The organism is Pseudomonas sp. GW456-12-1-14-TSB6 (assembly GCF_059424205.1).
The window spans coordinates 115343-173013 of the sequence record NZ_JBWKZE010000009.1 but is presented as its reverse complement, the minus strand read 5'-3'; the positions used below and the strand labels follow the sequence as shown (position 1 = coordinate 173013).

Annotated in this window: 49 protein-coding genes and 1 tRNA gene (1 of these 50 cut by a window edge); 29 read left to right on the top strand and 21 right to left on the bottom strand. The window is 60.3% G+C overall.

The window, feature by feature from the left end; genetic code table 11:
- The first annotated feature begins 87 nt into the window (after window positions 1-87).
- The 3 genes from AC07Y2_RS11070 to AC07Y2_RS11060 are packed head-to-tail and all read left to right on the top strand — an operon-like array spanning window position 88 to window position 3266.
- Complete coding sequence (locus AC07Y2_RS11070; protein WP_039769936.1) at window positions 88-1497, top strand: circularly permuted type 2 ATP-grasp protein; 1410 nt, start codon at window positions 88-90, stop codon at window positions 1495-1497.
- Between the two features lie 12 nt (window positions 1498-1509).
- Complete coding sequence (locus AC07Y2_RS11065; RefSeq protein ID WP_007959974.1) at window positions 1510-2460, top strand: alpha-E domain-containing protein; 951 nt, start codon at window positions 1510-1512, stop codon at window positions 2458-2460.
- On the top strand, window positions 2457-3266 hold the full coding sequence (locus tag AC07Y2_RS11060; RefSeq protein ID WP_039769938.1) for a transglutaminase family protein: 810 nt from the start codon (window positions 2457-2459) through the stop codon (window positions 3264-3266). Before AC07Y2_RS11065 ends, AC07Y2_RS11060 begins: the two co-directional genes overlap by 4 nt.
- A gap of 14 nt (window positions 3267-3280) precedes the next feature.
- Here the strand turns inward: AC07Y2_RS11060 and AC07Y2_RS11055 are convergent, their stop codons facing one another.
- Window positions 3281-4066, bottom strand: coding sequence for a c-type cytochrome (locus tag AC07Y2_RS11055; RefSeq protein WP_103387063.1), 786 nt, complete (start codon window positions 4064-4066; stop codon window positions 3281-3283).
- A 625-nt stretch (window positions 4067-4691) separates the two neighbouring features.
- Here AC07Y2_RS11055 and AC07Y2_RS11050 point away from each other — a divergent pair.
- The 3 genes from AC07Y2_RS11050 to AC07Y2_RS11040 all read left to right on the top strand — a co-directional run bounded on the left by AC07Y2_RS11050 (window position 4692) and on the right by AC07Y2_RS11040 (window position 8877).
- Entirely contained in the window at window positions 4692-5897 is a 1206-nt protein-coding gene (locus AC07Y2_RS11050) for an acetyl-CoA C-acetyltransferase (RefSeq protein ID WP_039769940.1), read from the top strand.
- Window positions 5898-5914: 17 nt separating this feature from the next.
- Complete coding sequence (locus tag AC07Y2_RS11045) at window positions 5915-8059, top strand: 3-hydroxyacyl-CoA dehydrogenase NAD-binding domain-containing protein (protein ID WP_103387046.1); 2145 nt, start codon at window positions 5915-5917, stop codon at window positions 8057-8059.
- A 95-nt stretch (window positions 8060-8154) separates the two neighbouring features.
- Window positions 8155-8877, top strand: coding sequence for an amidotransferase (locus AC07Y2_RS11040; RefSeq protein ID WP_103387045.1), 723 nt, complete (start codon window positions 8155-8157; stop codon window positions 8875-8877).
- A gap of 42 nt (window positions 8878-8919) precedes the next feature.
- Here the strand turns inward: AC07Y2_RS11040 and AC07Y2_RS11035 are convergent, their stop codons facing one another.
- The 3 genes from AC07Y2_RS11035 to AC07Y2_RS11025 form a co-directional block, all read right to left on the bottom strand.
- The gene (locus AC07Y2_RS11035; protein WP_039769945.1) at window positions 8920-9891 is read right to left on the bottom strand and encodes a magnesium and cobalt transport protein CorA; all 972 of its coding nucleotides are present in this window, start codon (window positions 9889-9891) and stop codon (window positions 8920-8922) included.
- 135 nt (window positions 9892-10026) lie between these two features.
- Window positions 10027-10749 carry a 1-acylglycerol-3-phosphate O-acyltransferase gene (locus AC07Y2_RS11030; RefSeq protein WP_103387044.1) on the bottom strand — a complete coding sequence of 241 codons (723 nt, stop codon included), beginning with the start codon at window positions 10747-10749 and terminating at the stop codon, window positions 10027-10029.
- 216 nt (window positions 10750-10965) lie between these two features.
- On the bottom strand, window positions 10966-11655 hold the full coding sequence (locus tag AC07Y2_RS11025) for a crotonase/enoyl-CoA hydratase family protein (RefSeq protein ID WP_103387043.1): 690 nt from the start codon (window positions 11653-11655) through the stop codon (window positions 10966-10968).
- A 307-nt stretch (window positions 11656-11962) separates the two neighbouring features.
- Here AC07Y2_RS11025 and AC07Y2_RS11020 point away from each other — a divergent pair.
- Window positions 11963-12052, top strand: a tRNA-Ser gene (locus tag AC07Y2_RS11020).
- Between the two features lie 154 nt (window positions 12053-12206).
- On the top strand, window positions 12207-12527 hold the full coding sequence (locus AC07Y2_RS11015) for a YbjQ family protein (RefSeq protein WP_039769949.1): 321 nt from the start codon (window positions 12207-12209) through the stop codon (window positions 12525-12527).
- A 42-nt stretch (window positions 12528-12569) separates the two neighbouring features.
- Here the strand turns inward: AC07Y2_RS11015 and AC07Y2_RS11010 are convergent, their stop codons facing one another.
- On the bottom strand, window positions 12570-12848 hold the full coding sequence (locus AC07Y2_RS11010) for a hypothetical protein (RefSeq protein ID WP_103387042.1): 279 nt from the start codon (window positions 12846-12848) through the stop codon (window positions 12570-12572).
- A gap of 242 nt (window positions 12849-13090) precedes the next feature.
- Here AC07Y2_RS11010 and AC07Y2_RS11005 point away from each other — a divergent pair, with 242 nt between their 5' ends.
- From AC07Y2_RS11005 to AC07Y2_RS10990, 4 genes are all read left to right on the top strand, one after another.
- On the top strand, window positions 13091-13279 hold the full coding sequence (locus tag AC07Y2_RS11005) for a hypothetical protein (RefSeq protein ID WP_039769953.1): 189 nt from the start codon (window positions 13091-13093) through the stop codon (window positions 13277-13279).
- A 310-nt stretch (window positions 13280-13589) separates the two neighbouring features.
- Entirely contained in the window at window positions 13590-13958 is a 369-nt protein-coding gene (locus AC07Y2_RS11000; RefSeq protein ID WP_039769955.1) for a glycine zipper domain-containing protein, read from the top strand.
- A gap of 137 nt (window positions 13959-14095) precedes the next feature.
- The gene (locus AC07Y2_RS10995) at window positions 14096-14518 is read left to right on the top strand and encodes a glycine zipper domain-containing protein (RefSeq protein ID WP_039769957.1); all 423 of its coding nucleotides are present in this window, start codon (window positions 14096-14098) and stop codon (window positions 14516-14518) included.
- A gap of 122 nt (window positions 14519-14640) precedes the next feature.
- Window positions 14641-14805 carry a hypothetical protein gene (locus AC07Y2_RS10990; protein ID WP_169429543.1) on the top strand — a complete coding sequence of 55 codons (165 nt, stop codon included), beginning with the start codon at window positions 14641-14643 and terminating at the stop codon, window positions 14803-14805.
- 180 nt (window positions 14806-14985) lie between these two features.
- On the opposite strand, the gene AC07Y2_RS10985 is transcribed toward AC07Y2_RS10990, so the two are convergent.
- Both AC07Y2_RS10985 and AC07Y2_RS10980 read right to left on the bottom strand, forming a co-directional pair.
- On the bottom strand, window positions 14986-15390 hold the full coding sequence (locus tag AC07Y2_RS10985; RefSeq protein WP_074687611.1) for an Imm50 family immunity protein: 405 nt from the start codon (window positions 15388-15390) through the stop codon (window positions 14986-14988).
- A gap of 2 nt (window positions 15391-15392) precedes the next feature.
- Complete coding sequence (locus tag AC07Y2_RS10980) at window positions 15393-20177, bottom strand: RHS repeat-associated core domain-containing protein (RefSeq protein WP_494990411.1); 4785 nt, start codon at window positions 20175-20177, stop codon at window positions 15393-15395.
- A gap of 249 nt (window positions 20178-20426) precedes the next feature.
- On the opposite strand from AC07Y2_RS10980, the gene AC07Y2_RS10975 reads away from it, so the two are divergent.
- Entirely contained in the window at window positions 20427-21122 is a 696-nt protein-coding gene (locus tag AC07Y2_RS10975) for an HAD-IA family hydrolase (RefSeq protein ID WP_103386419.1), read from the top strand.
- 76 nt (window positions 21123-21198) lie between these two features.
- Here the strand turns inward: AC07Y2_RS10975 and AC07Y2_RS10970 are convergent, their stop codons facing one another.
- The gene (locus AC07Y2_RS10970) at window positions 21199-21945 is read right to left on the bottom strand and encodes a 3-oxoacyl-ACP reductase family protein (protein ID WP_039769965.1); all 747 of its coding nucleotides are present in this window, start codon (window positions 21943-21945) and stop codon (window positions 21199-21201) included.
- 125 nt (window positions 21946-22070) lie between these two features.
- On the opposite strand from AC07Y2_RS10970, the gene AC07Y2_RS10965 reads away from it, so the two are divergent.
- Window positions 22071-23012 carry a LysR family transcriptional regulator gene (locus AC07Y2_RS10965; protein ID WP_103386418.1) on the top strand — a complete coding sequence of 314 codons (942 nt, stop codon included), beginning with the start codon at window positions 22071-22073 and terminating at the stop codon, window positions 23010-23012.
- Here the strand turns inward: AC07Y2_RS10965 and AC07Y2_RS10960 are convergent.
- From AC07Y2_RS10960 to AC07Y2_RS10950, 3 genes are all read right to left on the bottom strand, one after another.
- Complete coding sequence (locus tag AC07Y2_RS10960) at window positions 22981-23709, bottom strand: aspartate/glutamate racemase family protein (protein WP_039769968.1); 729 nt, start codon at window positions 23707-23709, stop codon at window positions 22981-22983. The genes AC07Y2_RS10965 and AC07Y2_RS10960 overlap by 32 nt on opposite strands.
- 54 nt (window positions 23710-23763) lie before the next feature.
- Window positions 23764-25308, bottom strand: coding sequence for an NCS1 family nucleobase:cation symporter-1 (locus AC07Y2_RS10955; RefSeq protein ID WP_085666666.1), 1545 nt, complete (start codon window positions 25306-25308; stop codon window positions 23764-23766).
- A gap of 503 nt (window positions 25309-25811) precedes the next feature.
- Entirely contained in the window at window positions 25812-26546 is a 735-nt protein-coding gene (locus tag AC07Y2_RS10950) for a phosphoadenylyl-sulfate reductase (protein WP_039769972.1), read from the bottom strand.
- A gap of 162 nt (window positions 26547-26708) precedes the next feature.
- Between AC07Y2_RS10950 and thrH the strand changes: the two genes are divergently transcribed.
- Complete coding sequence (thrH, locus tag AC07Y2_RS10945) at window positions 26709-27326, top strand: bifunctional phosphoserine phosphatase/homoserine phosphotransferase ThrH (protein ID WP_011333236.1); 618 nt, start codon at window positions 26709-26711, stop codon at window positions 27324-27326.
- Window positions 27327-27453: 127 nt separating this feature from the next.
- On the opposite strand, the gene pabB is transcribed toward thrH, so the two are convergent.
- From pabB to rloA, 4 genes are all read right to left on the bottom strand, one after another.
- Window positions 27454-28797, bottom strand: coding sequence for an aminodeoxychorismate synthase component I (pabB, locus tag AC07Y2_RS10940; protein WP_103386417.1), 1344 nt, complete (start codon window positions 28795-28797; stop codon window positions 27454-27456).
- 232 nt (window positions 28798-29029) lie between these two features.
- Window positions 29030-30016 (bottom strand): alpha-L-glutamate ligase-like protein, encoded by a 987-nt coding sequence (locus tag AC07Y2_RS10935; RefSeq protein WP_103386416.1) that lies wholly within the window; start codon window positions 30014-30016, stop codon window positions 29030-29032.
- Window positions 30016-31551: an osmotic stress tolerance membrane protein RloB gene (gene rloB, locus AC07Y2_RS10930; RefSeq protein WP_039769978.1), complete on the bottom strand. Its 1536-nt coding sequence runs from the start codon at window positions 31549-31551 to the stop codon at window positions 30016-30018. Before rloB ends, AC07Y2_RS10935 begins: the two co-directional genes overlap by 1 nt.
- Before the next feature lie 5 nt (window positions 31552-31556).
- Window positions 31557-32093, bottom strand: coding sequence for a retropepsin-like aspartic peptidase RloA (gene rloA / locus AC07Y2_RS10925; RefSeq protein WP_011333239.1), 537 nt, complete (start codon window positions 32091-32093; stop codon window positions 31557-31559).
- Window positions 32094-32393: 300 nt separating this feature from the next.
- Here rloA and AC07Y2_RS10920 point away from each other — a divergent pair, with 300 nt between their 5' ends.
- The 6 genes from AC07Y2_RS10920 (at window position 32394) to prpD (ending at window position 40747) form a co-directional block, all read left to right on the top strand.
- Window positions 32394-33116, top strand: coding sequence for a GntR family transcriptional regulator (locus AC07Y2_RS10920; protein ID WP_173892848.1), 723 nt, complete (start codon window positions 32394-32396; stop codon window positions 33114-33116).
- Complete coding sequence (gene prpB, locus AC07Y2_RS10915; RefSeq protein ID WP_007951973.1) at window positions 33113-34003, top strand: methylisocitrate lyase; 891 nt, start codon at window positions 33113-33115, stop codon at window positions 34001-34003. Before AC07Y2_RS10920 ends, prpB begins: the two co-directional genes overlap by 4 nt.
- A gap of 43 nt (window positions 34004-34046) precedes the next feature.
- Window positions 34047-35174 (top strand): bifunctional 2-methylcitrate synthase/citrate synthase, encoded by a 1128-nt coding sequence (prpC, locus tag AC07Y2_RS10910; RefSeq protein WP_074687616.1) that lies wholly within the window; start codon window positions 34047-34049, stop codon window positions 35172-35174.
- A 61-nt stretch (window positions 35175-35235) separates the two neighbouring features.
- Window positions 35236-37830 carry a Fe/S-dependent 2-methylisocitrate dehydratase AcnD gene (acnD, locus tag AC07Y2_RS10905; protein WP_103386415.1) on the top strand — a complete coding sequence of 865 codons (2595 nt, stop codon included), beginning with the start codon at window positions 35236-35238 and terminating at the stop codon, window positions 37828-37830.
- A gap of 54 nt (window positions 37831-37884) precedes the next feature.
- A complete protein-coding gene (prpF, locus tag AC07Y2_RS10900; protein ID WP_103386414.1) occupies window positions 37885-39075 on the top strand; it encodes a 2-methylaconitate cis-trans isomerase PrpF in 1191 nt (396 codons plus the stop codon).
- Between the two features lie 187 nt (window positions 39076-39262).
- Complete coding sequence (prpD, locus tag AC07Y2_RS10895; protein ID WP_103386413.1) at window positions 39263-40747, top strand: 2-methylcitrate dehydratase; 1485 nt, start codon at window positions 39263-39265, stop codon at window positions 40745-40747.
- Between the two features lie 109 nt (window positions 40748-40856).
- On the opposite strand, the gene ppsR is transcribed toward prpD, so the two are convergent.
- On the bottom strand, window positions 40857-41675 hold the full coding sequence (gene ppsR, locus AC07Y2_RS10890; protein ID WP_007951980.1) for a posphoenolpyruvate synthetase regulatory kinase/phosphorylase PpsR: 819 nt from the start codon (window positions 41673-41675) through the stop codon (window positions 40857-40859).
- Between the two features lie 174 nt (window positions 41676-41849).
- Here ppsR and ppsA point away from each other — a divergent pair, with 174 nt between their 5' ends.
- From ppsA to AC07Y2_RS10850, 8 genes are all read left to right on the top strand, one after another.
- A complete protein-coding gene (gene ppsA, locus AC07Y2_RS10885; protein ID WP_103386412.1) occupies window positions 41850-44225 on the top strand; it encodes a phosphoenolpyruvate synthase in 2376 nt (791 codons plus the stop codon).
- A gap of 98 nt (window positions 44226-44323) precedes the next feature.
- Window positions 44324-45313, top strand: a complete 990-nt coding sequence (locus AC07Y2_RS10880; RefSeq protein ID WP_011333247.1) for an alpha/beta fold hydrolase — start codon at window positions 44324-44326, stop codon at window positions 45311-45313.
- A 226-nt stretch (window positions 45314-45539) separates the two neighbouring features.
- Complete coding sequence (rraA, locus tag AC07Y2_RS10875) at window positions 45540-46031, top strand: ribonuclease E activity regulator RraA (protein ID WP_011333248.1); 492 nt, start codon at window positions 45540-45542, stop codon at window positions 46029-46031.
- Window positions 46032-46055: 24 nt separating this feature from the next.
- Window positions 46056-47051 (top strand): zinc transporter ZntB, encoded by a 996-nt coding sequence (locus tag AC07Y2_RS10870; RefSeq protein WP_074687620.1) that lies wholly within the window; start codon window positions 46056-46058, stop codon window positions 47049-47051.
- Between the two features lie 63 nt (window positions 47052-47114).
- Window positions 47115-47363, top strand: a complete 249-nt coding sequence (locus tag AC07Y2_RS10865; protein ID WP_007951986.1) for a hypothetical protein — start codon at window positions 47115-47117, stop codon at window positions 47361-47363.
- 2 nt (window positions 47364-47365) lie between these two features.
- A complete protein-coding gene (locus AC07Y2_RS10860) occupies window positions 47366-48190 on the top strand; it encodes a mechanosensitive ion channel family protein (RefSeq protein WP_007951987.1) in 825 nt (274 codons plus the stop codon).
- A gap of 90 nt (window positions 48191-48280) precedes the next feature.
- Entirely contained in the window at window positions 48281-48871 is a 591-nt protein-coding gene (gene sigX, locus AC07Y2_RS10855) for an RNA polymerase sigma factor SigX (RefSeq protein ID WP_011333251.1), read from the top strand.
- Window positions 48872-48978: 107 nt separating this feature from the next.
- Complete coding sequence (locus tag AC07Y2_RS10850) at window positions 48979-50013, top strand: OmpA family protein (RefSeq protein WP_011333252.1); 1035 nt, start codon at window positions 48979-48981, stop codon at window positions 50011-50013.
- Between the two features lie 75 nt (window positions 50014-50088).
- Here the strand turns inward: AC07Y2_RS10850 and cobA are convergent, their stop codons facing one another.
- The 5 genes from cobA to AC07Y2_RS10825 all read right to left on the bottom strand — a co-directional run.
- Complete coding sequence (cobA, locus tag AC07Y2_RS10845) at window positions 50089-50841, bottom strand: uroporphyrinogen-III C-methyltransferase (RefSeq protein WP_085666662.1); 753 nt, start codon at window positions 50839-50841, stop codon at window positions 50089-50091.
- A gap of 13 nt (window positions 50842-50854) precedes the next feature.
- Window positions 50855-53569, bottom strand: a complete 2715-nt coding sequence (locus AC07Y2_RS10840; RefSeq protein WP_103386411.1) for a nitrate reductase — start codon at window positions 53567-53569, stop codon at window positions 50855-50857.
- Window positions 53569-53886: a nitrite reductase small subunit NirD gene (gene nirD / locus AC07Y2_RS10835; protein ID WP_039769998.1), complete on the bottom strand. Its 318-nt coding sequence runs from the start codon at window positions 53884-53886 to the stop codon at window positions 53569-53571. The genes AC07Y2_RS10840 and nirD overlap by 1 nt, the downstream gene beginning before the upstream one ends.
- Entirely contained in the window at window positions 53883-56336 is a 2454-nt protein-coding gene (gene nirB, locus AC07Y2_RS10830) for a nitrite reductase large subunit NirB (protein ID WP_045121673.1), read from the bottom strand. Before nirB ends, nirD begins: the two co-directional genes overlap by 4 nt.
- Before the next feature lie 309 nt (window positions 56337-56645).
- Window positions 56646-57671, bottom strand: partial view of a bifunctional protein-serine/threonine kinase/phosphatase gene (locus tag AC07Y2_RS10825; RefSeq protein ID WP_103386410.1) — the 3' portion only. The gene runs 636 nt beyond the window's last position; 1026 of the gene's 1662 nt are visible here — the last part of the coding sequence; its start codon lies beyond the right edge, outside the window; the stop codon is at window positions 56646-56648.

The window sequence follows — 57671 nt, the reverse complement described above, 5'->3', positions numbered from 1 at the left end:
ATATCCAACCGATTGAAATCAAAGCGTTTATGCCGATGGCACGGGCCTTGCGAAGGCCTGTATGTCCGGAGTGACAAGGAGTACGGCATGATCCGCACCTATTTTGATGAGATGTACGATGCCGGCGGCCAGATCCGCCCGCATTACCGGGAGTTTGCCCGCTGGCTGGCCGAGACACCTGACGAGCTGCTGGCCCAGCGGCGACGCGAGGCCGATCTGCTGTTCCATCGCGCCGGGATCACCTTCACGCTCTACGGGGACGAGCAAGGGACAGAACGCCTGATTCCCTTCGACACCATTCCGCGCAGCATTCCGGCCAGCGAGTGGCGGATCGTCGAGCGCGGCTGCATCCAGCGGGTCAAGGCGTTGAACATGTTCCTCGCCGATCTTTACCACGAGCAACGCATCATCAAGGCCGGGATCATTCCCGCCGAACAAGTGCTGGCCAACGAGCAATACCAGTTGGCGATGCAGGGGCTGGATTTGCATCGCGATATCTATTCGCACATCTCCGGCGTCGATCTGGTGCGTGACGGCGACGGCACGTATTACGTGCTCGAGGACAACCTGCGCACGCCGAGCGGCGTGAGCTACATGCTCGAAGACCGCAAGATGATGATGCGTCTGTTCCCCGAGCTGTTCGCGGCCCAGCGCATCGCGCCCATCGATCATTACCCGAACCTGCTGCTCGACACCCTGAAAAGCTCAAGCCCCATCGACGACCCCAGCGTCGTGGTGCTGACACCGGGACGCTTCAACAGCGCGTTTTTCGAGCATGCGTTTCTCGCCCGGGAAATGGGCGTGGAACTGGTGGAGGGCGCGGACCTGTTCGTGCGCGACGACAAGGTCTTCATGCGCACCACCGACGGACCGAAAGCGGTGGACGTGATCTACCGCCGGCTCGACGACGCGTTCCTCGACCCGCTGGCGTTCCGCCCGGATTCGATGCTCGGCGTGCCGGGACTGCTGTCGTCGTATCGCTCCGGCAACGTGGTGCTTGCCAATGCCATCGGCACCGGCGTGGCGGACGACAAATCGGTGTACCCGTTCGTTACCGAAATGATCCGTTTCTACCTCGACGAAGAACCGATCCTGAAGAACGTGCCGACTTGGCAATGCCGTAACCCGTCCGAGCTTTCCCATGTGCTGGCCAATCTTCCGGATCTGGTGGTCAAGGAAACCCAGGGCTCCGGCGGTTACGGAATGCTGGTGGGGCCGGCGGCGACCACGGCGGAAATCGATGCGTTCCGCGAGCGGATCAAGGCCAAGCCCCACGCGTACATCGCGCAACCGACGCTGTCGCTGTCGACCTGTCCGACCTTTGTCGAAAACGGCATTGCGCCGCGCCACATCGACCTGCGCCCGTTCGTATTGTCCGGCCGCGAAACCCGGGTCGTGCCCGGCGGTTTGACCCGTGTCGCCCTGCGCGAAGGCTCTCTGGTGGTGAATTCATCCCAGGGTGGCGGAACCAAAGACACCTGGGTGGTCGAGGATTGAAGGAAGCCTGCCATGTTAAGTAGAACTGCCTCGGATCTGTACTGGATGTCGCGTTACCTGGAGCGGGCGGAAAACCTCGCGCGGATGCTCGATGTCAGCTATTCGCTGTCGCTGATGCCGCAGGACGGCCGTGGCGACGGTCTGCACGAACTGGCGATGCCGCTGCTGATCACCGGCACGCTGGACGACTACCTGGAACGTCACGGCGAGCTGCATGCCGAGCGACTGCTGCACTTCTTCGCCCTCGACGCGGCCAACCCGGCAAGCATCTACAGCTGCCTAGGTGCGGCACGGGCCAGCGCCCATGCGGTGCGAGGACGAATCACCGCTGACATGTGGGAGAACATCAACGCCACCTGGCTGGAGATCCGCGGGATCGCCAATCAGGGCCTCAGTCGCTACGGCATGAGCCGTTTCTGCGAGTGGATCAAGGAGCGTTCGCACCTGTTTCGGGGCGCGTCCTACGGCACCATCATGCGCAACGACGCGTTTCGTTTCATTCGCCTGGGTACGTTTATCGAACGCGCTGACAACACGTTGCGTCTGCTCGATGCGCGTTACGAAATGGCAGGCGATCAGGCGGAAGCCGTCAGCGACGGCACCGCTCACGCCTATTACCAGTGGAGTGCGCTGTTGCGGGCCTTGTCATCGTTCGAGGCCTATACCGAGATCTATCGCGATGCGCCCGGCGCCCGGCATGTGGCCGAGCTTCTTTTGTTGCGTGCGGATGTGCCGCGTTCGCTGCGGGCCTGCACCGAAGAAATCGACCAGATTCTGGCGCAGTTGCCTGGGGCCAACGGTCGTCCCGCGCAACGACTGGCGGCGGAAATGGACGCGCGTCTGCGCTACACCGGTATTCAAGAAATCCTTGAGGAAGGGTTGCACGCCTGGCTCACCGAATTCATCCCGCTGGTGCGCCAGTTGGGCAACGCCATTCACAGTTCCTACCTGGAGGCCGCATGAGACTTTCCATCAGCCACGAGACCACCTATCACTACGAAGATCAGGTGCGCGCGAGCATCCAGTACCTGCGCCTGACACCCCACGACAGCGAGCGTCAGCACGTGCTGAGCTGGCAGCTTGACCTGCCGCGCCCGGTGCGCGCCCAGCTCGATCCGTTCGGCAACATCCTGCACGTGCTGACCATGGACGAGCCCCACGAAGCGATCATCATCGGCGCCCGGGGGCAGGTTGATATCGACGAATTGCGCGAGGCGGAGCACGAGAGTCAGTCGGCGCTGCCGTTCCTGCGGTTCACCCGGCTGACCGAGGCTGACGAGGCATTGCGGGCGTTTGCCGAGAATTCATGCAAACAACGCCGCGACCGCAACGCATTGATCGATCTGATGCACGGTTTGAACCAGCACATGACTTACAAGCCGGGTTCCACCGAAGTCGACACCAGCGCCGCCGAAGCGTTTGCCGGGCGGGCGGGTGTTTGCCAGGACCACGCCCACGCTTTCCTGGCCTGCGCACGCAGCCTCGGGGTGCCATCACGTTATGTGTCGGGTTATCTGTACAGCGAGGATTGCGAGCATCTCGCCAGTCACGCCTGGGCCGAAGCCTGGATCGATGACGCCTGGTACAGCTTTGACGTGACCAATGAGCTGGCGCGGCCGGAGCGGCACCTGAAACTGGCAGTGGGTCTGGATTATCTGGATGCCTGTCCGGTGCGCGGCATGCGTCGGGGCGGCGGGTCAGAGCAGATGCACGCGAAAGTGCTGGTGTCGCCGACACCAGCGCCAATCATCTCGGTGCAGCAGCAGTAAACGATGTGGTCGGTTTACTTGGCGGGCGCAACCTTGCGCCCGGCCATGTGCTGCAAATACCCGATCAGTTTCTGCAGATCCGCATCCGGCAACACCTCGGCGGTAAACCCCGGCATCTTCGCCTGCGGCCACTGACGCAGACTCTGCGGATCGCGGATGTAGCGCTTGAGGAAATCCGCGCCGAAGTACTCCGTCGGGTTGTACGGGATATTCAGATCCGGCCCAAACTGCGCATCGCCCGCGCCATTCAGGCGATGGCACGCCAGGCAGTTCTTCTGGAACAGCGCGAAACCCTGATTCACCGGGTCATCGGCCTTCAGCGCAGGATCCGGCAACAGGGCAGGGAAGCGCTCGGCCACCGGCGCCATGCGCTTGATGCTCGCGACTTCGAATGGCCATTGTTCCGGGCTGATATTGCCGGCCTGCGGATCGGTCCACACCAGATAAAACGGCCCGGCGCTGTGCTTGCCTTCCGACAGCGGCGGCCAGGGCTGCGCCGGATCTTCGATGGCCAGCCAGGCGCGTGAGCCTTGGGTTTTTAGTAATGGAGCCGCAGACAGCTCAGCGGCAAAACCGTCCAGCGCTACGGCTTGCAGGTGATCGTCCGGTTTGATGCCGGTCAGCAGCGCGGCAATCGGCACGGCCCGATAAGTCATGTCCTTCTTGTAGGACACATCATTCTTGATCGTGAGGGTTTGTACCTGAGGATGCTTGAGCAACTCCTCGGTCTGCCAGGTGCGGCTGTTCGCGCCCAGCTCCAGGTTCAGCTGCGCGGCAGTCAGGGGCATGCTCAGCAGCATGGCCCCGAACAGAATGAGCGTTTTCAAGTGATCGCCGTCCGTGTCGTGGAAGTGCGCAAAGGTTGGCACAGCCACGCTGGCCCGGATAGCGGGCCAGTCACATTTTCAGTGGCGATAAACAATACCTGCCGCTTGAGTCAGCCGAGGACCTTGGTCAGGTTCGGCAGAATCAACAACAGCGTCGTGGCGAAAAGAATGAGTCCTGCTTGCCGTACTTTCGGTTGTTTGAACATGGCTTGACCGCCTTTTTTGTTATTTCCTGATGCCTGCCTGCATATCCATGATGGCAAGCGCTGCACTTCCTGTTGAAGAACGTCTGCCTCGGCAAAACCCGACGACAACAACGTACATCTTCACCTTAGGGCCCGCGTCACGCTTCGCTTAGATCCATTTCGTATGTACTTGCTACCGGTTGCGATTAAAAAGGCATGAGGCCCATTGCCAGCTTCTTTGCCGCCCGTTTGCTAGACAGCTCGCACACCTGAACCGGTTAACCAAGCCATGGATGACCGTCCGTCTGAGCGTGCGCGTCAACGTCATTGAGCGCTGTGGTCATTGAATCCGTCGCCTGCGAAGACAACAGTGACAGCACGAATTTCACTCACCGCACAGGTTCGAGGACGTCATGACCCAAGCTTTGATTTTCGACGCGTTACGCACGCCCCGTGGCAAGGGCAAGGCCGATGGTTCGCTGCACAGCGTCAAACCGGTGAACCTGGTGGCCGGGCTGCTGACCGCTTTGCAGGCGCGCACCGCGCTGGACACCAGCCAGGTCGATGACGTGGTGCTCGGTTGCGTCACGCCGATTGGCGATCAGGGCTCCGACATCGCCAAGACCGCCGTGCAGGTGGCCGATTGGGACGTCAGCGTCGCGGGTGTGCAGATCAACCGCTTCTGCGCTTCCGGGCTGGAAGCGGTGAACCTGGGGGCGATGAAAGTGCGCTCCGGGTTCGAGGATCTGGTAGTGGTCGGTGGTGTGGAGTCCATGTCCCGCGTGCCGATGGGCAGCGACGGTGGCGCCTGGGCGCTGGACCCGCAGACCAACCTGCACAGCCACTTCACGCCACAAGGCGTTGGCGCCGACCTGATCGCCACCCTTGAAGGCTTCAGCCGCCAGGACGTCGATGCCTACGCGCTGCATTCGCAACAGAAAGCCGCCCGTGCCCGGGCCGACGGTTCGTTCAACAAGTCGTTGGTGCCGGTGCAGGACCAGAACGGCATCATCCTGCTCGATCACGATGAGTTCATTCGCGCCGAGTCGACTCTTGAAGGTCTGGGCAAGCTCAAGCCGAGTTTCGAAATGATTGGCCAGATGGGCTTCGACGCCACGGCGTTGCGGGTCTACAGCCATGTCGAGCGGATTAACCATGTGCACACGCCGGGCAACAGCTCGGGGATCGTCGACGGCGCGGCGCTGATGTTGATCGGCTCCGAGGCCAAGGGCCGCGCGTTGGGCCTGCAACCCCGGGCGCGGATCGTCGCCACGGCGGTCACCAGCACCGATCCGACCATCATGCTCACCGGCCCGGCGCCGGCCACTCGCAAGGCGTTGGCCAAGGCCGGGCTGCGGGTGGAAGACATCGACTTGTTTGAAGTCAACGAGGCGTTCGCCTCGGTGGTGCTGAAGTTCATCAAGGACATGGCTGTCGACCCGGACAAGGTCAACGTCAATGGCGGCTCGATCGCCATGGGCCACCCGCTGGGCGCCACCGGTTGCGCGATCCTCGGCACCTTGCTCGATGAACTGGAAGCCCGGCGCCTGCGCTACGGCCTCGCGACACTGTGCGTCGGCGGCGGCATGGGCATCGCGACCATCATCGAACGCCTCTGACCCCAAGGAATCCTGTCATGACCCAAGCCATTCGTTACGAAAAAGGCCAGGACGGCATCGTCCTCCTGACCATCGACATGCCGGGCCAGAGCGCCAACACCATGAACTCGGTGTACCGCGAGGCCATGGCCGAAAGCGTCGCCCGTTTGCAGGCGGAAAAAGAGGACGTCGCCGGGGTGATCATCACCTCGGCCAAGAAAACCTTCTTCGCCGGTGGCGACCTGAATGAACTGATCAAGGTCGGCAAGCCCGAAGCCAAGGCCTTCTATGACATGGTGCTGACCCTCAAGGGCCAGTTGCGCACCCTGGAAACCCTCGGCAAACCGGTGGTCGCGGCGATCAACGGCGCGGCGCTCGGCGGCGGCTGGGAAATCTGCCTGGCCTGCCACCACCGCGTGGCACTGGACGATGCGTCGGTGCAGCTCGGTTTGCCGGAAGTGACCCTCGGCCTGTTGCCGGGCGGCGGTGGCGTGGTGCGGATGGTGCGCATGCTGGGCATCGAAAAGGCTTTGCCGTATCTGCTCGAAGGCAAGAAAGTCCGTCCGCAGCAGGCGTTGCAGGCGGGGCTGATTGATGAACTGGCAGCGGATCGCGATGAGCTGCTGGCCAAGGCCCGGGCCTGGATTCTGGCCAATCCCGCGGCCGTGCAGCGTTGGGATGTGAAGGGCTATCAGATTCCCGGCGGCACGCCCTCCAATCCGAAAGTCGCGCAGATGCTGGCGATTGCGCCGTCGATCCTGCGCACCAAAACCCAGGGCACGTTGCCGGCGCCGGAGAAGATTCTGTGTGCGGCGGTGGAAGGCGCGCAGGTGGATTTCGACACCGCGCACCTGATCGAAACCCGTTATTTCACCGAACTGACCACCGGCCAGATCTCGAAAAACCTGATTGGCACCTTCTGGTTCCAGCTCAATGAAATCAACGCCGGCGGATCGCGGCCGCAGGGTTTTGCGCCTTATGTGACGAAGCGCGTGGGCGTGCTCGGCGCGGGCATGATGGGCGCCGGGATCGCCTATGTCAGCGCATCGGCCGGGATCGACGTGGTGCTCAAAGACATCAACCTCGCGGCTGCGGAAAAGGGCAAAGCCCATTCGGCGGCATTGCTGGACAAGAAAGTCGCTCGCGGGCAGATGACTGCGCAGCAGCGTGAAGCGGTGCTGGCGCGCATCCATCCGACCGAAAGCGACGCCGATCTGGCAGGTTGCGATCTGATCATCGAGGCGGTGTTCGAGGATCGTCAACTCAAGGCCAAGGTCTCGGCAGCAGCGCAGCAGGTGGTCGGCGCCGACGCGGTGATTGCTTCCAACACGTCGACCTTGCCCATCACGGGGTTGGCGACCGCAGTACCGGATCAAAGCAAGTTCATCGGCCTGCACTTCTTCAGCCCGGTGGAAAAGATGCCGCTGGTGGAAATCATCAAAGGCGCGCAAACCAGCGACGAAACCCTCGCACGCGGGTTCGATTTCGTACTGCAAATCAAGAAAACCCCGATTGTGGTCAACGACAGTCGCGGTTTCTTTACTTCTCGAGTATTCGGCACCTTTACCAATGAAGGCATTGCCATGCTGGGTGAGGGCGTCAGTGCGCCGATGATCGAGACCGAAGCGCGCAAGGCCGGGATGCCTGTCGGACCGCTGGCGATCTCCGACGAAGTTTCCCTCAGCCTGATGAGCCATATCCGTCAGCAAACGGCCAAAGACCTGCAGGCAGAAGGGAAACCGCTGATTGAGCACCCGGCGTTCGCCGTGATTGACTTGCTGCTCAACGAATACAAGCGGCCGGGCAAGGCAGCGGGAGGCGGTTTTTATGAGTACCCCGCGGGTGGGCAGAAACATTTGTGGCCCGAGCTGAAAACCCGTTTCGAGAAAGCCGACGGGCAGATTTCGCCCAAGGATGTGCGTGATCGACTGCTGTTCGTGCAGGCCATCGAGACCGTGCGCTGTGTGGAGGAGGGCGTGCTGACGTCGACGGCGGACGCCAATGTCGGCTCGATCTTCGGCATCGGTTTTGCGGCATGGACGGGCGGCGCGTTGCAGTTCATCAATCAATATGGCGTGAAGGACTTCGTCGCGCGGGCGCAGTACCTGGCGGAACAGTACGGCGAGCGTTTCGCACCGCCTGCGTTGCTGCTGGAAAAAGCCGCGAAAGGCGAGTTGTTCTAACGGGGAGGGGAGGCATTTCGGGGCTTGCCTTGCCGGGTGGTTTCAAGGCAGGCTCTGGGGTGTGCATTATTCCCATCACGTGTCAGGTATTTTTTATGTCGCTACGCATCTGCATTCTGGAAACCGACATCCTGCGTCCGGAACTGGTCGATCAATATCAGGGTTACGGGCAGATGTTCCAGCGCCTGTTCTCGCAACAGCCGATCGCCGCCGAGTTCACGGTGTACAACGTGATGCAGGGCGACTATCCGAGTGATGACCTGACTTTCGATGCGTATCTGGTCACCGGCAGCAAGGCCGACTCGTTCGGCACCGACCCGTGGATCCAGACCCTCAAGCAATACCTGCTGACTCGCTACGAGCGCGGCGACAAACTGCTCGGCGTGTGCTTCGGCCATCAACTGCTGGCGCTGCTGCTGGGCGGCAAAAGCGAGCGCGCTACGCAGGGTTGGGGAGTTGGCATTCACAACTACAAACTGGCGGCCAAGGCACCGTGGATGAGCCCGGTGCGTGAAGAGCTGACGCTGTTGATCAGCCACCAGGATCAAGTCACGGCGTTGCCGGAGAACGCCACGGTGATTGCTTCCAGCGATTTCTGCCCGTTCGCCGCGTACCACATCAACGATCAGGTGCTGTGCTTCCAGGGGCATCCGGAATTTATCCACGACTACTCGCGAGCGCTGCTGGATCTGCGTCAGGATGCGCTGGGCGAGCAGGTGTACAGCAAGGGTGTGGCCAGCCTGGAACATCAGCACCACGGTACCACCGTTGCGGAATGGATGATGCGTTTCGTGGCGCACAAGCCGACCGCCGCTTGAATTCGAACGCCCTCGTGCTTTGCACGGGGGCGTTTTTTTAACTTACAACCAGCCCGATTTCTTGAAGCTTGCCCACAGGCTCACGCAGCCGACCGTAATAAAGCCCAGCACGCCGAAATAGCCGTAGTGCCAGCTCAGCTCCGGCATGTTCTGGAAGTTCATCCCGTAGATCCCCGCCACTGCCGTGGGGAACGCCAGAATCGCCGCCCACGCGGCGAATTTGCGCTGCACCACGCTCTGGCGTGACGCCTCCAGCAGCACGCCGATTTCGATGGTCTGGCTGGCAATGTCGGCCAGGGTGGTCAGGTCTTCCATCTGCCGCGTCACATGGATCTGCACATCACGGAAGTACGGGCGCATGTTCTTGTCGATGAAGGGGAAGCTCAGCTTCTGCAGCTCCTCGCCGATTTCCACCATCGGCGCCGCGTAACGGCGCAAACGCAAGACGTCTCGGCGCAGGCCATGGAGTTTCTGGATGTCGTGTTCATTGAGCGCACTGCACAGCACGTTGCGTTCCAGCTCATCAATCTCTGCATGGATCGCTTCTCCCACCGGCTGATAGTTTTCGATCACGAAATCCAGCAGCGCATACAGTACGAAATCTTCCCCGTGTTCCAGCAACAGCGGCCGCGCCTCACAGCGCTGGCGGACATGGGCGTAGGACGCCGAATGACCGTTACGCGCGGTGATGATGTAGCCGTTACCAGCGAAGATATGGGTTTCGATGAACTGCAGAATCCCGTGCTCGCGCACCGGCGAGTAGGTGACGATGAACAGCGCGTCGCCAAAGGTTTCCAGCTTTGGCCGGCTGTGTTTTTCCAGAGCGTCTTCGATGGCCAGTTCGTGCAGGTTGAACTGGCGTTGCAGGTTGGACAGTTCCTGGGCACTCGGCTCTTCGAGGCCGATCCAGACGAAGTGGCCGGTCTTGGCGGCCCAGGCCGCGCCTTCGTCGAGGGAAATATTGGTGACTTTCTTACCAGCGCTGTAAACCGCAGCAGCAACAACTCGACCCATGGTGTTGATTCACTTCTTCTTGGCAGATGGCAGGGGAGACATGGCTTCAGCTTAGCCGTGTCGCTGCTTGAGAGTCAGTGAAATCTGCACAGTTCACCGGGCAAAAGAAAACCCGCACTGGGCGGGCTTCTTTATTCACGCGGCTTGCAGCTGCCGATCCATCGCATCGATACATTCGCGCATCTGCTCGCGGCATTGGGTAATGAGCATGGGCATGTCATCCATGGTCAGGCCAGCGGTAGGAATTGCCGGCAGCGAGCGTATGAGAACTTTCCCGCTGTGCCAGCGGTTCAGACGCATGTGCTTGATGTAGCTGCTGACACACACCGGAACGATCGGCACCCCGGCGGCGATGGCCATCTGGAACGCGCCTTTTTTGAATGGCAGCAGTTCTTCACCCAGGTTGCGGGTGCCTTCCGGGAAGACCCAAATCGAGGTGTCTTTGTGCTGCAAAGTGTCGGTGGTGGTCAGCATCGACTGGCGCGCCTTGTGCGCGTTCCCGCGATCGATCAACACGTTGCCCGCCAGCCAGAACAGCTGCCCGAACAGTGGCACCCACTTCAGGCTCTTTTTGCCGATGCACACGGTACGACGCGGTACCACATTGCCGAACACGAACAGGTCGTAGTTGGACTGATGGTTGGCGATGATCACGCAGCTGTCGGGCTTGTTCATCAACGGCCCGACATCGGCTTTCACTCGCAAACGCAAAATGCACATGGCCGGCAGTGCATAGAGACGGGCGCACAGGCGACTGTTGTCCGGATTGAATGGGCGGCACAGCCCGAGGATCACACCGAGGATTCCCGCCAGAATAAAGTGCAGGCCCATCAACAACATACGAAACACGAACAGCATTTTAAGGCCCATCGGGACAAAAGGTGGCGCAGTGTACGGATGTGCACTGTTTTCGGCAATTGCCGCTATAGAGTCCGGAGATGGGCGATGTTTAAGCGCATGTTTCCGACTTGTTGGTCAGAGGCGTCCTAGAGCTGCTGCAGAGTTTTTAACTGGGCGTGTAAGAAAAAGCCCGACACGACGGTCGGGCTTTTCAGAATCGGTATGAGCCGGGTGTCAGCCCAGATGCTCCTGATCCTGAATGATCGCGTTGTCCAGGGTTTCCAGCAGCGCCTTGCGCACTTTCAGCTTGGTGTTCTTGTGTGCGGTCATGTTGATTTTCTTCAACTGACGTGCGGCGGCGAGGGCGGCGCCTTGCAGTTCATCGGCCGCGACAACCTTGTCGAGGAAGCCGGCATCCACTGCGCTTTGCGGATCAAACATCTCGCCGTTGATCACCGAGCGATGGAAGGCCGAGCGACGCAGACGATCACGGGCCAGCTCGATACCGGCATGGTGCATGGTCATGCCGATCTGCACTTCATTCAGACCGATGCTGAACGGGCCGTCGACACCTATGCGGTAGTCGGCGGACAACAGAATGAATGCACCTTTGGCCACGGCGTGACCCGGGCAAGCGACGATCACCGGGAACGGATGCGACAGCAGACGACGGGCCAGAGTCGAACCGGCAGTCACCAGCGACACCGCCTCTTTAGGGCCGGCGGTCATTACTTTCAGGTCGTAGCCGCCAGAGAGAATGCCCGGCTGGCCGGTGATGATCACAACGGCACGATCCGCCACCGCCTGATCCAGCGCCGCGTTGAAGGCCGCGATCACGTCCGGGGAAATGGCGTTGACCTTGCCGTTGCTCAGGGTCAGGGTCGCGATACCGTCTTCGAGGTGGTAGGCAATCAGGTCGCTCATGGCGCAATTCCTTATAAGAAAGATGGGCAGACGTTACCCACCGTCGTCGGTCAGGTAAAGCACTGTGACTGACCCGCCAGTCACTGTTTACTGGCCGATGCGCTGCAACGCGCCCGGTGCCTGACGCCTGCGCGCCTATATAGAAGGGCCGCGTTTACCCGAGATTGGCCGGATCGCCATGGACTCTCGATGGCGGTCGCGGCTTTTTCGCTTAACCGCATGAAAATTCTGAAAAAAAGTTTGCCATCAGAAAAGCTTTCGACTACATTAGCGCGCCTCGACAGACAGAACATGTTTGAAGAGATACGGTGAAGTGTCCGAGTGGCTTAAGGAGCACGCCTGGAAAGTGTGTATACAGGAAACTGTATCGAGAGTTCGAATCTCTCCTTCACCGCCAAATTCGATGTAAACAAAACCCCTGGTTTCGAAAGAAACCAGGGGTTTTGTGCATTCTGGCGTCCGGATTTTTTTGGTCACAGAGATCGGTTCGGCATCCCTTTGCCAGGGCATTACAATCGCGGTTTTATCCGGCATGTAAAAGGACGACCTCCATGATCATTTCCACCACCCACTCCATCGAAGGCCGGCAGATTACGGCGTATCTGGACATCGTCAGTGCCGAGTCGGTGCAGGGCGTGAATGTGATTCGCGATATGTTCGCGGGCATGCGCGACTTTTTCGGCGGGCGTTCGCAGACGCTGGAGCGGGCATTGAAGGAGGCACGTATCCAGGCGACTGACGAGATCAAGGAACGTGCGCGGGCTTTGCAGGCGGATGCGGTGGTCGGGGTGGATTTCGAGATCAGCATGCCCGCAGGGAAGGGTGGCATGGTTGTGGTGTTTGCGACCGGTACGGCGGTCAAGTTGCGCTGAGGCTAGTGAGCCCATCCAACGGAATGGGCTCTGTGCTGATAATCAGCCCTGCGGTTTGAGCAGGATGGTGCCTTTCGAATCGTAGGTCAGCGGCGTGTCGTTCGCGACGAGAGGCGGCGTATCGCCGGGTTGAACTGGCTGAACCGGGTCTGGATGGTAGATGACGCCAGGCTGCAACGGACTTGGTCCGGTCGGCTGCTTGATGACAATCTCACCTGAAGCGATCTTTTCCTTGAGTTTCTCCGCCCCGGCCTTGCCGGCGGCGATCTGTTCATCCGTGAGCTTTACAACAGGCAGTGTCGGGAATCCTTTGATTTCCATGTTCTCTCCTTGAGATTCATTGTGTAGGAAAAAGGGCAGCGGCCGGTCGCCGCAAATCTTTAGCCGCTTGGGACCAACGGTTCCCCAATGTGTTTAATTTCCGTAGGCCATTCGTCGGGCTTCGGGCGATCTGAATCACAAGTCCAGGAATGACCGGCTAGTCTCAAAAGCCTTGGAGGTCGATATTTTTTCAGGCGAAAGGGTTTGCCGGTGTCGGCCCGCATTTGAGAAGGGGAGCAAAGATGACTGATCCGTACATCGAAGACGACGGGGCTGAATTTTCATTCAATAATTGCGTGCGCTGCGGCCAGACGGAGTATCAGGCCGGATTTGGCGAGGATCCGGTGCAGACCGGCAAGATCAAGTCCACGGCACCCAAGGGCCCGAAGGCGAAGTTTCTGCCCAAGGTCACCACCCGCTCCAGAAAGTGAGTCCTGTCCCGCAGAGCCCCGTCATTGAACGGGGTTTTTTATGCCTGCCTGGTAAAGAAGCGTCCTACATTGATTGAAGCTTTTGTCCGGTTTTTTCACAAACTTTTCACACCCGCCTGAGTAGGGTGAAGCCATCCGTTAGAAAGCAAGTCTCCAGCCCGTCTCCCCAGCGGGCTTTTTTTTGTCCGTCATAAAACCTTTTCCGTATTCACTGTCCAATCGGCGCCAAGTGCGCTGCAACGCTGGACATTGCCGCGGCAACAGCATTCAATCTGCGCCCTTTTTTATTCCTTTTGTTGAGGTTTTCGTCATGCGTTTAACTCTGCCTGCTCTGGTTCTGGGGCTTCTGGTTGCTCAAGGTGCAATGGCTGGTGACGGTACCGCCGCACTGGGTGGCGGTCTCGGCGGCGCGCTGGGTAACGTGGTTGGCCAGAAAATGGGCGGCAGCACCGGCGCAGCGATTGGCGCTGGTGTAGCGGGTGCGGCCGGCAGTGCACTGGCTGCCAAGAAAGGTGCTCGTACCAAAGCAGCCATCGGCGGCGGCGTCGGCGCGGCGGGCGGTTCGGTGATCGGTAACAGCCTGGGCGGCAAGACTGGCGCCACCATCGGTGCTGGCCTGGGCGGCGCAGCCGGTGGCGCGGTGGGCAGCAACCTGTCCAAGGGTCACAAACGTCACTGATTGCCAACGCATGTCTGAAAAGGCCCGGTTTGATGCCGGGCCTTTTCGTTGCTGAACGTTTTTCCCGAATTCGCCTCCAATGCTACGTAGCCCCCTCCGCGGGCGAACCGTCCCGACTCGGGACCTGTGAGGTCTGTATGCGCTTGACATTATCCGCATTGGTTTTGGGATTACTGGTAGCCCAAGGCGCCATGGCCGCTGGTGATGGCACAGCCGCCGTGGGTGGCGGATTGGGTGGCGCGCTGGGCAACGTGGTCGGCGGCCAGCTCGGCGGCAGCACCGGTGCTGCGGTGGGCGCTGGTGTTGGTGGTGCAGCCGGCAGTGCTGTCGGCGCGAACAAACGCAATCGCACGGAAGCCGCCATTGGCGGTGGCCTCGGCGCCGCAGGCGGTTCAGTGATCGGCAACAGCCTCGGCGGCTCCACCGGTTCGACCATCGGCGCAGGGTTGGGCGGCGCAGCGGGTGGTGCGGTCGGCAACAACCTGGGTGACGATGGCGGCAAGTCGCACTCCGGCGGTGGTCATAAGCACAAGTACAAACACAAGAATCGTCATCGTTGAGTGATCGGTTCTACGGAAACCCGGCTTTATGCCGGGTTTTTTGCGCCTGCGCGTCATGCGCAGGAACGAATAGCGACCATACTTTTCGAACGTTTACACATTTGAGATTAATGAGGTGCGCCATGACTCCCGAAACCGAAGGCAAGGAAGAAAAAGGCCCGAGCGGATTGCCGTTTATCAATGATCCGGGGAATGAAGATCCGGGGTCGTTGATGGATGATGCGACGGTTCCGCTTATGGAGGGTGAGGAGGAGCTTGAGTATGAGGATTTTGATGATGATGAGTGATGGGGTGCTCGCATCAATTTTCCTGCAGCAATTTTCGTGTGTTGTTCGTTTAAATTTGGGTAATCGACTTGGCTACTCTGATCTGTAAAAAATAAAGTAATTGCGCATATCTCTTGATAAAAATTGCAATTATTACAAATAAAAAACTATCGCGATGGAAGTTAAAATATCAAGTTTTAATCATGTTTCATGGAATGGAGTGCTGGTCAGATAAACCGTAGGCTCGCGAAGGCATATAAAAGCTGTCGTGAAATGTATTGATGAGTCGTCAGAAGTGGCCGAAACTCTAAATCGTAAACCAGTATTTTTTATGGTTAATCTCAGGTTTTTGTTTGTAGGTAGATTGTGTAATGCCAAATCCTCTATCTCGCTGCATGTTATTCCTATGCGGCAAGCGTTAAATCCCATTTTTTCCCATTTTTTCGGAGGAGTGTCCGGGATTTCAGGTATATCGAAACCTAATGTGACGGTCGAGTAATTGTTGTCGATATTTAAGATGAAAAGTTTTATTTCTCCAATGGCTATTGGGGAGCTAAAAATCATGTTGAAAAAAGTGCTTTCTGCTATATCGTTCCAGTGTTTCATGGCTATTTCCTAAAAGGATAGTGCTCGTCAGTATTTTTGACTTTTCCAGTTCTTGGGTTGGCTGCGGGACGGATGTTAAAGTGTGGTCCTTGATCTCCAATTTTCCTAGCATCGCCGAATTTATGTCCAGCAGAGTGATCTTGCAATATTAGCTTGAAACCATCCTGTCGAGTGTACATGTACTGTCTAGTTCTAATGGGTATGCCGGAGTCGTTCAAGATGCTTTTGCCGTTTATATCGGTCATGTTGATGTAAATAAACTGACCTGGTTTGCCACTGACTTCGTCAAACTGTACGTCTGGCTGTTGACCTTTCGGAATCCCTGCATCAGCTTTTGCCTGTCTAAAAGCGCCGCGTCTGGAAACATCCGGAAGCTCAACCTCACCAAAATCTGAACAAGCAACTGATTTTCCATTTTTGGGCGGACAGTTGGACGTCAACCCCAACGGATCCACCCACCCCGTCGGATTCGGCACGTACTGGTACTGATTCAGCCCACCCGCCAGCTTCACCGGATCCGGCGTCAGGTACCGTCCCAAGTCAGGGTCGTAATACCGGTGCCGGTTGTAATGCAGCCCGCTTTCGTCATCGAAGTACTGCCCCTGAAACCGCAGCGGCTGATTCAGGTAGTCCTCGGTTGCCAGCTCCAGCGAGGTGACCTTGCCGTAGGCGCTGTATTTGGCTGACCAGACGATCTCGCCGCTGTAGTCGGTCAGTTCCTGCGGGGTGCCGAGGTGGTCGAGCTGGTAGTAGAACGGGCAGGCGCGTTTCGGGCCTTTGCCGTCGAGCATCGCCAGCGGGCGGAAGGTGCCGGGTTCGTAGATGAAGCTGCGGTGTTGGGTCGGGCTGCTTTCGGCGATCAGGTGGTCGCCTTGCCAGAAGAACTCGGTGGTCTGGCCGTTGACGGTCTTGCGGATGCGCCGGCCGAAGGCGTCGTACTGGTAGGTGGCGCTGTTGCCGTCGGGGCGGGTCAGGCCGATCAGGCGGTGCTGGCTGTCGTAGCGGTATTCGGTGATCAGTATCTGCGCGCGGCCGCGGCGTTCGCGGATCAGGTTGCCGAAGGCGTCGTAGTCGTAATGGCGGTCGCCCTGCATCAACAGGCGGTTGCCTTTGATCTGCGTCGGGCCGGGGCGGTCCTGCATCAGCAGGTTGCCGGCCGGGTCGTGGGCAAAGTTTTCCGGCGCATCGTCGCGGGTATGGCGCACGCGGATCAGCCGGTCGAGGGCGTCGTAGGTATAGCTGCGCTGACCGTGGCGGGTGTCGGCGATGTGTTCGAGGTTGCCGTTGGCGCTGTAGGCAAAGTCGCGGCGGTACAGTGCACTGCGCTGATGGCCTACGGCGTGGGCGCGTAAGCGGCCCTGTTCGTCGTAGGCATATTCGCTGAGCAGCAGGCCTTGCTGGCGTTGCTGTTCACGACCGTGCTGGTAGACGTGACGGGTGAGCAAAGCGCCGTTGAGGTCGATCGCGGTCAGCGCGCCGCCCTTGGCGTAGTGGTAGTCGAGCTTGCTGTTGTCCGGCAGACGCATGCGAGTGAGCTGGCCGCAGGCGTCGTAGGTGTAACGCAGCGTGCCCCAGCCCTGATGCTCGCGCACCAGCCGGTCCTGCAGGTCGTATTCGAAAGCCAGCGGGTGATCCTGGCCGTCATCCACGCCGACCAACCGACCGAGGCGGTCATAGCGGTAGTTGACCTCGACCCCGTCCGGCAGGGTCTTGAGCAGCAATCGCCCGGCGCTGTCGCGCTGGTAAGTGGTGACCAGCGTCGAGCCGTCGTCGCCATACTCGGTCTTTTCCAGCAGATGACCGTTGCGGTCGTAGACATACGCCGTACGCCGGCCATCGAAGCCGGTTTCCTGTCGGATCAGTCCGGTGGGCGTGTAGTCCAGCCGATACTTTTCGCCCGACTCATTCTCGATTTCCGTCAGCAGCAGCTGCGCATGGTCGTAGCGGTACCGGAGTTGCGTGCCGTCGGGGTTGATCCGCCGGCTGACCAAATGCAGGTCATCGTCATATTCGTAGCGGGTGATGCGCCCCAGTTCATCGCGTTCGGCGGTGATCTGGCCGTAGGCGCTGTAGGACCAGGCGCGGGTGGCACCATTCGGCGAGGTGGTCTGGATCAGCCGGCCAACGGCATCCCATGCATGACGGGTGACCGCGCCATGCTCGTCCTGCGCCGTAATCCGCCGCCCTAGCGCATCGTAGGAAAACTTGCGAACCCCACCGTCCGGCAGACTTTCTTCGACCAGTTGGCCCAGGTCGTTCCACACGAACACATGCCGACCCGAATCCGGATAACGGATCGACAGCAACCGCCCCTGTGCATCGCGGTGGTAGTGGGTGACATGGCCATCCGGGTCGACCGCTTCGGTGATATCACCCTGGGCATTACGCCGGTACGTCCACACGGCATCGCCACGTGAACGACTGTGCAGGAAACCGTTGCGGTACTCGTAGGACGTCGGCGCATCGTCCGGCGGAATCAGCGCGATCAGCCGTCCGGCATCGTCGTAGCGGTATTCGGTGACCGCCCCCAGCGCATCCTGCTCGGCGACCAATCGGCCCTGCGCGTCGTAGGCCTTGAGCTGTTCGCCACCATCGGCGGCAACCTGACGCACCAACCGCGCCGTATCGTCGTGGACGTAGGTTTCTTCAGTGCCGTCGACGTACTGCACCGTGACACTGCCGGCGTCATCCCAGACGTAACGCGTATCCATCTGCGAAAACGACGCCCAGTGCCGCACGCAACGCGCCGCCTTGCCGGCGCGTTCCCACTCCCAGAAGAAACTCGCACCGCCGGCCAGTTGCCGTTGCAGAATGACGTGCTGATCGTCGTAGTCGTAACGCTCAGTCTCGCCGACCGCGTTGGACGCCTCGATCAATCGATGGCGGGCATCAAAGCGGTAGCTGACCAGCGTCTGCTCGGTACGCCAGGCAGACTCCCGAAAAACCTGATAATCGACCGCGACCAGATGCGCCCGCTCATAACGCAGCAACAAAGAACGGCCAGCCCCGTTGTCCAGGCGCTGAATCCGGTCGGAAAGATCCCGATGCACGGTCAGACGATTGCCATAGGCATCGCTGACAGCCGTCAGACGCCCAACCCGAAAGTGATAAAACCGCGTAGCGTCCCCCGCCAGCGCAACAATCAACTCCTCCGGCTCATCCCCCAAAAAGATCGCCGCCCGCGACAAGCTGTTGTGGATTTCCGGCCGCTCGACACTCGGCAACGGAAACCGCGTCCGCCGGTTCTCATGGTCGACCCAGACCACCGAAGCGCCATCAATCTCCAGCCGATGCGCCAGCGAGTGACTCCAGCCAAACCCCAGCCCAACATCAATCTCGGCCGCGCTGCTGCGGTACAACCGGTTGAACTCGAATGGAAGCAGCCCATCGAGCACACCATCGGTCAGCGTTAGCAGCTCTTCACCGGTGACCATCGAAACCGGACAGCCATTGGTGCAGGTCCTCGGTGCACAATCGGCACTGTCACCGTTGGGATTTTTTGCCTGATCCGAAGCATCATCCCGAGGCTCGTGCCGTTCCATTCGTGTCATGCCGTGGGACTTGTCGCGGGCAATGGCCGCCGGATTGGGCACCTTCAGCACCAGCGCATCCCCCGTGCGAACCTCCAGCGGAATAGCCGGTGTCGGCCGCAACGGTGCCGGGCCTGCATTGACCATCAGCGGTTTCAACGCGCTCGCATGCCGGGTCAGATCAGGCGCGGAGGTCAGCTCCGCCAGCCGCAGCGCCGAAGCCGCCAGCCATTCCCGCGCACGCGGCGACTTGATCTTGCCCAGTACCTGGGTGCTCAACCGCAGCGGCACACCCATGCCACCCGACACACACATCAGCAGAAAACTGACCAGCAGCTCAGCCCGAACTTCAGCCAGCACCTCGGCCAGATACTGCGGCGGCAGCATCTTCAGCCAGCTGGTAAAGGCCGCCAGATAAATGAACAGCAACGGCTCGTCGCTGAGCATCAGCAAGCCATTGGCGATGGCTTCGGTGGATGCCTGGAGCAAAGCATCCAGTTCAGCGCTGGACAGGTATTGCAGAAGCTTTTCGCTGTTGGCCTGCAAATCTGCAAGCAGGGCAAACAGCTGTTTCACGTCATCCCAGACGCCATTCAGCGCAGATTCGAAACCGTGCCAGTCAGCCTGTTGCAGCTGCCCGTAACGCTCGGTGAAACCGGCGCTGGAAAACGCCGTCCACTGCGGTTGAAACCCTTTCCATTCCTCACGCAGCCAGCCTTCCAGGCCATCAACAAGGCCCTGATACGAGGCGTACAACGTCTGGATATGCGCGGTGGAAACATCGGGAAAGAAGGTGATGCGATAACGCTGGCCCCGGTCGCAATCGTCGACCTTGAGAATGCCGCTGGGGCCGATGGTGTGATGCAGCGGTTCGCCGAACCCCAAAACGCCGTCGACATCGGAAATCACCGGTTCAAGGATCACCGGCGTGTCGCCGATCGGCACAAACCGTGCGGCTTCGAACATGTGCACCAGCGTCAGGGGGCCGGTGGAGGGGCACATGACCACGGAGGAACTGATGGGGATGCGGCTGCCAACCGGTGCACTGAGCCGGACATCGTTGCCGACCTTGAACACCTGCTCGACACCCAGCGCGGTGCCCATCCAGAACTGTTCGGCCCAGGCGTCATAGTTGTTGAGACAGAGGCGAAACTCCTGAAACAGCTTTTCGACATCGGGCTGATCAGGGTTCAGCGCAGCGACCACCAGCAAACCAATGCTGTTGTTCAATTTCAGGAGTGGATCAGGTGGAAGCATTGGCAGTCACTCGCGCGCATCGGGGGAATGGCGCGAAACTTTGCGGGGGATCGAACAGGAAAGAAGTCAGCCGAGTAGGCGATGTCTGTAGGGCGATTCTCTAAATGTGCGGGAGGGCGTTCGGCGGACAACCGACATTGCCCGTTGCTCAACCTCGGCTGCGCTCGTTATGCTGCTGAACCCTTTAATCAGATCCGAGCAGCGGCGATATCCACGCCGCTCGGGATGTCTTTGATAACGGATCCGATGATGAATGCACCGCTGAAGGCGTTTGGCCCGATCAAGGCCGTGATTTTCGACATGGACGGTTTGCTGCTGGACACCGAGGGCATCTACACCGAGGTCACCTCACTGATTGCCGCGCGTTACGGGCGTACCTTCGACTGGAGCATCAAGCAGAACATCATCGGCCGTGGCGCCGGCGATCTGGCGCGCTACGTGGTTGAGGCGCTGGACCTGCCGATCACCGCCGAAGAGTTTCTGGTAATCCGCGAGCCGCTGATGCGCGAGCGTTTTCCCACCGCGCAAGCGATGCCGGGCGCCGAGGAACTGATCCGTCACCTCAAGGTGCACAACATTCCGATTGCGGTCGGTACCAGCTCATCGCGTCAGTCGTTCGGTCAGAAAACCACCTTGCACCGCGACTGGTTCGCGCTGTTCGACTTCATCGTCACCGCTGACGACCCGGAAGTCGGCGCAGCCAAACCGGCACCGGACATCTTCCTCACCGCCGCTCGCCGCCTGGGTGTGGCGCCGGAAGATTGCCTGGTGTTCGAAGATTCGCCATTCGGCGTGACAGCCGCGAAAGCAGCCGGCATGACTGCCATCGCCATTCCCGATGCCGCCATGGCCGATGAAAAATACGCACACGCCGACGGGATTCTTCGTACGTTGAAAGCGTTCACGCCGAGTGCATGCGGATTGCCGGCGCTCGACTGGGCCTGATCAAACCGCCGACATAAAAACGCCGCCCCTCTGTCAAAGGAGGGGCGGCGTTTTTCGTTATCGACTATCTGATCAATCAGGCGCCGAAACCACCGTCGATGGTCAGGCTGGCCCCGGTGATATAACCGGCCTCCGGGCTTGCGAGGTAGGCGACGAAGCTGGCGATTTCCTCGGCTTTACCGTAACGACCCACCGCCATCAGCGGGATCAGGCTGTCGGCAAACTCGCCGTGAGCCGGGTTCATGTCGGTATCGACCGGGCCGGGTTGCACGTTGTTGATGGTGATGCCCCGTGGGCCGAGGTCGCGGGCCAGGCCTTTGGTCAGGCCGACCAGTGCGGATTTGCTCATCGCATACACGCCACCACCGGCGAAGGGCATGCGGTCGGCGTTGGTGCTGCCGATGTTGATGATGCGCGAGCCTTCGCCCATGTGTCTGGCGGCTTCCTGGCTGGCGATGAACACGCTGCGCACGTTGATTGCCAGGGTCTGGTCGAAGTCTTCCAGTTTGAAGTCTTCCAGCGGCGCGACGGCCAGCACACCGGCGTTGTTGACCAGGATGTCGAGGCGGCCAAAGGTTTCGACAGTGGCGTTCACCGCGTTGCGGATGGCACCTGCGTCGGCGCTGTCAGCCTTGATCGCCAGGGCTTTGCCGCCGGTGGCGGTGATGCTGTTTTGCAGTTCTTCAGCCTTGGCGGCCGAGCTGACGTAGGTAAAGGCAACCGCGGCGCCTTCAGCGGCCAGGCGCTTGACGATGGCGGCACCGATGCCGCGAGAGCCGCCTTGAATCAGAGCGACTTTACCGCTGAGGTGTTGAGTGGTCATGTTCGATCTCCAGAAGTTTCAAGGCAGGCTGCCTTGGTGTGGTGTCGAGTATCTGCCCCTCGCCAATAGGCGGGTAGACCGTGGTTGCTATAGTCTGTGTAAACCAAAAGTTTAGAGTGGCGGCCATGGAAACCTTCAGCAGTATCGAATGCTTCGTGCGCAGCGCCGAAGTCGGCAGCTTTGCCGAGGCCGCGCGACGCCTGAGCCTGACACCGGCCGCCGTGGGTAAGAGTGTTGCGAAACTGGAAGCGCGCCTCGGCGTGAGGCTGTTCCAGCGTAGCACCCGTCGGTTGACCCTGACGGAAGCGGGGCAATTGTTTCTGAGTGAGGTCAGCGGCAGCCTCACCACTATCCAGAATGCGGTGAACAATCTGGCCAGCGCCGGCGGCCAACCGGCGGGTACGCTGAAAGTCAGCATGGGCACGGTGTTCGGCCGTTTGTACATCGTGCCGTTGCTGGGGGAATTCCTGAAAAGATTTCCGGCGATCAACCCGGACTGGCACTTCGATAACCGCCAGGTCGATCTGATCGGCCAGGGTTTCGATGCAGCGATTGGCGGTGGCTTCGAACTGCCCCAAGGCGTGGTGGCGCGCAGGCTGACACCAGCGCATCGGGTGTTGGTGGCTTCCAAGGATTATCTGGATCGGTACGCACCGATCAGCGAACCGGACGACCTCACACTGCACGACGGCATCCTGATCCGCTCACCGCAGACTGGTCGCGTGCGCTCCTGGCAATTGACGCATCGCACCCGACAACACAGCCCGCTGACCCTCAAGGCGCGAATGACCATGAGCGATTCCGAAGCCGCCTGCGCCACGGCGGCGCAGGGGTTGGGGATTGCGTTGGTGAGCATGCCGTTCGCCGTCGGCTATCTTGAGGCGGGGACGTTGCAGCGGGTCCTGCCGGACTGGTACGTCGACGACGGCAACATCTCCATTTATTACGCCGAACACAAACTGTTGCCGGGCAAGACCCGGGCCTTCGTCGATTTTGTCATCGAGCAGTTTTCAACCCAGGGCCTCGCCGAACGGTTCAACGCGCAAAACGTGCTGGCCAGCCGATGATGGTTTTTGGCCGTGGCGTCGCATAGGTGCGTACCTTGGAGGTCGACAAGCCCAGTCGCACCAGTGATTCGGCGATGGTCACGGCCGCTGTGACGCCATCCACCACCGGCACCCCGGTGCGCTGACGGATCTTCTCATCGAGCCCGGCCATGCCGCCGCAACCCAGGCAGATCACTTCGGCTTTATCCTGAGTCACCGCCAGTTCCGCCTGATGCACGATCGCTTCCAGCGCCCGTTGCGGCTCGTGTTCCAGCTCCAGCACCGCCAGGCCACTGGCACGCACCGAGGCGCAGCGATCCCACAGGCCGGACAGTTTCAGCCGATCCTCAATCAGCGGCACGGTGCGATCCAGCGTGGTCACCACCGAGTAGGCGTGGCCAAGGTACATCGCGGTGCTGGCCGCCGCGTCGGTAATGTCCACCACCGGCACGTTGAGCAACTCCTGCAAACCTTCGCGACCGTGCTCGCCGTAGCCGGCCTGGATCACCGCGTCGAACGGCTGGTCGTAGGACATCACCCGGTCCATCACGGCGATGGCCGCCAGATAACTTTCGAAATTGCCCTCGACTGAATCGGCGCCGAAGTATGGCGTCAGGCCGACAATCTCGGTGCCGGGGGAAGCGACAGCCTGCGCCGAACGAGCGATGGCCTGAGTGATGGATTCGGTGGTGTTGACGTTGACCACGAGAATGCGCATGGGAAGTCCTTATTGCGGTTGGTTCTGCGGCCCCGCGAGGGGCCGCCAAAAGATTCAGTGGCTGACGTTTTCGACGGCGATGGCTTCACCGTCCACGTCGGCGTAGTGCGGCTGGCGTTTGGCGATGATCAGGTAGAGCATTCCGGCAATGCCGGCACCGATCAGCCAAGAGAAGGGCGAGACGCTGTGGAAGCCCGGCACCAGCGCCAGGACGATCGCGATCAAGGCGGCCGGAATAAACGCTGCGACCGCCCGCAGATTGACCCCGCGACTGTAGTAATACGCACCGTTCGGGTGTTCGCTGTACAGCTGCGGCACGTGGATCCGGCCTTTGCGGATCAACCAGTAGTCGACCATGATCACGCCGTACAGCGGGCCGAGCAGGGCGCCGAGGCCGGACAGGAAATACACGATCACCAGCGGGCTGTTGTAGAGGTTCCACGGCAGGATCAGCACAGCAATCGTTGCGCTGATCAGCCCGGCGCGGCGGAAGGTCAGGTATTTCGGCGCCAGGTTGCTGAGCACGAAGGCCGGGGCGACGAAATTGGCCATGATGTTCACCGCCACGGTGACGATCAGGAACGCCAGGCAGCCGAGCACCAGAAAGAACGTGTTGGGGATCGACGCAATGATTTCGGTCGGGCTTTCGATGATCCGCCCGTTGATCTGAAATTGCGCACCGCACAGCAAGACGGTGATCCCGGCGAACACCAGAATATTCACCGGCAGGCCCCAGAAATTTCCGATCTTGATCGTTTTGCGGCACGGCGAAGAGCGGGCGAAGTCGCAGAAGTTGAGGATCAGCGTCCCATAGATCGCCAGCCACAAGGCGCCGCCGGCAAAGATGTTGCGCCACATCTCACCGCCGGTCAGGGGTTCGCGGATCGACCAGGCAATGGTCGCGTTGGCCTGGGTGTACATCCACGCGGCGAGGCAGGCGACGGTCAGCAGAATCACCGGCCCGGCGAAGGCTTCGTAGCGGCGCACCATTTCCATGCCGTAGGCGAGGATCGCCAGTTGCACGAACCAGATCGCCACGAAACACACCCAGCCCAGGCTCGACAGGCCGAGGATCGAGTTGTGATCGTAGTCTGCGAAACCGGGATGGATCGCCGTGAGCAGCACGCGAAACACCACCGACGCCAGGTACGTCTGAATTCCGAACCAGGCGATGGCGATCACCGCCCGGATCAATGCAGGAATCTGTGCCCCGTGAATGCCGAAACTGATCCGGCTGATCACTGGAAACGGCACGCCGGTTTTCTGCCCCATATAGCCGGACAGGTTCATGAAGAAATACACCAGCGCCGCGCCGATCCCCAGCGACAGCAGAATCTGCCAGCCGCCCAGGCCCAGGGCGTACAGACCGATGGCAAACGAGTAATTGGCGATGTTGTGCACATCGTTGGTCCACAGGGCAAAGATGCTGTATTTGCCCCAACGCCGTCCTTCGACCTTGGTCGGTGCGAGGTCGCTGTTGTGCAGACGCGGGCTCAATTGCAGCGGTTCGGCGATGCCATCACCGGCCACGCTGTGGTCGAGGGTTGAAGAGGCGGGCAGATTCAGCGCGATGTTGTTATTGGAGAGACTCGTACGCATTCCGGCAGGCTCCTGATGTCCGGGTCGCGATGACTGTGCATGAGCGCTCGGGCTCGGCAGATCTTCGTCGCGGCGGTGAAACATCACTGGTTTCGGGGCATCTGCAGCCTGTACGGGATAGGGCGCTTCAGGCTTGCGGATCGAAAGTGTGGGTTCATGTTTTGCGGTTTTGTATACAAAACATGTATGCACTAAAGCCAGATCTGTGCCAGCCCGCGATCTATGAAAATCACCGCTGATTTCGAAAAGTTATTGAAGAACACCAAGTCGTTGAAATACCGGCGATATAAGTTGACCGTTCGAACAGGTATTTATTTTTCGGGAGGGATTTTGGCGGGCGCCGGGAGGGAGTGTTTTTGGAGCCTGATGTAACTTTTCAGGGCGCAGAAACGAAAAGTGCACACATAAATGGCACCGTTGGTGACATTCGTGTGTACACATTTTTCAAGACGGGCGGTGAACACTGTGGGAGCTGAATTGCTCCCACGGGGCAACAGCGATGCTTATGCCTTACTGATGATGTTCCCGGCATGCAACCCGCATTCTTTCTGGGTCGCTTCTTCCCACCACCAACGGCCTTCACGTTCGTGCTGGTTCGGCAGGACAGGACGAGTGCACGGTTCGCAGCCGATGCTGATGAAACCGCGCTCATGCAGGCTGTTGTACGGCAGCTCCAGCATGCGGATGTAGCCCCAGATTTCTTCGCTGGTCATCTGCGCCAGTGGGTTGAACTTGTACAGGGTGCGCTCCGGGGTGGAGAACGCTGTATCGATTTCCATCACCGCCACGGCGCTGCGGGTGCCAGGGCTTTGATCGCGGCGCTGGCCGGTGGCCCAGGCCTTCACGTCGGAGAGTTTGCGGCGCAGCGGCTCGATCTTGCGGATCCCGCAGCATTCGCCATGGCCGTCCTTGTAGAAACTGAACAGGCCTTTTTCCTTCACGAACGGTTCAAGTTTCGTGTAGTCCGGTGAGACCAGTTCGATGTCGATCTTGTAGTGCTCGCGCACCTGATCGATGAAACGGTAGGTTTCCGGATGCAGGCGACCGGTGTCGAGACTGAACACCTTGACGTTCTTGTTCAGCTTCCAGGCCATGTCCACCAGCACCACATCCTCGGCGCCGCTGAAAGATATCCACAGGTCATCGCCGAACTCGGCGAACGCGAGTTTGAGGATGTCCTGCGCGGATTTGTTGGCATAGGTCGTGGCGAGTTCCACGACGTCGAACGTTGGGCTCATCAGGGCGGCTTCCTACAGGTCGGTGGCGCTGGGCGCTCTATATGGCGGCGATGGTAACAAAAAGCAACGCGCGCCGGGGCAGCCTCTGCGTTGCGCGCTCCAGGTCGAGCCGCTAGAGTTCGGGCTCGCTCGGCTCAATAAACATTACAAATGGAGTGTCCTGTGGAAATTGCCTGTCTTGATCTTGAAGGGGTGCTGGTACCGGAAATCTGGATCGCCTTCGCCGAAAAAACCGGAATCGAATCGCTCAAGGCCACCACCCGGGACATTCCCGACTACGACGTGCTGATGAAACAGCGCCTGCGCATCCTTGATGAGCATGGCCTGAAACTTTCGGACATTCAGGAAGTGATCGCCACGCTCAAGCCGCTGGACGGCGCGGTGGAGTTCGTCAACTGGCTGCGCGAGCGGTTTCAGGTGGTGATTCTGTCGGACACGTTCTACGAGTTTTCCCAGCCGCTGATGCGTCAGCTGGGCTTTCCGACCTTGCTCTGCCACCGACTGATTACCGATGACAGCGGTCGGGTGACCAGCTATCAGTTGCGTCAGAAAGATCCGAAACGTCAGTCGGTCCTGGCCTTCAAGAGCCTGTATTACCGGGTGATTGCGGCGGGGGATTCCTACAACGACACCAGCATGCTCGGCGAAGCGGATGCGGGGATTCTGTTCCATGCGCCGGACAACGTGATTCGCGAGTTTCCGCAGTTTCCGGCGGTGCATACGTTTGCCGAGTTGAAGCAGGAGTTTCTCAAAGCTTCGAACCGCGACTTATCCCTTTAGCCACCTGATGATCGTTCCCACGCTCTGCGTGGGAATGCCTCAATGGACGCTCTGCGTCCGCTTTGGGACGCAGAGCGTCCCGGGCTGCATTCCCACGCAGAGCGTGGGAACGATCAACGATCAACGGTTAAAGGTTTTGCAGGGTTTCTAGCAGGACTCTGACCTTGGTAATCGATTCCTGATACTCCGCCTGCCAGTCCGAGTCAGCGACGATCCCGCCACCGCCCCAGCAGCACACCTGCCCATCCTTCACCAGCAGACTGCGAATGGCGATGGAGCTGTCCATCTCGCCACGCACGTCCAGATACAGCAACGAACCGCAATACAAGCCGCGTCGGGTCGGCTCCAGTTCGTCGATGATCTGCATCGCACGAATCTTCGGTGCGCCGGTGATCGAGCCACCGGGGAAGCTGCCGGCAATCAGATCCAACGCATCGCGATGTTCCGCCAGTTCACCGGTTACGCTACTGACCAGGTGATGCACGTTCGGATAGCTTTCCAGGCTGAACAACTCCGGCACCCGCACCGAGCCGATGCGGCAGGTGCGGCCCAGGTCATTGCGCAGCAGGTCGACGATCATCAGGTTTTCCGCGCGATCCTTGGGGCTGGCCAGCAGTTCGGCAGCGTTGGCCGCGTCTTCGGCCGGGGTCGCGCCACGGGGGCGGGTGCCCTTGATCGGACGGGTTTCCACTTGGCGCTGACTGACTTTGACGAAACGCTCGGGCGACAGGCTCAGTACTGCGTTGCCGTCGGGCAGGCTCTGGAACCCGGAAAACGGCGTCGGGCAGGCCTCACGCAATTTGCAGTAGGCCAGCCATGGATCGCCCTGGCACGGCGCGCGGAAACGCTGGGCGAAATTGACCTGATAGCAGTCGCCGGCCTGGATGTAATGCTGGATACGCTCGAACGCCTTACGGTATTCATCGGCCGAGAGATCGGCTGCCATCGGGCTGCTCAGCTTGAAAGGCGTCAGTGCGGTGCCCACCGGCTGGCTGAACACATCGATCAGCCGTTGTTTCTCGCTGGCGCTGACCGAGGGGTGGAACACCAGTTGGCTGGTGGCCGATTGGTGGTCACTGATCAATGCCCAGTCGTACAGACCAAAACGCGCATCGGGCAATTGCAGGTCATCCCGGGCCTGGCTCGGCAGGTTTTCCAGATGTCGGCCGAAGTCGTAGCTCAGGTAACCGATCAGGCCGCCGGCGAAGGGCAATTCGTACCCGTCGGGCAATTGCGCCTCGCCCAACCGGGTCAGTTTTTCCCGCAGGCGTTGCAGGAAATCGTCGCCGTGTTCGTCCGGCAACACCGCCAGTTGTTCCAGCGGCCAGGCGCTGAGCAGGTCATAACGGCCACGGTCGGCACTCGGTCGGCCACTGTCGAGCAGCACGGCGCCGGGCGCATGGCGGACGGCCGCGAAAAAGTCGGCGGGGTTGGCTCGGTAGGGCAGCGGGTGTACGGAACAGGTCAACATGGGCGGGGCAGATCGGCCATCGAGGCGGGGTGGGGATTGTAGTCCCCTCCGGGAATTGCTCCTAGAGGGGATGTCGGGGATTGGCAGATTGGCGGCAGGTATTACGCTTGATCGTTTGATCGTTCCCACGCTCTGCGTGGGAATGCATCCCGTGACGCTCCGCGTCACAGTGGACGCGGAGCGTCCATGTCGGCGTTACCACGCGGAGCGTGGGAACGATCGTCGTGGGCTGTCAGCCCTCGACCGCCGGAATATGCCCAAACAACTCCTGAGCAAACGCCACCCGCTCTTCAACCGATTCAGTCACGCCACGCGCCTTGAGGTCTTCCAGATGCGCTTCCACCGCATGGGTGCGCAACGTCAGCCCGCAATCATTGGCAATCTGGATATTCAGCCCCGGCCGCGCATTCAACTCCAGAATCAGCGGGCCTTTCTCCTGGTCCAGCACCATGTCCACGCCGATGTACCCCAGGCCACACAGCTCATAACAACCGGCGGCGAGCTTCATGAAACCGTCCCAGTAGGGCAGTTGCACGCCGTCCACCGCGTTGGTGGTGTCCGGGTGTTTGGTGATGATGTTGTTCAGCCAGGTGCCGCGCAAAGTCAGGCCCGTGGCCAGGTCGACGCCGACACCGATGGCGCCCTGGTGCAGGTTGGCCTTGCCGCCGGACTGGCGGGTCGGCAAACGCAGCATCGCCATCACCGGGTAACCCATCAGCACGATGATGCGGATGTCCGGCACGCCTTCGTAGCTGATGCTCTTGAAGATCTGGTCCGGGGTCACCCGATACTCGATCAGCGCCCGGTCGCGGTGGCCACCCAGCGAATACAGGCCGGTGAGGATGCTGGAAATGTGATGCTCCAGCTCTTCGTGGGCAAGGATCTTGCCCGATACCGTGCGATAGCGGCCCTCGAAACGGTCGGCGATGACGATGATGCCGTCACCGCCGGCGCCCTGGGCCGGCTTGATCACGAAGTCGTTGCGCCCGCCGATGATCTCGCCGAGCTTGTCGATTTCCTTCTCCGTGGAAATCACGCCATACAGTTCCGGCACGTGAATGCCGGCCTCGATCGCGCGTTCCTTGGTGATGATCTTGTCATCGACGATCGGGTACAGGCTGCGCTTGTTGTACTTGAGCACGTAGTCCGCGTTACGCCGATTGATACCCATGATGCCCCGGGCTTCCAGGGCCTTCCAGGTCTTCCAGAAACCGAACATCAGGCGTCAGCCTTCTTCAGGAAAGCCTTGAAACGCACCAGTTCAGTCAGGCGATAACCGCGATAGCGACCCATGGCCAGCATGAAGCCCACCAGAATCAGCAGGATCGCCGGGAAGGTGAACACGAAGTACACCAGCTCCGGAACGGTCATGATCAGGTGCGCCAGGGACGCCGCGAACAGCGTGCCGATCGCCACTTTCATGGCATGGCTGGCGCCGCGTTCTTCCCAGGTGATCGACAGGCGTTCGATGGTCATGGTCAGAATCACCATCGGGAACAGCGCCACCGACAGACCGCGCTCCAGACCGAGTTTGTGACTGAACAGGCTGATCGCCGCAATCAGCACCACCACGAAGGTCAGCACCACCGACAGGCGCGGCAGCATTTGCAGCTTCAGGTGTTCCAGATACGAGCGCAGCGATAACCCGAGCGCGGTGATCACGGTAAACAGCAGGATACCGAAGCCCAGCTGCGTCTCGCGGAAGGCCAGGGCGATCAGCACCGGTGTGAACGTGCCGAGGGTCTGCAGGCCGATCAGGTTACGCAGGATCAGGATCACCAGCACGCCGATTGGGATCATCACCATGATCATGAAGGTCTGCTGGGTTTGCAGCGGCAGGCCGTACAGCGAGTATTCGAGGAAGTTGGCGTCGGTGTTTTCGTCGGTCAGCTTGGCCAGACGAATCGCGTTCATTTCGCTGTTGTTCAGGCTGAAGGTCACATTGGCTTTCTTGCCGCCGTCGACGGTGATCAGGTTCTCATCACCGCTCCACCACAGCAGGCGGTCGGTCGGCAGGCCTTGCTCGCCGGTTTCCGGGTTGAAATACAGCCAGTCGGTGCCGTTGAAGCTGCGCAGCCACAGTTCCGGGGTTTGCGGCTGATCGGCGACAAGGCGGATGGTGTGGACTTTCTCCACCGGCACGTGGGCGATGGACAGCAGCAGCTCGACGATCTTGGCTTTGTGCGGCGTCGACGGATCGCCGGCCAGCAGCAGTTTCACGTTGTCGTCGTTGACGTTGTTGACGCGTTTGATCGCCTCGCCAATGAAGGTCTCGACGTCGGCCGAATGCTGGCGGATCGGCGCGAGCAGGGCTTCGGCGGCGATCTTTTCCGGGCCTTCGATGGCCATGCTGTCGCGGAAGGTCGGGCCTTTGACCTTGGTTTTTTCGGCGGTGTAACGCTTGGTCAGCACCAGACGGTAATAAAGAGTCTGATTGCCCTTGGCCCGGCGTGCCGACCAGGTGACCTTGCGGTTGCCGTCGACGCGGTTGACCGCCACGCCGTAGTTGTTGGAGATGAAGCTTTCATTGAGGCTGACGTAATCGCGGCTCAGGGGCGGCACGAACATCTGGATCTTCACCGGATCCTTGGTGCTGGCGACGAACTCGACCTTGGCGTCGATGTTCCACAGGTCGTCGGTGGCGTCTTCGGTCACCGGGATGCCGAGCACGAAAATCTGATAGGCCGTAACCGAAACGCCCAGCAACACCAGGATGGTGATCAGGACTTTCAGGTGGAAGGTTAGAGAACGCATGGAAATTACTCGGCGGTATGAGCGGCGATGGCGCAGGCGGGTTTGCCGGCAGCGTATTTAAGACTGGGATCGACCAGCGCATCGAAGCGTTTCAGCGCCTCGGAGCCGATCAAAAGCGGGTATTGGAACGCACTACGGTCGGTCAGGTTCACTTCGATGCTGCGCATTGCCGAACCCATGCAGATGTCCAGCTCGATTACCGGGCGCGCGGTGTACTTCTTGCCTTCTTCCGGGTCGTAGTCGCCGGCGCGGCGCTTGATCTTGCTGACCCGGGCCAGCGGCCGTTCGATCGGGTGCGAATGCGCGGCGTCGATGGCCAGGTAGAAACGTACCCAGGACTCGCCGTTGCGTTTGAAGCGTTTGATGTCGCGGGCGCTCAGGGAGGCGGTTTTCGCCCCGGTGTCGAGTTTCGCCGCCACTTCCAGGTTGATCCCGTCGAGGGCAGCGTATTCGTTGAGGCCGTACACGGTCTTTTCCCCCGCCGCAGCGAGGCCGGGCAGGCAAAACAGTGCAAAGAATGTGGGGAAGGGCTTGAGTCTCATAAATCCTGGCGAGCAGCGTTCCGTTCTCGGTTCAGGGCCATGGCATCAGGAAATCCTGTCTGCCCATGCGCCTTCGTGTGCCTATCAGCTTTTTATGACAAGCCGTGCAAATGACTCGCAAATGCGGGCGGCATTCTAGCACGGTGGTTTTATGGCGCCAGCGCCGGGACCGGTCTATAACCCTTGGGGCTGACACGCAGGCTTATTAGACGATTGTCGACAATCTCTATTTATCCTTTGACTGATGCGGGTTGATTCGCTAGTTTTTGCCGCATTGGATTTGAAGGTGTCGACAATATGCTGGATCAACTCGATCCCCCGGTGATCAACGGCGACGATTCCGAGACGCTCTCGGAAAACGTCTTCCGGCGCATTCAGGCGGCCATCGTCAAAGGTGAGATCGCTCCGGGCAGCAAGATCTCCGAGCCGGAACTGGCGCGCACCTACGGCATCAGCCGCGGGCCGCTGCGCGAGGCGATTCACCGGCTGGAAGGCCAGCGTCTGCTGGTGCGCGTACCGCACGTCGGTGCCCGGGTGGTGTCGCTGAGCCACGCCGAATTGCTCGAACTCTACGAAATCCGCGAATCCCTCGAAGGCATGGCCTGCCGTCTGGCGGCCGAACGCATGAGCGTCGAAGAAATCGACGAGCTGCGCCGGGTGCTGGAAACCCATGAGCGCGATGCGGCGTTCCAGGCCGGCGTCGGCTACTACCAGCAGGAAGGCGATTTCGACTTTCACTACCGGATCATCCAGGGCAGCGGCAACCGCACCCTTACGCAAATGCTCTGCGGCGAGCTCTATCAACTGGTGCGCATGTACCGCATCCAGTTTTCCACCACGCCCAACCGCCCGCGCCAGGCCTTTGCCGAACACCACCGGATTCTCGATGCCATCGCCGACCGTGACGGCGAGCTCGCGGAATTGTTGATGCGCCGTCACATCGGCGCCTCGAAACGCAACATCGCCCGTCACTACCAAGACGGCGCCGACAACAAGACAGCCACTGAACGAGGTGAGTCATGAGTTCCAACAAGAGCACTCCAGGCCAGCGTTTCCGCGATGCGGTCGCCAGCGAACATCCGCTGCAAGTGGTCGGCGCGATCAACGCCAACCACGCGCTGCTGGCCAAGCGCGCCGGTTTCAAGGCGATCTACCTGTCGGGTGGCGGGGTGGCTGCCGGCTCCCTCGGCGTGCCGGACCTGGGCATCACCGGCCTGGATGACGTGCTGACCGACGTGCGCCGCATCACCGACGTCTGCGACCTGCCGCTGCTGGTGGACGTGGACACCGGTTTCGGCGCCTCGGCGTTCAACGTGGCGCGCACCGTCAAGTCGATGATCAAGTTCGGCGCGGCGGCGATTCATATCGAAGACCAGGTCGGCGCCAAGCGCTGTGGCCATCGTCCTAATAAAGAGATCGTGACCCAGCAGGAAATGGTCGATCGCATCAAGGCTGCCGTCGATGCCCGCACCGACGACAGCTTCGTGATCATGGCGCGCACCGACGCGCTGGCCGTTGAGGGTCTGGAATCGGCACTGGATCGCGCCGCCGCGTGCATCGAGGCCGGCGCCGACATGATTTTCCCGGAAGCCATCACGGAACTGGAGATGTACAAGCTGTTCGCCAGCCGCGTGAAGGCGCCGATCCTGGCCAACATCACCGAATTCGGCTCGACGCCGCTGTACACCACCGAGCAACTGGCCGGCGCCGACGTGTCGCTGGTGCTGTACCCGCTGTCGGCGTTCCGCGCGATGAACAAGGCCGCGGAAAACGTCTACACCGCGATCCGCCGCGACGGCACTCAGCAAAATGTCATCGACACCATGCAGACTCGCATGGAGCTTTACGATCGCATCGATTACCACACCTTCGAGCAGAAGCTCGACGCGTTGTTTGCGGCGAAGAAGTAAGCCGCAACCGTACTCCCTAATAAATTCAAGATTGGAGACAACAATGGCCGAAGCAAAAGTACTCAGTGGCGCCGGGCTCCGGGGCCAGGTTGCCGGGCAAACCGCACTGTCCACCGTGGGCCAGGCCGGTGCCGGGCTGACCTACCGCGGCTACGACGTGCGCGAACTGGCAGCAGATGCACAATTTGAAGAAGTGGCGTACCTGCTGCTCTACGGGGAGCTGCCGACCAAGGCGCAACTCGCCGACTATCAAGGCAAGCTGAGCAAGCTGCGTGACCTGCCACAAGCGCTGAAAGAAGTGCTGGAACGCATCCCCGCCGACGCCCACCCGATGGACGTGATGCGCACCGGATGCTCGTTCCTGGGCAACATCGAGCCGGAGAAAGACTTCTCCGAGCAACGCGACAAGACCGACCGCCTGCTGGCCGCGTTCCCGGCGATCATGTGCTACTGGTATCGCTTCAGCCACGACGGCAAACGCATCAATTGCGTGACGGACGAACAGTCCATCGGCGGCCACTTCCTGCACCTGCTGCACGACAAGAAGCCGAGCGAACTGCACGTCAAAGTGATGAACGTGTCGCTGATCCTCTACGCCGAGCACGAATTCAACGCCTCGACCTTCACCGCTCGGGTGTGTGCTTCGACCCTGTCCGATCTGTATTCCTGCGTCACGGCGGCCATCGGCTCGTTGCGCGGCCCACTGCACGGCGGCGCCAACGAAGCGGCGATGGAAATGATCGAGCGCTTCTCGTCGCCGGAAGAGGCGATCAAGGGCACCCTCGGCATGCTCGAGCGCAAGGACAAGATCATGGGCTTCGGCCACGCGATCTATAAGGACAGCGATCCGCGCAACGAGGTAATCAAGGGCTGGTCGAAAAAACTCGCCGACGAAGTGGGCGACAAGGTGCTGTTCGCGGTTTCCGAAGCCATCGACAAGACCATGTGGGAGCAAAAGAAACTGTTCCCCAACGCCGACTTCTACCATGCCTCGGCGTACCACTTCATGGGCATCCCGACCAAGCTGTTCACCCCGATCTTCGTCTGCTCGCGCCTGACCGGCTGGGCGGCGCACGTATTCGAACAGCGCGCCAACAACCGCATCATCCGTCCAAGCGCCGAGTACACCGGCGTCGAACAGCGCAAGTTCGTGCCAATCGAACAGCGCTGATCGGGGAGGGCGCCGGCACAGGCGCCCCCTCTTTGAAACTACCGTGACCGAGTCCCGACCGATGAACACAGAATTTCGCAAGAACCTGCCCGGCACGCCGCTGGACTTTTTCGACGTCCGCGCGGCTGTCGATGGGATCCAGCCCGGCAGCTACGACACCCTGCCGTACACCTCTCGCGTGCTGGCGGAAAACCTCGTGCGTCGCTGCGACCCGGCCACGCTCACCGATTCCCTGAAACAACTGATCGAGCGCAAACGCGACCTCGACTTCCCGTGGTTCCCGGCCCGCGTGGTGTGCCACGACATTCTTGGCCAGACCGCACTGGTGGACCTGGCCGGCCTGCGCGACGCGATTGCCCAGCAGGGCGGCGATCCGGCGCAGGTCAACCCGGTGGTGCCGACGCAACTGATCGTCGACCACTCGCTGGCGGTGGAAGCGGGCGGCTTTGACAAGCAGGCCTTCGAGAAGAACCGCGCCATCGAAGACCGTCGAAACGAAGACCGCTTCCACTTCATCAACTGGACCAAGAAGGCGTTCAAGAACGTCGACGTGATCCCGCCGGGCAACGGCATCATGCACCAGATCAACCTGGAGAAAATGTCGCCGGTGATCCAGGTGCGCGACGGCGTGGCGTTCCCGGATACCTGCGTCGGCACTGACAGCCATACCCCGCACGTCGATGCGCTGGGCGTGATTGCCATTGGCGTCGGTGGTCTCGAAGCTGAAAGCGTGATGCTCGGCCGCGCATCGTGGATGCGCCTGCCGGAAAGCGTCGGCGTCGAATTGACCGGCAAGCTGCAACCGGGCATCACCGCCACCGACATGGTGCTGGCGCTGACCGAATACCTGCGCAAACAGAAAGTGGTCGGCGCATGGCTGGAGTTCTTCGGCGAAGGTGCTTCGGCACTGACCCTCGGCGACCGCGCAACCATCTCCAACATGGCCCCGGAGTACGGCGCCACGGCGGCGATGTTCTACATCGACCAGCAGACCATCGATTACCTGAAACTCACCGGTCGCGAAGACCAGCAAGTGCAACTTGTCGAGCAATATGCCAAGCAGATCGGCCTGTGGGCCGACAGCCTGAAAGGCGCGCAATACGAGCGTGGTCTGACCTTCGACCTGTCTTCGGTGGTGCGCAACATGGCCGGCCCGAGCAACCCGCACGCTCGCGTGGCGGTGTCGGATCTGGCCGCCAAAGGCATCGCCGGCCAGTGGGAGGACGTGCCGGGGCAAATGCCTGACGGCGCGGTGATCATCGCCGCCATCACCAGTTGCACCAACACCAGCAACCCGCGCAACGTAATCGCCGCCGGCCTGCTGGCGCGCAATGCCAACAAGCTCGGGCTGACCCGCAAACCGTGGGTCAAGTCGTCGCTGGCGCCGGGTTCGAAAACCGTGGCGCTGTACCTCGATGAAGCGGGGCTGACCACGGAGCTGGAGCAGCTCGGTTTCGGCGTCGTCGCCTTCGCCTGCACCACCTGCAACGGCATGTCTGGCGCGCTGGATCCGGTGATCCAGCAGGAAATCATCGACCGCGACCTGTACGCCACCGCTGTGCTGTCCGGCAACCGCAACTTCGACGGGCGGATTCACCCGTACGCCAAGCAGGCGTTCCTCGCTTCGCCGCCGCTGGTGGTGGCCTACGCGATTGCCGGCACCATCCGCTTTGATATCGAGAAAGATGTGCTGGGCGTGGTCGACGGCAAGGAAATCCGCCTGAAGGACATCTGGCCGAGCGACGAAGAAATCGACGCGGTGGTGAAATCCTCGGTCAAGCCCGAGCAGTTCCGTCAGGTCTACATCCCGATGTTCGCCATCCATGAAGACACCGGCCCGAAAGTAACGCCGCTGTACGACTGGCGCGAAATGAGCACCTACATCCGCCGTCCGCCGTACTGGGAGGGCGCGTTGGCCGGGGCGCGGCCGCTCAAGGGCATGCGTCCGTTGGCGGTATTGCCGGACAACATCACCACCGATCACCTGTCGCCGTCGAACGCGATCATGCTCGACAGCGCCGCCGGCGAATACCTGGCGAAAATGGGCCTGCCGGAAGAGGACTTCAACTCTTACGCGACCCACCGTGGCGACCACCTGACCGCGCAGCGCGCGACGTTTGCCAACCCGAAATTGTTCAACGAAATGGTCGTGGAAAACGGCAAGGTCAAACAGGGTTCGCTGGCCCGTGTCGAGCCGGAAGGCCAAGTGATGCGCATGTGGGAAGCCATCGAAACCTACATGGAACGCAAGCAGCCGCTGATCATCATCGCCGGCGCCGACTACGGCCAGGGTTCGTCCCGCGACTGGGCGGCCAAAGGCGTGCGTCTGGCGGGTGTGGAAGCGATTGCCGCCGAAGGTTTCGAGCGCATTCACCGCACCAACCTGGTGGGCATGGGCGTGTTGCCGCTGGAATTCAAACCGGGCACCGACCGCAAGACCCTGGGTATCGATGGCAGCGAAACCTACGACGTGATCGGCGAGCGCACGCCGCGTGCCGACCTGACGCTGGTGATCCATCGCAAGAACGGCGAACGCGTTGATGTGCCGGTGACCTGCCGTCTGGATACCGCTGAAGAAGTGTCGATCTACGAGGCCGGCGGCGTGTTGCAGCGCTTTGCCCAAGACTTCCTCGAAGAGTCGGCGGTTGCCGTTTAAATCAACTGATGTGGGCATGGGACTTCAAGTCCCATGTCTTCGTTAAGGAGCACCATGGCTCACGCACCGCAAATAAAAATCCCCGCCACCTACATGCGTGGCGGCACCAGCAAAGGGGTGTTTTTCAGCCTCAAGGACCTGCCCGAAGCCGCGCAGATTCCCGGCCCGGCCCGCGATGCGCTGTTGCTGCGGGTCATCGGCAGCCCCGATCCGTACGACAAGCAGATCGACGGCATGGGCGGCGCCACGTCCAGCACCAGCAAAACCGTGATCCTGTCGAAAAGCATCAAGGCCGATCACGACGTCGATTACCTGTTCGGTCAGGTGTCCATCGACAAGCCCTTCGTGGACTGGAGCGGCAACTGCGGCAACCTGTCGGCGGCGGTCGGTTCGTTCGCCATCAGCAACGGTCTTGTGGACGCCAGCCGCATTCCGCACAACGGCTTGGCGGTGGTTCGCGTGTGGCAGGCCAATATCGGCAAAACCATCATTGCCCACGTGCCGATCACCAATGGCGAAGTTCAGGAAACCGGTGATTTCGAACTCGACGGCGTGACCTTCCCGGCTGCCGAAGTCCAGGTCGAATTCATGGATCCGGCGGCGGAAGAAGAGGGCGGCGGTGGCTCGATGTTCCCCACCGGCAACCTGATCGACGAGCTGGAAGTACCGGGTGTCGGCACCTTCATGGCGACCATGATCAACGCGGGGATTCCGACGATCTTCGTCAACGCCGAAGACATCGGTTACACCGGCACCGAACTGCAAAGCGCGATCAACAGCGATCCGAAAGCGTTGCAGATGTTCGAGGCCATTCGTGCTTATGGCGCGCTGCGCATGGGGCTGATTTCTAATCTGGATGAGGCGGCCAAGCGACAACACACGCCGAAGATTGCGTTTGTCGCCAAGCCTGCGGATTACGTGGCGTCCAGTGGCAAGGCGATTGGCGCCGGGGATGTGGATTTGCTGGTGCGGGCATTGTCGATGGGCAAGCTGCACCACGCGATGATGGGGACGGCGGCGGTGGCGATCGGCACCGCAGCAGCCATCTCGGGCACTTTGGTGAATCTGGCGGCTGGTGGTGTGGAGCGGAATGCGGTGCGGTTCGGGCATCCGTCCGGGACGTTGCGTGTTGGCGCAGAAGCTAGCCTGGAAAATGGTGAGTGGGTGGTGAAGAAGGCGATCATGAGCCGAAGTGCGCGCGTCCTGATGGAAGGTTACGTCCGCGTTCCTGGCGACTCTTTCTGATCCCGACACCGAGCACATGTGGGAGCGAGCCTGCTCGCGATGACGGACTGACATTCAGGATTGATGTCGGCTGATAAACCGCAATCGCGAGCAGGCTCGCTCCCACAGTTGTCTGCATTTCAATAAGAAGAAAATTAGTCCTGAACCGAGGTCCCATCAACGAACCACTTTCAAGAGTGAATCGAACATGAGCGCCAACGTCGACCTGAACAACCGCCCCGACTACGACCGTGTCCTGCAGGACATTGCCGATTACGTCCTCAGCTACAAAATCACATCCGCCGAAGCCCTCGACACCGCCCGCAATTGCCTGATGGACACCCTGGGCTGCGGCCTGCTGGCCCTGCGCTTTCCCGAATGCACCAAACACCTTGGCCCGATGGTCGAAGGCACCGTCGTCCCATTCGGCGCGCGGGTCCCAGGCACCTCCTATCGCCTCGACCCGGTGAAAGCCGCGTGGGACATCGGCTGCATCGTGCGCTGGCTCGATTACAACGACACCTGGCTCGCCGCGGAATGGGGCCATCCGTCGGATAACCTCGGCGGGATTCTCGCGGTGGCCGATCACCTGTCGCAAAAGCGTCTGGCCAACGGTGAAGCGCCGCTGACCATGCATGATGTACTCGAAGCCATGATCATGGCCCACGAGATTCAAGGCGTGATCGCTCTGGAAAACTCCTTCAATCGTGTAGGCCTCGACCACGTCATTCTGGTGAAAGTGGCCTCGACTGCCGTGACCGCCAAACTGATGGGCGCCAACCGTGAGCAGCTGTTATCGGCGTTGTCCCATGCGTTCGCCGACGGTCAGGCGTTGCGCACGTACCGCCATGCGCCGAACGCCGGTTCGCGAAAATCCTGGGCGGCGGGGGATGCGTCGAGCCGGGGCGTGCGGCTGGCGGATATCGCGATGCGCGGCGAAATGGGCATTCCCGGCGTCTTGAGTGCCAAGCAGTGGGGCTTTTACGACGTTCTGTTCAGCCACACCAACAACGATCTGGCGCTCAAGCCTGAAGACAAACGCGCCTTCAGCTTCTCCCGGCCGTTCGGTAGTTACGTGATGGAAAACGTGCTGTTCAAGATCAGCTTCCCCGCCGAGTTCCACGCGCAGACCGCCTGCGAAGCCGCTGTGACCCTGCATCCGCAGGTGCGCAACCGTCTGCATGAGATCGACCGGATCGTCATCACCACCCACGAATCGGCGATTCGCATCATTTCCAAGGTCGGGCCGCTGGCCAATGCTGCCGACCGCGATCACTGCCTCCAGTACATGACCGCCGTGCCGCTGGCGTTCGGCAATCTGGTGGCCGAGCAGTACGAAGACGATTTCCATAAGGCCCATCCGGTCATCGATGTGCTGCGCGAGAAAATGGTCATCGTCGAGGACCCGCGCTTCACCCGCGAATACCTGGAGGCCGACAAACGCTCGATCGCCAATGCGGTGCAGGTGTTTTTCAAGGACGGTTCGAGCACGGAAAACGTGGTGGTGGAGTACCCGATCGGCCATCGCCGGCGTCGCGCCGAGGGTATTCCGTTGCTGGAGGACAAATTCCGGGCAAATCTGGCGACCCGCTTCACCGGGCAGCGCAGCGGGGAGATTCTGGTGTTGTGCAAGGATCAGGCGCGGCTTGAAGCCACGCCAGTGAACCGGTTTGTCGATTTGTTTGTGATCTGAGAGACCGCGTTATCGTTCAATCGCGAGCAGGCTCGCTCCCACATCTGGAATGCAAACCTCCTGTGGGAGCGAGCCTGCTCGCGATAGCGATAGATCAGGCGCCGAGAATCTATTTGAAGCGCCGCTCCACGCCTTTTTCCACGAGAATCTTCGCGGAAATTTCTTCCACCGAAAAATGCGTGGAGTTGATGTTCGGGATGTTCTCGCGGCGGAACAGGTTTTCCACTTCGCGCACTTCGAACTCGCACTGGGCGTAACTCGAGTAACGGCTGTTGGGCTTGCGTTCGTTGCGGATCGCGGTGAGGCGGTCCGGGTCGATGGTCAGGCCGAACAGCTTGTGCTGGTGGGCGCGCAGGGCGGCCGGCAGTTGCAGGCGTTCCATGTCGTCTTCGGTCAGCGGGTAGTTGGCCGCGCGGATGCCGAATTGCATCGCCATGTACAGGCACGTCGGCGTCTTACCACAACGCGACACGCCCACTAGTATCAGATCGGCCTTGTCGTAATAGTGGGTGCGGGCGCCGTCGTCGTTGTCGAGGGCGAAGTTCACCGCCTCGATCCGCTCCATGTAATTGGAGTTGTGACCGATGGAGTGGGACTTGCCGACGGTGTAGGAAGAATGCTCGGTCAGTTCCTGCTCGAGCGGGGCGAGAAACGTCGAGAAGATGTCGATCATGAAACCATTGGAGGTTGCGAGAATCTCACGAATGTCCTGATTGACGATGGTGTCGAAGATAATCGGCCGGAAACCGTCGGTTTCAGCGGCTTTGTTGATTTGTTGTACCATGGCCCGCGCTTTTTCAACGCTGTCGATGTACGGTCGCGTGAATTTGCTGAAGGTAATGTTTTCGAACTGCGCCAGAAGGCTTTGACCCAGGGTTTCGGCGGTGATACCGGTGCCATCGGAGATAAAGAAAGCAGATCGTTTCATTTGCACCTTGGGCCTTAAGCTAATGAGCATTTCTGGATATGATAGGCGCGATTTGTCGGCCACCATTGGCCCGCATTCTCACTTATTTTCCAGGTCCAGGCCATACAGCCGGCCAACGCTCCCCCGAGCCGCCGGTTTCTGAGCTTTTCCAACACAGTTAGTGGAGAGATCACCTTGGTAGAGTACGTAGTTTCCCTCGATAAGCTCGGCAAACACGATGTTGAGCATGTGGGGGGCAAGAACGCATCCCTGGGCGAGATGATCAGTAACCTGGCCGGTGCCGGTGTTTCGGTCCCCGGCGGCTTCGCCACCACGGCGCAAGCCTATCGCGACTTCCTGGAACTGAGCGGTCTGAACGATCAGATCCACAAGGCTCTCGATGCGCTGGACGTCGATGACGTCAATGCCCTGGCCAAGACCGGCGCCCAGATCCGCCAATGGATCATGGAAGCCGAATTCCCTGAAAAACTGAACACCGAGATCCGCACCGCGTTCGCCGCGTTGTCGGCCGGTAATCCTGACGTGGCCGTGGCCGTGCGTTCCTCCGCCACCGCCGAAGACCTGCCGGACGCTTCGTTCGCCGGTCAGCAGGAAACCTTCCTGAACATCCGTGGCGTGGAAAACGTCATCCGCGCGGCCAAGGAAGTGTTCGCTTCCCTGTTCAACGACCGTGCCATTTCCTACCGCGTGCACCAGGGCTTCGACCACAAACTGGTCGCCCTGTCGGCGGGCGTGCAGCGCATGGTGCGTTCGGAAACCGGCACCGCCGGCGTGATGTTCACCCTCGATACCGAATCCGGCTTCCGTGACGTGGTGTTCATCACCGGCGCCTACGGCCTGGGCGAAACCGTCGTACAAGGCGCGGTGAACCCGGACGAATTCTATGTCCACAAGGGCACCCTGGAAGCCGGTCGCCCGGCAATCCTGCGCCGCAACCTGGGCAGCAAGGCCATCAAGATGATCTACGGTGACGAGGCCAAGGCCGGTCGTTCCGTGAAAACCGTTGATGTCGACAAGGCCGAGCGCGCGCGTTTCTGCCTGACCGACGCTGAAGTCAGCGAGCTGGCCAAGCAGGCGATGATCATCGAGAAGCACTATGGCTGCCCGATGGACATCGAATGGGCCAAGGACGGTGACGACGGCAAGCTGTACATCGTGCAGGCCCGTCCGGAAACCGTGAAGAGCCGCACCCAGGCCAACGTCATGGAACGTTACCTGCTGAAAGAAACCGGCACCGTGCTGGTGGAAGGTCGTGCCATCGGCCAGCGCATCGGCGCCGGCAAGGTGCGGATCATCAAGGACGTCTCCGAGATGGACAAGGTCCAGCCGGGCGACGTACTGGTTTCCGACATGACCGACCCGGACTGGGAGCCGGTCATGAAGCGCGCCAGCGCCATCGTGACCAACCGTGGTGGCCGTACCTGCCACGCGGCGATCATCGCCCGTGAGCTGGGAATTCCTGCGGTCGTAGGTTGCGGCAACGCCACCCAACTGCTGAAGGATGGCCAGGGCGTGACCGTGTCCTGTGCCGAAGGCGACACCGGTTACATCTTCGAAGGTGAACTGGGTTTTGACATCAAGAAGAACTCCGTCGACGCCATGCCGGAGCTGCCGTTCAAGATCATGATGAACGTCGGCAACCCGGACCGCGCCTTCGACTTCGCGCAGCTGCCGAACGCCGGTGTGGGCCTGGCCCGTCTGGAATTCATCATCAACCGCATGATCGGCGTTCACCCGAAAGCGCTGTTGAACTACGACGGCCTGCCGCAGGACATCAAGGAAAGCGTCGACAAGCGCATCGCCGGTTACGACGATCCGGTCGGCTTCTATGTCGAGAAACTGGTTGAAGGCATCAGCACCCTGGCCGCTGCGTTCGCACCGAAGAAGGTCATCGTGCGTCTGTCGGACTTCAAGTCCAACGAATACGCCAACCTGATCGGCGGCAAACTGTACGAGCCGGAGGAAGAAAACCCGATGCTGGGTTTCCGTGGCGCTTCGCGTTACATCAGCGAATCGTTCCGTGACTGCTTTGAACTCGAGTGCCGTGCGCTGAAACGCGTGCGCAACGAGATGGGCCTGACCAACGTCGAAATCATGGTGCCGTTCGTCCGTACCCTCGGCGAAGCCAGCCAGGTGGTCGATCTGCTGGCCGAGAATGGCCTCAAGCGTGGCGACAACGGCCTGCGCGTGATCATGATGTGCGAACTGCCATCCAACGCGATCCTGGCTGAAGAATTCCTCGAATTCTTCGACGGTTTCTCGATCGGCTCCAACGACCTGACTCAGCTGACATTGGGTCTGGACCGTGACTCCGGGATCATCGCGCACCTGTTCGACGAGCGTAATCCGGCGGTCAAGAAGCTGTTGGCCAACGCTATTGCCGCGTGCAACAAGGCCGGCAAATACATCGGCATCTGCGGTCAGGGCCCTTCGGATCACCCGGACCTCGCCAAGTGGCTGATGGAGCAGGGCATCGAAAGCGTGTCGCTGAACCCGGACACCGTGCTGGAAACCTGGTTCTTCCTTGCCGAAGGCCAGGCGGCGGAATAAGCCGTGAATGAAGCCCCGGCCCGTTGAACCGGGTCGGGGCTTTAAGATTGAAGTAGGGCGAGCTCTTCGGATGCCGCCCTTTTTTGTGCAAGAGCATTATGCAAAGCAGCAGCAACCTATTTCCTGTCGCCCTGATCAGCGCCGAGCGACGCGGTGATCTGAGCGAAGACGTTTACCGTTTGAAACCGGGCAACAGCCCTGACTGGTCCGTGGAAATCGCGGTGACCCGGCTCGGCATGGCCGATGAGCCGGCGTCGCGCGGCGTGCCGGTGATCTTGCTGCACGGCAGTTTTTCCAATCGGCGCTTCTGGTTCTCGCCGAAGGGGCTGGGTCTGGGCGCGTATCTGACGCGTCTGGGTTTCGATGTGTGGATCCCGGAAATGCGTGGTCACGGTCTGTCCCAGCGCAACGAGGACTACCGCCGCAACCGGGTCGCCGACTATGCCCGTTACGATCTGCCGGCGATTGCCGCGTTCGTCCGTGAGCAGAGCGGGCAGATTCCGCATTGGATCGGTCACTCGCTGGGTGGCATCACGTTGGCGGCTGCGCTGGGCGGCGAATACCTCGGTGAGCCGGCGGTGGCGTCGGCGGCGTTTTTCGGCACCCAGGTCAGCCGCACCTATTGGCCGCTGAAGATTCCGCCGGTGGAGTGGAGCGGGCGCTTCATTCTCAAGCGTTTTGCCCAGTTGTCCGGCTCGCGACTCAAGCGCGGCCCCGAGGACGAGCCGATCGGCCTGGCGCTGGAAAGCATGCGCTGGTACGGACTGTTCGGACGTTTCGGCGACAAGGACAAGGATTGGTGGGCAGGTCTTGCCGACGTGCAGGTCCCGGTGCTGGCGGTAAGCGCGGCGGGGGATCATCAGGATCCGGCCTGGGCCTGCCGGAAACTGTTCGAACAGATCGGCTCCGAGCACAAGCAGTTCATCAACTTGGGCCGTGAACAGGGTTTCAACGATCAGTTCGGCCATGTCGAGATGCTGGTCAGCAAAGCGGCGCAGGCCGAGGTCTGGCCGCTGGTGGCGCGTTGGCTGGCGGATCAGCACACGCCATTGCTCGGCGAGAAGCCGGATCTGGCGGCAGCGGTGTGAGCGCGGCGCCTTTAAAAGGGCATTTCGTTCGGGTCGGCTTGCGGCTAAGATATGACGCATTGAACGGTTCTGGTCATATTTAGTGACTGTTTCGCTATTACGTTTCAGCCTGTGTTCAGGTTCGTTCAGCGACCATGACATGGGCTAAGGTAAACAGCGACCGTTGGGACTCGTTTCAAAAGAGTGCGACATTCTTGCTCGTCTTCCTTGTTACAGGAGTTTTTCGATGAACCATTACCTTACGCCTGACCTTTGCGACGCCTATCCGGAGCTGGTTCAGGTGCTGGAACCGATGTTCAGCAATTTCGGCGGCCGTGATTCGTTCGGCGGCGAAATCGTGACCATCAAATGCTTCGAAGACAACTCGCTGGTCAAGGAACAAGCCGAGCTCAAGGGCAACGGCAAGGTGCTGGTGGTCGATGGTGGTGGTTCCCTGCGCTGCGCGCTGCTGGGCGACATGATCGCCGAGAAAGCCGCGAAAAACGGTTGGGAAGGGCTGGTGATCTACGGTTGCATCCGTGATGTGGACGTCATCGCCCAGACCGATCTCGGCGTTCAGGCCCTGGCCAGCCATCCGAAAAAGACTGAAAAACGCGGTCTCGGCGACCTCAACGTGCCGGTGACCTTCGCGGGTGTGACCTTCCATCCCGGCCAGTACATCTATGCGGACAACAATGGCGTGATCATCTCGCCGAGTCCGCTGAAAATGCCTGAATAAATCGCGGTAACCACAGGGGTGAGGATGTTCGAGGAAGAAAACGCGCAATGGGGGCTGGTGCATGCCCTGGTGCTGGACGGTAAAGGCGGTGCGCGTTCGATAGCCCGGACTGATCTCGACGATCTGCGGCTGCAGGCTCATGAAAGCCTGTGGCTGCACTGGGATCGCAGTCACCCGCAGACCCAGACCTGGCTGCGTAAATCCAGTGGGCTCAATGAGTTCACCTGCGACCTGCTGCTGGAAGAAAACACCCGTCCACGCCTGTTGCCGCTGCCGGATTCCGAGCTGCTGCTTTTTTTGCGCGGGGTCAATCTCAACCCCGGCGCCGAGCCGGAAGACATGGTGTCGGTGCGGATTTTCGCTTCGGCCCAGCGGGTGATTTCCCTGCGTTTGCGTCCATTGCGCGCCACTGACGAGTTACTGGCGATGCTCGCCGAGGGCAAGGGGCCGAAAACCTCGTCCGAACTGATGCTGTATCTGGCGCAATTCCTCACCAACAAGGTGCAGGATCTGGTGACTTGTCTCTCCGAAGTGGTCGATGAAGAGGAAGAAAAACTGGATGCCGACGAACGGTATACCCCCGAGCACGGCGCCATTTTGCATATCCGTCGCCGGGCCGCCGGACTGAAGCGTTTTCTGGCACCGCAGCGGGATATTTTCGGACAGCTGACGCGGATAAAGCTGCCGTGGTTCGTCGATGACGATGCCGACTACTGGAACGAATTGAACAACAGCCTGACCCGTTATCTCGAAGAGCTCGAATTGACCCGAGAGCGCGTGGGGCTGGTGCTGGAGGCCGAAGACCGGCGCTTGAGCGTGCACATGAATCGCACGATGTATCGCTTCGGGATCATCACCTGCATCTTCTTGCCGATGAGTTTTATTACCGGTCTGTTGGGCATAAACGTTGGCGGAATACCGTTCGCCAGCAGCCCTTATGGCTTCCTGATCGCCTGCCTGACGGTGCTCGCCCTGGCGTTCGGCCAGTGGTGGTTGTTCCGCCGTTTGCGCTGGGTCTGACGATGCATCATGTGACCCGACCAAATTTGCCCGCGTCTTTCACAGACATCACGAGAGGTGCGTATGCACGATCCGTTTGAACAGTCTTTGCGCGACATGCTCAACGCTTCGCCGTCCAGCCGCGACGACGATGCCTGCCTGGGTCGCGTGCTCAAAACCGCCAACCGCCAGGTTGGCGCCGGCGATCTGTTCAGCCTGCTGGGCCGCTGGCTGCCCGCGCTGATGATCGCCCTGAATAACGGCTCGGCCCATGTCGCGCCGGTCTCCCGTCTCCGTAAACCTACCGCTCGCACTGCTGATAAGGCTGATTGAATATGGAACTTGATCTCTGGACTCAGAGCCTCGTCACTGCAATGACTGCGTTGTGGACCAAAGTCGCTAACTTCATTCCTAACCTGTTCGGCGCATTGGTTGTGCTGCTTTTGGGTTTCGTCGTGGCCAAGCTGCTGGACACCTTGCTCTCCAAGTTGCTGGCCAAACTGGGGCTTGATCGCCTGATGGGCGGCACCGGCCTGACTAAATTGATGTCCCGCGCGGGGCTGCAAGTGCCGATCTCCACGTTGATCGGCAAAATCGTTTACTGGTTCGTTCTGCTGATTTTTCTGGTTTCGGCAGCAGAATCCCTTGGACTTGAGCGAGTTTCAGCTACGCTTGACATGCTCGCGCTGTATTTGCCGAAAGTGTTCGGTGCCGCGCTGGTATTGCTGGTGGGTGTCCTGCTCGCACAACTGGCCAATGGCCTGGTTCGCGGGGCGGCAGAAGGCGTAGGCCTGGACTACGCTTCAGGACTTGGGCGAATTGCCCAGGGCCTGGTGATCATCATCAGCATTTCGGTCGCGATCAGTCAGCTGGAGGTCAAGACCGACCTGCTGAACCATGTGATCGTCATCGTATTGATTACCGTTGGTCTGGCGGTTGCGCTGGCCATGGGTTTGGGAAGCCGGGAAATTGCCGGTCAGATTCTTGCGGGAATCTATGTGCGTGAGTTGTATCAGGTTGGGCAACAAGTGCGTATTGGCGAGGTCGAAGGCCAGATCGAAGAGATCGGCACGGTTAAGACCACATTGCTGACCGATGAGGGTGAGCTAGTCTCTCTCTCCAATCGGATCCTGCTGGAACAGCATGTGAGTAGCCGCTAACCCGGCAAACCCTGCTAATGTATGCCGCCGCAAAATGCCAGCTGTCGCTGGCTGCGGTGGACATTGACCTGACTGTCGGCACGACTTGTTTTGAATAAAGCCCAAACGCTATCCACGCGCTACGATCCCCGCGAGCTCTCTGATGAGGAGTTGGTCGCGCGCTCGCATACCGAGCTTTTTCACGTGACGCGCGCCTACGAAGAACTGATGCGGCGTTACCAGCGGACATTATTTAACGTGTGCGCACGATATCTTGGGAACGATCGCGACGCAGACGATGTCTGTCAGGAAGTGATGTTGAAGGTGCTGTACGGCCTGAAGAACTTCGAGGGGAAATCGAAGTTCAAGACATGGCTATACAGCATCACCTACAACGAATGCATCACACAGTATCGGAAGGAACGGCGAAAGCGTCGCTTGATGGACGCACTGAGTCTTGACCCCCTCGAGGAAGCGTCCGAAGAAAAGGCGCCGAAACCCGAGGAGAAGGGCGGACTGGATCGCTGGCTGGTGTATGTGAACCCGATCGACAGGGAAATTCTGGTGCTACGATTTGTCGCAGAGCTGGAGTTTCAGGAGATCGCAGACATCATGCACATGGGTTTGAGTGCGACAAAAATGCGTTACAAACGCGCTCTTGATAAATTGCGTGAGAAATTTGCAGGCATTGCTGAAACTTAGTTCGGCGCAAATATCTCTTACGTGTAGGCAAGTTCTGATAGACTTGCCGCCGAGTTGTCCCCCGGTTTGCGGGACTGCTTCACAATCACCAGATGGGGATTTAACGGATGAAACTGAAAAACACCTTGGGCTTGGCCATTGGTTCTTTGATTGCCGCCACTTCTTTCGGCGCTCTGGCACAAGGCCAAGGCGCAGTTGAAATCGAAGGCTTCGCAAAGAAAGAACAATTCGACAGCGCTCGTAACTTCAAGAACAACGGCAACCTGTTCGGCGGTTCGATCGGTTACTTCCTGACCGACGACGTTGAACTGCGTCTGGGCTACGACGAAGTGCACAACGTGCGTGCCGACGATGGCAAGAACGTCAAGGGCGCCAACACCGCTCTGGACGCTCTGTACCACTTCAACAACCCAGGCGACATGCTGCGTCCATACGTTTCGGCCGGTTTCTCTGACCAGAGCATCGACCAGAACGGTTCGAACGGTCGTAACCGTTCCACCTTCGCCAACCTGGGCGCTGGTGCCAAGCTGTACTTCACCGACAACTTCTACGCCCGTGCTGGCGTTGAAGCTCAGTACAACATCGACCAGGGCGACACCGAGTGGGCTCCTAGCGTCGGTATCGGTGTGAACTTCGGTGGCGGCTCCAAGCCAGCTGCTGCTCCAGTTCCAGCACCGGCTGAAGTCTGCTCCGACAGCGACAACGACGGCGTGTGCGACAACGTTGACAAGTGCCCGGACACCCCAGCCAACGTAACTGTTGACGCTGATGGCTGCCCAGCAGTTGCTGAAGTTGTTCGTGTTGAGCTGGACGTGAAGTTCGACTTCGACAAGTCGGTTGTTAAGCCAAACAGCTACGGCGACATCAAAAACCTGGCTGACTTCATGAAGCAGTACCCATCCACCACCACTACTGTTGAAGGTCACACTGACTCCGTCGGTCCTGACGCTTACAACCAGAAACTGTCCGAGCGTCGTGCAAACGCCGTTAAGCAAGTTCTGACCAACCAGTACGGTGTTGAATCGTCCCGCGTTCAGTCGATCGGCTACGGCGAATCCCGCCCAGTTGCTGACAACAAAACTGAAGCTGGCCGTGCTGTTAACCGTCGCGTAGAAGCGCAGGTTGAAGCTCAAGCTAAGTAATTAGCTGCCGCTCCGAGAAAAGCCCGGCTCAGGCCGGGCTTTTCTTTGCCTGCGATTTGGTGACGCCAGAGATTGTCAGGCCAGGCGATCAGCTACCCAGCCAATCGAGTCGACCTGGGGCGCCGCCGCTGCGACGGCGCCTATGACCAGAATCGCAGGGCTCCTGAGCTGGAAACCAAGGGCATCGTCTTCCATCGCTGTCAGATCGCTGCGGCATTCGCGTTGCTCCGGCAATGAAGCATTCTCGATCATCGCCACTGGCGTATCCGCCGCCATGCCGCCCGCCAGCAGTTGCTCGCGAATCTCGCCGAGCTTCGCCACCCCCATGTAAATCACCAGCGTCGTGCCGCCCTGCGCCAAGGCCCGCCAGTTCAACTGGCTGTCGTCCTGAGTGTGGGCCGTGACCAGCGTCACGCCCCGGGCCACGCCGCGTAGCGTCAGCGGAATATCACACTGGGTCGCTCCAGCCAGTCCGGCGGTGATGCCATTGACCAGCTCCACCTCGACCCCGCGCTCGCGCAACCACTGAGCTTCCTCACCCCCACGCCCGAAAATGCACGGATCGCCGCCCTTGAGCCGCACCACGCATTTGCCCTGACGGGCATAACGCAGCATCAGCCGATGGATGAACGCCTGGGGCGTCGAGCGGCAGCCGCCGCGTTTGCCGACCGCGATAATCCGCGCAGCAGGGCAGTGCTCAAGCACCGCCTCATTGACCAGATCGTCGATCAGCACCACCTCGGCCTCGCGCAAGGCACGCACCGCTTTGAGCGTCAGCAATTCAGGATCACCAGGGCCCGCGCCCACCAGCCAGACTTTCGCGTTCATGGTGTTTTCCTCTTCAGATAACGGCGACCGGACGCACTTCGGCGGCCAGCAAGCGCTTGATTTCCGGGACGCAGGAGCCGCATTGCGTGCCGCACCCCAACTTGTTTTTCAAACCCTGCAGATCCAGACCTTCACGGATACCGGCGCAGACCGCGCTGTGGCTGACGTTCTTGCAGTTGCACAAGGTTTTGTCCGCCACAGTCTGCGCGCCGACATTGCCCGGCGGCGCAATCATCGGTGCCAGCAGCCAGCGCCGCAGTTGTTCGTCGGCGCGGCCTTCCAGCCACAGACCTTGCAACCAGTGCTGGGCGAGGGTTTCACCCGCAAGACGGATCGCGGTGATTCGTCCGTTTTCGATGCGTACCCGTTTGCCAATGGCGCGGCGAGGATCGTCATAAGCCAGTACCGGCCCCTCGATCAGAGCCAGGCACTGGTCGATTTCACGCAGCAATTGCGGTTCTGGCGCCACGACGCTGGCTGCGCGTATCAGCAGCGCAGGCCGTTCACGTCCGACAAGGCTGAGACTTGCGTAGGAAAACGCCTCGCAGAGCGGTCGAAGCGCCTCGAAATGCCGTTGAACATCGCCCTCGATCAGTGCGAACAGTTGCCATGGCAAATCCACCGGCTCCAGCCGCACGCCGCTATGCTTGAGTTCCGGCTGTTTCGACAAAGGATCGAAGGCGGGCAGGGTCAGGCTGTTCACGCCTCCCTTGAGGAAACGATCGCCCCAGTGCATCGGCAGGAACGCCTGGCCCGGACGCACGCTGTCATCGCTGGCGACCGCCACGATCACTGCGCCTCGACGACTTTTCAGATTCACCAGATCCCCCGGCTGCAAACGGTGCCGGCGCAACTCCTCCGGGTGCAGGCTCAACACCGCTTCGCTGACATGGCCGAACAACTGCGCAGCCGTGCCGGTGCGGCTCATACCGTGCCATTGATCTCGCAGGCGGCCGGTGATCAGGGTCAGGGGAAAACGTGCGTCGCGTTGTTCCTTGGCGGCGCGATAGGGATCGGCAACGAACTGCGCGCGCCCGTTCGCTGTAGGAAAGATCCCGTCGCCATACAGTCGGGCTGTGCCTTGGCGAGCGCCAGCGGGGAAGGGCCATTGCTGTGGCCCCAGTTCATCAATCAGTCCGTGGCTGATCCCGGACAAATCCAGATCGCGGCCACGAGTCAGTTGTTTGTACTCGTCAAACAGTTGCGCCGGTTGCTCGAAGGCAAACAGACCCGGTTGTTGCGGGCGCAGACGTTTCTCCAGGCGTTGTGCGAAATCAACGGTAATCGCCCAGTCCGGTCGCGCTTCACCCGGTGCGGCAATGGCTTGGCGGACGTGGGAAATCCGCCGCTCGGAGTTGGTCACCGAGCCTTCCTTCTCGCCCCAACTGGCCGCCGGCAACAGCAGATCGGCAAACGCCGCGGTTTCGGTGGTGCGAAACGCCTCCTGCAAAACCACGAACGGACAAGCCTCCAGCGCTGCACGCACGGCGTTCTGGTCCGGCATCGATTGCGCGGGGTTGGTGCAGGCAATCCACAACGCCTTGATCTTGCCGCTGCGCACCTGTTCAAACAGTTCGATGGCGCTGAGACCGGTATTTTCCGGCAGCTTATCCACACCCCAATACGCCGCCACTTCAGCGCGATGCTCCGGATTGTCGACTTCACGGTGACCGGGCAACAGATTGGAAAGGCTGCCGGTTTCCCGTCCGCCCATGGCGTTTGGCTGACCGGTCAGGGAGAAAGGTCCTGCACCCGGCCGGCCGATTTGCCCGGTGGCCAGGTGCAGATTGATCAGCGCGCTGTTCTTTGCGCTACCGGCGGTGGACTGGTTCAGGCCCATGCACCACAGCGACAGAAAGCTTGGTGATGTACCGATCCATTCGGCGCATTGCTGCAACTGCTCGACGCTGATCCCGCACAGCTGCGACACCATCGCCGGCGTGTAATCACGCACCAGGCTTTTCAGCTCGGCGAGGCCTTCGGTGTGGGCTTTGATGAAGTCGCGGTCGATCCAGTCTTCCCACAACAGCAGATGCAAAATCCCATGGAACAGCGCGACATCGGTGCCCGGCAGAATCGCCAGATGCAGGTCGGCCAGATCGCAGGTGTCGGTGCGCCGTGGATCAATGACGACGACTTTCATCTGCGGGCGGCGGGATTTGGCTTCTTCGAGACGGCGAAAAAGTACCGGATGGGCGTAGGCCATGTTACTGCCGACGATCACCACGCAATCGCTCAACTCCAGGTCTTCATAGCTGCACGGTGGTGCGTCGGCGCCGAGGCTGCGCTTGTAGCCGACCACCGCCGAAGACATGCACAGCCGTGAGTTGCTGTCGATGTTGTTGGTGCCGACCAGCGCCCGCGCCAGTTTGTTGAAGGCGTAGTAATCCTCGGTCAGCAACTGCCCGGAGATATAGAACGCCACGCTGTCCGGGCCGTGTTCGGCGATGGTGTCGGCGAACACGTTGGTGGCGTGATCCAGCGCGGTGTCCCAGTCGCAACGACTGCGCGCCAGGCCTTTGCCCAGGCGCAGTTCCGGGTACAACGCCCGCGCCGCCAAGTCGCCGGTCAGGTGCAGGGTCGAGCCTTTGCTGCACAGTTTGCCGAAGTTGGCCGGATGCGCCGGATCGCCGCTGACGCCGAGAATGCGCTCGCCGTCATGCTCGATCAGCACGCCGCAGCCGACTCCGCAATAACAGCAGGTCGAGGCGGTCGTCTGGCGGTTCATCAGACGGCGTCCCGCAGGGCCAATTGCACGCGGCCGTTTTCGACCCGGGCCGGGTGATGGTGCGCGCAGCCGACGTCCGGGGCCTGGGCTTCGCCGGACTTCAGGTCGATCTGCCAGTTGTGCAGCGGGCAGGCGACACGCTTGCCGTAAATCAATCCTTGGGACAAGGGGCCGCCCTTGTGCGGGCAGCGGTCATCGAGTGCGAAAACTTCGTCGTCGCTTGTGCGAAAGATCGCGATGTCACCTTTGGGCCCGGCGATGATCCGCGAACCGAGGGCGTTGATCTCTTCCAGGGCACAGATATCGAGCCAGTTCATGCCGGCACCTCCAGGTTTTTCACGGGGATCACGTCGAATTCTTTTTTCAGTTGCGGCTGGGCGAGGCGCTCTTTCCACGGATCCTGTTCGAACGACAGGGAGAATTGCAGGCGCTCGTTCAGGGCCTTGCGACGCTCGGGATCTTCCAGCACGGCTTTCTTGATGTGCTCCATGCCGACCCGTTGCAGGTAATGCACGGTGCGTTCGAGGTAGAAGGCTTCCTCGCGGTACAGCTGCAGGAACGCGCCGTTGTATTCGCGCACTTCCTCGGCGGTCTTGAGCTTGACGAAGAACTCGGCGACTTCGGTCTTGATCCCACCGTTGCCACCGATGTACATCTCCCAGCCGGAATCGACGCCGATGATTCCTACGTCCTTGATCCCTGCTTCCGAGCAGTTGCGTGGGCATCCGGAGACCGCCAGCTTCACTTTGTGCGGCGACCACATGTTGAACAGGTCATGTTCGAGGTCGATGCCCAACTGGGTCGAGTTCTGCGTGCCGAAGCGGCAGAACTCGCTGCCGACGCAGGTTTTCACGGTGCGGATGGATTTGCCGTAGGCGTGGCCGGACGGCATGTCGAGGTCTTTCCATACACCGGGCAGGTCCTGTTTCTTGATCCCCAGCAAGTCGATGCGCTGGCCGCCGGTGACCTTGACCATTGGCACCTGGTATTTGTCCGCCACGTCGGCGATCCGCCGCAGTTCCGACGGGTTGGTCACGCCGCCCCACATCCGGGGCACCACCGAATAGGTGCCGTCCTTCTGGATGTTGGCGTGGGCCCGCTCGTTGATCAGGCGCGACTGCGGATCGTCCTTGGCTTCGCCGGGCCAGGTGGAAATCAGGTAATAGTTAAGGGCCGGGCGGCAGGTGGCGCAGCCGTTCGGGGTGCGCCAGTTGAGGTAGCTCATGGTGCCGGCGATGGTCAGCAAATGCTGTTCGCGAATGGCCTGGCGAATCTGGCCATGGTTGAGGTCGCTGCAACCGCAGATGGCTTTTTCGCTTTTCGGTTTGACGTCTGCCGCGCCGCCGACGGTGTTGATCAGGATCTGCTCGACCAGCCCGGCGCAGGAACCGCAGGAGCTCGCAGCCTTGGTGTGTTTCTTCACTTCGTCGACGCTGAACAGGCCATGTTCCTGAATCGCCTTGACGATGGTGCCCTTGCACACGCCGTTGCAGCCGCAGACTTCGGCGTTGTCGGCCATGCTCATGGCTTTGTCCTGGCCTTGATGTCCTACGTCACCGAGGGCGTTTTCACCAAACATTAAGTGATCGCGGATCTCGCCGATGGCGTGATTCTCACGAATCTGCCGGAAATACCAACCGCCATCTGCCGTATCGCCGTACAGACAGGCGCCGACCAGCACGTCATCCTTGATCACCAGTTTTTTGTACACCCCGCCGATCGGGTCGGAGAGGGTGATGGTCTCGGTGCCTTCGCCACCCATGAAGTCACCGGCGGAGAACAGGTCGATGCCGGTGACCTTCAGTTTGGTCGACGTCACCGAGCCCTGATAACGGGCGAAACCCAGTTGGGCCAAGTGGTTGGCGCAAACCTTGGCCTGTTCGAACAGCGGCGCCACCAGCCCGTAGGCAATGCCACGATGGCTGGCGCATTCACCGATGGCATAGATGCGCGGGTCGTAGGTTTGCAGGGTGTCGTTGACCAGAATCCCGCGATTGCACGGGATGCCGGCCTTTTCCGCGAGTTCTGTATTGGGGCGGATGCCGGCGGCCATGACCACCAGATCGGCAGGAATGATGTCGCCGTTCTTGAATTGCACCGAGCCGACCCGACCATTGCCGGCGTCGTGCAGGGCCTGGGTCTGTTCGCACAGGCGAAAGTGCAGGCCACGGGATTCGAGGGCGGTTTGCAGGAGCTGGCCGCTGGTCTTGTCCAGTTGCCGCTCCAGCAGCCATTCACCGAGGTGCACCACGGTGACGTGCATGCCGCGCAGCATCAGGCCGTTGGCGGCTTCGAGGCCGAGCAGGCCGCCGCCGATCACCACGGCGTGCTTGTGGGTTTTTGCGGTGTCGATCATCGCCTGGGTGTCGGCGATGTCGCGGTAACCGATCACGCCCTGCAAGGTGTTGCCGGGGATCGGCAGGATGAACGGGGTCGAGCCGGTGGCGATCAGCAGGCGATCGTATTCGGCCTCGGTGCCGTCCTCGGCGATCACCCGGCGTTTGACCCGGTCGATCTCTACCACTTTGCGGTTGAGCAGTAACTTGATGTTGTTTTCCAGGTACCAGTCGAGGTCGTTGAGCACGATCTCTTCGAAGGTCTGCTCGCCGGCCAATACCGGCGACAGCAGGATGCGGTTGTAGTTGGTGTGCGGTTCGGCGCCGAAGACCGTGATGTCGTACAGCTCGTTGCTCAGCTTGAGCAGTTCTTCCAGGGTGCGGACCCCGGCCATGCCATTGCCGATCATCACCAGTTTGAGTTTTTTCATCAGGTTCTCCGGGAGCATCGGGCTTGCCTCTTGTGGGCAGTCAGGCCTTGCTCGACAAAAATGGCGCAAACAAAAAAGGCGTCCCGCCAGTTACCTAGCGAGGACGCCTTTGTCCTTGTCCCGTTCTCTCGGGAAGCCTGGCCTTCGTCGTTGAAGGTCGGGCCTTATGTCAGTTGCAAACGTTAATGCAGTGGTTGTGCCAAGTCGCGGTGAGCCGCGAATTCACTGGGGTAATGCTGGAATTGGCCAGATGTTCGTTGTGGTTTTTGCACTGAATGGAAGCGGCACGCCCGTTAATGGAGCGCCGCATCAACTATGAAACAGCAGAAACAGCAGGACCAGATTGCCCAGCAGTGCCAGTAACGCCAGTGTCCGCCAGACCTTCAGCGGCTCCCGTTCCAGCAAGGGGCGAGGGCGTACATTCAGGCTGCGGCGCTCACCTTGCTCCAGAATCAGCAGCCATTCCTCGGCGGTTTCATAGCGTTGCAAAGGATCGGCCGCCACACCGCGTTCCAGACACTGCGCCAGCCACTCCGGCAGATCCGGGCGATAGCGACCGGCACTCACCTGCACCCCGAAACGCGGGCGTTGGAAGGCTTCGATCTCGCCAAAGGGAAAGTGCCCGGTGAGCAAAAAATACAAAGTCACGCCCACCGCATACAGATCCTGTTGTGCGCTGGGAGCTGCGCTTTGAAAGGCCTCCGGCGCGATGTAGCTCGGGGTCCCGGGTAAGGTTGACGGTGCGTCTTGCGACAGGCCGGGGCAATACGCCAGACCGAAATCCAGCAGGCGCAACTCGCCGTCGTCTCCCAGATGCAGGTTTTCCGGTTTGATGTCGCGGTGCAGGATCTGCCGTCGATGCAACAGGCCAACAGCCCGCAGCAGGCGTTCGGCCAGATCCTGCCACTGAGCCAGTGGCAGCGGGCCGCTTTGCTCGAACAACTGAGCCAGGGTCGTCCCCGAATATTCACGCATCACGTAGTACAAATGCTGACGCTGGCCGGCGCTATGAACTTCGGGAAAGTGCCGCCCGGCGACGCGTTTGAGAAACCATTCCTCCGCCAGCAAGGCCTGGGCATCGTCTGCCAGTTGTGCAGGCAACGTCTTCAACAGCCACGCCTGGCCCTGACCATCGAGCACGCGATACAACAACGATTGCTGGCTCCGGCTTATAACCTCTTGAACCCGCCAGCCTTCAAAGACCTGACCCGGTTTCAGCGGCGGGGGCAGCGGCCACTGCTGCAAATGAATCAGCGCATCGCCGATGCTGGCCTCGCCAACAGCATCCACCCGCACCAACAGCGCACTGGCATTGTCCTGACTGCCGGCCAGATG

Excerpts from the sequence above, each read along its gene's own strand:
- AC07Y2_RS11060 (WP_039769938.1), top strand. The coding sequence starts at position 2,457 with ATGAGACTTTCCATCAGCCACGAGACCACCTATCACTACGAAGATCAG.
- AC07Y2_RS11030 (WP_103387044.1), bottom strand. The coding sequence starts at position 10,749 with ATGCTGTTCGTGTTTCGTATGTTGTTGATGGGCCTGCACTTTATTCTG.
- AC07Y2_RS11065 (WP_007959974.1), top strand. The coding sequence starts at position 1,510 with ATGTTAAGTAGAACTGCCTCGGATCTGTACTGGATGTCGCGTTACCTG.
- AC07Y2_RS11070 (WP_039769936.1), top strand. The coding sequence starts at position 88 with ATGATCCGCACCTATTTTGATGAGATGTACGATGCCGGCGGCCAGATC.
- AC07Y2_RS10970 (WP_039769965.1), bottom strand. The coding sequence starts at position 21,945 with ATGACCACTCAACACCTCAGCGGTAAAGTCGCTCTGATTCAAGGCGGC.
- AC07Y2_RS11035 (WP_039769945.1), bottom strand. The coding sequence starts at position 9,891 with ATGGGTCGAGTTGTTGCTGCTGCGGTTTACAGCGCTGGTAAGAAAGTC.
- AC07Y2_RS10850 (WP_011333252.1), top strand. The coding sequence starts at position 48,979 with ATGAAACTGAAAAACACCTTGGGCTTGGCCATTGGTTCTTTGATTGCC.
- AC07Y2_RS11025 (WP_103387043.1), bottom strand. The coding sequence starts at position 11,655 with ATGAGCGACCTGATTGCCTACCACCTCGAAGACGGTATCGCGACCCTG.
- AC07Y2_RS10960 (WP_039769968.1), bottom strand. The coding sequence starts at position 23,709 with ATGCGCATTCTCGTGGTCAACGTCAACACCACCGAATCCATCACTCAG.
- cobA (WP_085666662.1), bottom strand. The coding sequence starts at position 50,841 with ATGAACGCGAAAGTCTGGCTGGTGGGCGCGGGCCCTGGTGATCCTGAA.
- AC07Y2_RS10990 (WP_169429543.1), top strand. The coding sequence starts at position 14,641 with ATGACTCCCGAAACCGAAGGCAAGGAAGAAAAAGGCCCGAGCGGATTG.
- AC07Y2_RS10935 (WP_103386416.1), bottom strand. The coding sequence starts at position 30,016 with ATGTTCGGTTTCTGGAAGACCTGGAAGGCCCTGGAAGCCCGGGGCATC.
- AC07Y2_RS11055 (WP_103387063.1), bottom strand. The coding sequence starts at position 4,066 with ATGCTGCTGAGCATGCCCCTGACTGCCGCGCAGCTGAACCTGGAGCTG.
- ppsR (WP_007951980.1), bottom strand. The coding sequence starts at position 41,675 with ATGAAACGATCTGCTTTCTTTATCTCCGATGGCACCGGTATCACCGCC.
- AC07Y2_RS10955 (WP_085666666.1), bottom strand. The coding sequence starts at position 25,308 with ATGCGTACGAGTCTCTCCAATAACAACATCGCGCTGAATCTGCCCGCC.
- prpB (WP_007951973.1), top strand. The coding sequence starts at position 33,113 with ATGAGTTCCAACAAGAGCACTCCAGGCCAGCGTTTCCGCGATGCGGTC.
- prpD (WP_103386413.1), top strand. The coding sequence starts at position 39,263 with ATGAGCGCCAACGTCGACCTGAACAACCGCCCCGACTACGACCGTGTC.
- AC07Y2_RS10985 (WP_074687611.1), bottom strand. The coding sequence starts at position 15,390 with ATGAAACACTGGAACGATATAGCAGAAAGCACTTTTTTCAACATGATT.
- prpC (WP_074687616.1), top strand. The coding sequence starts at position 34,047 with ATGGCCGAAGCAAAAGTACTCAGTGGCGCCGGGCTCCGGGGCCAGGTT.
- pabB (WP_103386417.1), bottom strand. The coding sequence starts at position 28,797 with ATGTTGACCTGTTCCGTACACCCGCTGCCCTACCGAGCCAACCCCGCC.
- AC07Y2_RS11040 (WP_103387045.1), top strand. The coding sequence starts at position 8,155 with ATGTCGCTACGCATCTGCATTCTGGAAACCGACATCCTGCGTCCGGAA.
- acnD (WP_103386415.1), top strand. The coding sequence starts at position 35,236 with ATGAACACAGAATTTCGCAAGAACCTGCCCGGCACGCCGCTGGACTTT.
- AC07Y2_RS10995 (WP_039769957.1), top strand. The coding sequence starts at position 14,096 with ATGCGCTTGACATTATCCGCATTGGTTTTGGGATTACTGGTAGCCCAA.
- prpF (WP_103386414.1), top strand. The coding sequence starts at position 37,885 with ATGGCTCACGCACCGCAAATAAAAATCCCCGCCACCTACATGCGTGGC.
- rloA (WP_011333239.1), bottom strand. The coding sequence starts at position 32,093 with ATGAGACTCAAGCCCTTCCCCACATTCTTTGCACTGTTTTGCCTGCCC.
- AC07Y2_RS10965 (WP_103386418.1), top strand. The coding sequence starts at position 22,071 with ATGGAAACCTTCAGCAGTATCGAATGCTTCGTGCGCAGCGCCGAAGTC.
- AC07Y2_RS10880 (WP_011333247.1), top strand. The coding sequence starts at position 44,324 with ATGCAAAGCAGCAGCAACCTATTTCCTGTCGCCCTGATCAGCGCCGAG.
- AC07Y2_RS11010 (WP_103387042.1), bottom strand. The coding sequence starts at position 12,848 with ATGGAAATCAAAGGATTCCCGACACTGCCTGTTGTAAAGCTCACGGAT.
- AC07Y2_RS10950 (WP_039769972.1), bottom strand. The coding sequence starts at position 26,546 with ATGAGCCCAACGTTCGACGTCGTGGAACTCGCCACGACCTATGCCAAC.
- AC07Y2_RS10870 (WP_074687620.1), top strand. The coding sequence starts at position 46,056 with ATGTTCGAGGAAGAAAACGCGCAATGGGGGCTGGTGCATGCCCTGGTG.
- AC07Y2_RS10865 (WP_007951986.1), top strand. The coding sequence starts at position 47,115 with ATGCACGATCCGTTTGAACAGTCTTTGCGCGACATGCTCAACGCTTCG.
- AC07Y2_RS11045 (WP_103387046.1), top strand. The coding sequence starts at position 5,915 with ATGACCCAAGCCATTCGTTACGAAAAAGGCCAGGACGGCATCGTCCTC.
- AC07Y2_RS10860 (WP_007951987.1), top strand. The coding sequence starts at position 47,366 with ATGGAACTTGATCTCTGGACTCAGAGCCTCGTCACTGCAATGACTGCG.
- nirB (WP_045121673.1), bottom strand. The coding sequence starts at position 56,336 with ATGAAAAAACTCAAACTGGTGATGATCGGCAATGGCATGGCCGGGGTC.
- AC07Y2_RS10975 (WP_103386419.1), top strand. The coding sequence starts at position 20,427 with ATGAATGCACCGCTGAAGGCGTTTGGCCCGATCAAGGCCGTGATTTTC.
- AC07Y2_RS11015 (WP_039769949.1), top strand. The coding sequence starts at position 12,207 with ATGATCATTTCCACCACCCACTCCATCGAAGGCCGGCAGATTACGGCG.
- AC07Y2_RS11000 (WP_039769955.1), top strand. The coding sequence starts at position 13,590 with ATGCGTTTAACTCTGCCTGCTCTGGTTCTGGGGCTTCTGGTTGCTCAA.
- AC07Y2_RS11050 (WP_039769940.1), top strand. The coding sequence starts at position 4,692 with ATGACCCAAGCTTTGATTTTCGACGCGTTACGCACGCCCCGTGGCAAG.
- AC07Y2_RS10980 (WP_494990411.1), bottom strand. The coding sequence starts at position 20,177 with ATGCTTCCACCTGATCCACTCCTGAAATTGAACAACAGCATTGGTTTG.
- nirD (WP_039769998.1), bottom strand. The coding sequence starts at position 53,886 with ATGAACTGGCTCGATATCTGTGCCCTGGAAGAGATCAACGCCCTCGGT.
- AC07Y2_RS11005 (WP_039769953.1), top strand. The coding sequence starts at position 13,091 with ATGACTGATCCGTACATCGAAGACGACGGGGCTGAATTTTCATTCAAT.
- rraA (WP_011333248.1), top strand. The coding sequence starts at position 45,540 with ATGAACCATTACCTTACGCCTGACCTTTGCGACGCCTATCCGGAGCTG.
- AC07Y2_RS10840 (WP_103386411.1), bottom strand. The coding sequence starts at position 53,569 with ATGAACCGCCAGACGACCGCCTCGACCTGCTGTTATTGCGGAGTCGGC.
- rloB (WP_039769978.1), bottom strand. The coding sequence starts at position 31,551 with ATGCGTTCTCTAACCTTCCACCTGAAAGTCCTGATCACCATCCTGGTG.